This window comes from Anaeromassilibacillus sp. An200 (genome assembly GCF_002160025.1).
GTDB classification, from domain to species: domain Bacteria; phylum Bacillota; class Clostridia; order Oscillospirales; family Acutalibacteraceae; genus Caccousia; species Caccousia stercoris.
The window spans coordinates 56,381-114,051 of the sequence record NZ_NFJU01000009.1; the positions used below are offsets into that span (position 1 = coordinate 56,381).

Annotated in this window: 54 protein-coding genes (2 of these 54 running past the window's edge); 31 read left to right on the forward strand and 23 right to left on the reverse strand. The window is 58.0% G+C overall.

Annotation, left to right across the window (positions count from 1 at the left end):
• The 3 genes in view from B5F35_RS06405 to pap are tightly spaced (at most 31 nt apart) and all read right to left on the reverse strand, a layout consistent with a single transcriptional unit that may run on beyond the window.
• A protein-coding gene (locus B5F35_RS06405; RefSeq protein WP_087239174.1) for a GNAT family N-acetyltransferase crosses the window boundary here: on the reverse strand, positions 1–150 show its beginning. The gene continues 276 nt to the left of window position 1, outside the view; 150 of the gene's 426 nt are visible here — the first part of the coding sequence; its start codon is at positions 148–150; its stop codon lies beyond the left edge, outside the window.
• 12 nt (positions 151–162) lie between these two features.
• The gene (locus tag B5F35_RS06410; RefSeq protein ID WP_087239176.1) at positions 163–1,380 is read right to left on the reverse strand and encodes a class I SAM-dependent rRNA methyltransferase; all 1,218 of its coding nucleotides are present in this window, start codon (positions 1,378–1,380) and stop codon (positions 163–165) included.
• Between the two features lie 31 nt (positions 1,381–1,411).
• On the reverse strand, positions 1,412–2,899 hold the full coding sequence (gene pap / locus B5F35_RS06415; protein ID WP_087239178.1) for a polyphosphate:AMP phosphotransferase: 1,488 nt from the start codon (positions 2,897–2,899) through the stop codon (positions 1,412–1,414).
• Positions 2,900–3,201: 302 nt separating this feature from the next.
• Between pap and gluQRS the strand changes: the two genes are divergently transcribed.
• Positions 3,202–4,158, forward strand: a complete 957-nt coding sequence (gene gluQRS, locus B5F35_RS06420) for a tRNA glutamyl-Q(34) synthetase GluQRS (protein WP_087239180.1) — start codon at positions 3,202–3,204, stop codon at positions 4,156–4,158.
• On the opposite strand, the gene B5F35_RS18680 is transcribed toward gluQRS, so the two are convergent.
• On the reverse strand, positions 4,155–4,424 hold the full coding sequence (locus B5F35_RS18680; protein ID WP_162611345.1) for a uroporphyrinogen decarboxylase/cobalamine-independent methonine synthase family protein: 270 nt from the start codon (positions 4,422–4,424) through the stop codon (positions 4,155–4,157). The genes gluQRS and B5F35_RS18680 overlap by 4 nt on opposite strands.
• On the opposite strand from B5F35_RS18680, the gene B5F35_RS19585 reads away from it, so the two are divergent.
• Complete coding sequence (locus B5F35_RS19585; protein WP_162611352.1) at positions 4,347–4,547, forward strand: helix-turn-helix transcriptional regulator; 201 nt, start codon at positions 4,347–4,349, stop codon at positions 4,545–4,547. The genes B5F35_RS18680 and B5F35_RS19585 overlap by 78 nt on opposite strands.
• A gap of 14 nt (positions 4,548–4,561) precedes the next feature.
• On the opposite strand, the gene sdaAA is transcribed toward B5F35_RS19585, so the two are convergent.
• The 15 genes from sdaAA to B5F35_RS06500 all read right to left on the reverse strand — a co-directional run bounded on the left by sdaAA (position 4,562) and on the right by B5F35_RS06500 (position 17,799).
• Positions 4,562–5,434 (reverse strand): L-serine ammonia-lyase, iron-sulfur-dependent, subunit alpha, encoded by an 873-nt coding sequence (gene sdaAA / locus B5F35_RS06430; RefSeq protein WP_087239184.1) that lies wholly within the window; start codon positions 5,432–5,434, stop codon positions 4,562–4,564.
• Positions 5,435–5,447: 13 nt separating this feature from the next.
• On the reverse strand, positions 5,448–6,110 hold the full coding sequence (gene sdaAB, locus B5F35_RS06435; RefSeq protein ID WP_087239186.1) for an L-serine ammonia-lyase, iron-sulfur-dependent subunit beta: 663 nt from the start codon (positions 6,108–6,110) through the stop codon (positions 5,448–5,450).
• Positions 6,107–6,376 carry a hypothetical protein gene (locus B5F35_RS06440; RefSeq protein WP_087239190.1) on the reverse strand — a complete coding sequence of 90 codons (270 nt, stop codon included), beginning with the start codon at positions 6,374–6,376 and terminating at the stop codon, positions 6,107–6,109. Before B5F35_RS06440 ends, sdaAB begins: the two co-directional genes overlap by 4 nt.
• Before the next feature lie 32 nt (positions 6,377–6,408).
• Positions 6,409–6,888 (reverse strand): NADH-quinone oxidoreductase subunit NuoE family protein, encoded by a 480-nt coding sequence (locus B5F35_RS06445; protein ID WP_162611353.1) that lies wholly within the window; start codon positions 6,886–6,888, stop codon positions 6,409–6,411.
• 161 nt (positions 6,889–7,049) lie between these two features.
• Positions 7,050–7,679, reverse strand: coding sequence for a V-type ATP synthase subunit D (locus B5F35_RS06450; RefSeq protein ID WP_087239194.1), 630 nt, complete (start codon positions 7,677–7,679; stop codon positions 7,050–7,052).
• Between the two features lie 3 nt (positions 7,680–7,682).
• On the reverse strand, positions 7,683–9,071 hold the full coding sequence (locus B5F35_RS06455; RefSeq protein WP_087239196.1) for a V-type ATP synthase subunit B: 1,389 nt from the start codon (positions 9,069–9,071) through the stop codon (positions 7,683–7,685).
• 22 nt (positions 9,072–9,093) lie between these two features.
• Positions 9,094–10,854 carry a V-type ATP synthase subunit A gene (locus B5F35_RS06460; protein ID WP_087239198.1) on the reverse strand — a complete coding sequence of 587 codons (1,761 nt, stop codon included), beginning with the start codon at positions 10,852–10,854 and terminating at the stop codon, positions 9,094–9,096.
• Positions 10,855–10,945: 91 nt separating this feature from the next.
• Entirely contained in the window at positions 10,946–11,563 is a 618-nt protein-coding gene (locus B5F35_RS06465; protein ID WP_087239200.1) for a V-type ATP synthase subunit E, read from the reverse strand.
• A 39-nt stretch (positions 11,564–11,602) separates the two neighbouring features.
• On the reverse strand, positions 11,603–11,911 hold the full coding sequence (locus tag B5F35_RS06470; protein ID WP_087239202.1) for a V-type ATP synthase subunit F: 309 nt from the start codon (positions 11,909–11,911) through the stop codon (positions 11,603–11,605).
• Positions 11,912–11,977: 66 nt separating this feature from the next.
• Positions 11,978–12,430, reverse strand: coding sequence for an ATP synthase subunit C (locus B5F35_RS06475; protein ID WP_087239204.1), 453 nt, complete (start codon positions 12,428–12,430; stop codon positions 11,978–11,980).
• A 101-nt stretch (positions 12,431–12,531) separates the two neighbouring features.
• The gene (locus tag B5F35_RS06480; RefSeq protein WP_087239206.1) at positions 12,532–14,478 is read right to left on the reverse strand and encodes a V-type ATP synthase subunit I; all 1,947 of its coding nucleotides are present in this window, start codon (positions 14,476–14,478) and stop codon (positions 12,532–12,534) included.
• 14 nt (positions 14,479–14,492) lie between these two features.
• Positions 14,493–15,545 (reverse strand): V0D/AC39 family V-type ATPase subunit, encoded by a 1,053-nt coding sequence (locus tag B5F35_RS06485; protein WP_087239208.1) that lies wholly within the window; start codon positions 15,543–15,545, stop codon positions 14,493–14,495.
• A gap of 35 nt (positions 15,546–15,580) precedes the next feature.
• The gene (locus tag B5F35_RS06490) at positions 15,581–15,892 is read right to left on the reverse strand and encodes a hypothetical protein (protein WP_087239211.1); all 312 of its coding nucleotides are present in this window, start codon (positions 15,890–15,892) and stop codon (positions 15,581–15,583) included.
• Positions 15,893–16,117: 225 nt separating this feature from the next.
• Positions 16,118–17,476, reverse strand: a complete 1,359-nt coding sequence (locus B5F35_RS06495; RefSeq protein ID WP_087239213.1) for a PFL family protein — start codon at positions 17,474–17,476, stop codon at positions 16,118–16,120.
• A 53-nt stretch (positions 17,477–17,529) separates the two neighbouring features.
• A complete protein-coding gene (locus tag B5F35_RS06500) occupies positions 17,530–17,799 on the reverse strand; it encodes an ACT domain-containing protein (RefSeq protein ID WP_087239216.1) in 270 nt (89 codons plus the stop codon).
• A 222-nt stretch (positions 17,800–18,021) separates the two neighbouring features.
• Between B5F35_RS06500 and B5F35_RS06510 the strand changes: the two genes are divergently transcribed.
• From B5F35_RS06510 to B5F35_RS06640, 27 genes are all read left to right on the forward strand, one after another.
• A complete protein-coding gene (locus tag B5F35_RS06510; RefSeq protein ID WP_087239220.1) occupies positions 18,022–18,834 on the forward strand; it encodes a histidinol-phosphatase HisJ family protein in 813 nt (270 codons plus the stop codon).
• Positions 18,835–18,988: 154 nt separating this feature from the next.
• On the forward strand, positions 18,989–19,474 hold the full coding sequence (locus B5F35_RS06515; protein ID WP_087239222.1) for an Lrp/AsnC family transcriptional regulator: 486 nt from the start codon (positions 18,989–18,991) through the stop codon (positions 19,472–19,474).
• Entirely contained in the window at positions 19,467–20,642 is a 1,176-nt protein-coding gene (locus B5F35_RS06520; protein WP_275532253.1) for an aminotransferase class I/II-fold pyridoxal phosphate-dependent enzyme, read from the forward strand. Before B5F35_RS06515 ends, B5F35_RS06520 begins: the two co-directional genes overlap by 8 nt.
• On the forward strand, positions 20,639–21,775 hold the full coding sequence (locus B5F35_RS06525; protein WP_087239226.1) for a DUF362 domain-containing protein: 1,137 nt from the start codon (positions 20,639–20,641) through the stop codon (positions 21,773–21,775). The genes B5F35_RS06520 and B5F35_RS06525 overlap by 4 nt, the downstream gene beginning before the upstream one ends.
• Positions 21,776–21,805: 30 nt before the next feature.
• On the forward strand, positions 21,806–22,648 hold the full coding sequence (ispE, locus tag B5F35_RS06530; protein WP_087239228.1) for a 4-(cytidine 5'-diphospho)-2-C-methyl-D-erythritol kinase: 843 nt from the start codon (positions 21,806–21,808) through the stop codon (positions 22,646–22,648).
• A 72-nt stretch (positions 22,649–22,720) separates the two neighbouring features.
• Positions 22,721–23,317, forward strand: coding sequence for a stage II sporulation protein R (gene spoIIR, locus B5F35_RS06535; protein ID WP_162611354.1), 597 nt, complete (start codon positions 22,721–22,723; stop codon positions 23,315–23,317).
• Between the two features lie 15 nt (positions 23,318–23,332).
• A complete protein-coding gene (locus tag B5F35_RS06540) occupies positions 23,333–26,704 on the forward strand; it encodes a PD-(D/E)XK nuclease family protein (protein WP_087239232.1) in 3,372 nt (1,123 codons plus the stop codon).
• Positions 26,673–30,218, forward strand: a complete 3,546-nt coding sequence (addA, locus tag B5F35_RS06545) for a helicase-exonuclease AddAB subunit AddA (RefSeq protein ID WP_087239234.1) — start codon at positions 26,673–26,675, stop codon at positions 30,216–30,218. The genes B5F35_RS06540 and addA overlap by 32 nt, the downstream gene beginning before the upstream one ends.
• Before the next feature lie 197 nt (positions 30,219–30,415).
• On the forward strand, positions 30,416–30,958 hold the full coding sequence (infC, locus tag B5F35_RS06550; RefSeq protein WP_087239292.1) for a translation initiation factor IF-3: 543 nt from the start codon (positions 30,416–30,418) through the stop codon (positions 30,956–30,958).
• A gap of 29 nt (positions 30,959–30,987) precedes the next feature.
• On the forward strand, positions 30,988–31,194 hold the full coding sequence (gene rpmI / locus B5F35_RS06555; protein ID WP_087239236.1) for a 50S ribosomal protein L35: 207 nt from the start codon (positions 30,988–30,990) through the stop codon (positions 31,192–31,194).
• 49 nt (positions 31,195–31,243) lie between these two features.
• Entirely contained in the window at positions 31,244–31,597 is a 354-nt protein-coding gene (gene rplT / locus B5F35_RS06560) for a 50S ribosomal protein L20 (RefSeq protein WP_087239238.1), read from the forward strand.
• Positions 31,598–31,656: 59 nt separating this feature from the next.
• Entirely contained in the window at positions 31,657–32,466 is an 810-nt protein-coding gene (locus B5F35_RS06565; RefSeq protein ID WP_087239240.1) for a TrmH family RNA methyltransferase, read from the forward strand.
• Positions 32,456–33,589: a DNA-processing protein DprA gene (gene dprA / locus B5F35_RS06570; RefSeq protein WP_087239241.1), complete on the forward strand. Its 1,134-nt coding sequence runs from the start codon at positions 32,456–32,458 to the stop codon at positions 33,587–33,589. Before B5F35_RS06565 ends, dprA begins: the two co-directional genes overlap by 11 nt.
• 146 nt (positions 33,590–33,735) lie before the next feature.
• The gene (topA, locus tag B5F35_RS06575) at positions 33,736–35,838 is read left to right on the forward strand and encodes a type I DNA topoisomerase (protein ID WP_087239243.1); all 2,103 of its coding nucleotides are present in this window, start codon (positions 33,736–33,738) and stop codon (positions 35,836–35,838) included.
• Positions 35,835–37,154 carry a methylenetetrahydrofolate--tRNA-(uracil(54)-C(5))-methyltransferase (FADH(2)-oxidizing) TrmFO gene (gene trmFO, locus B5F35_RS06580; protein ID WP_087239245.1) on the forward strand — a complete coding sequence of 440 codons (1,320 nt, stop codon included), beginning with the start codon at positions 35,835–35,837 and terminating at the stop codon, positions 37,152–37,154. Before topA ends, trmFO begins: the two co-directional genes overlap by 4 nt.
• A 24-nt stretch (positions 37,155–37,178) precedes the next feature.
• Positions 37,179–38,186, forward strand: a complete 1,008-nt coding sequence (gene plsX / locus B5F35_RS06585; protein ID WP_087239247.1) for a phosphate acyltransferase PlsX — start codon at positions 37,179–37,181, stop codon at positions 38,184–38,186.
• Entirely contained in the window at positions 38,183–38,893 is a 711-nt protein-coding gene (gene rnc, locus B5F35_RS06590) for a ribonuclease III (RefSeq protein ID WP_087239249.1), read from the forward strand. The genes plsX and rnc overlap by 4 nt, the downstream gene beginning before the upstream one ends.
• Complete coding sequence (locus B5F35_RS06595; RefSeq protein ID WP_087239251.1) at positions 38,893–39,945, forward strand: elongator complex protein 3; 1,053 nt, start codon at positions 38,893–38,895, stop codon at positions 39,943–39,945. Before rnc ends, B5F35_RS06595 begins: the two co-directional genes overlap by 1 nt.
• An 18-nt stretch (positions 39,946–39,963) precedes the next feature.
• Positions 39,964–43,542, forward strand: coding sequence for a chromosome segregation protein SMC (gene smc, locus B5F35_RS06600; protein ID WP_087239252.1), 3,579 nt, complete (start codon positions 39,964–39,966; stop codon positions 43,540–43,542).
• Between the two features lie 132 nt (positions 43,543–43,674).
• Positions 43,675–44,583: a signal recognition particle-docking protein FtsY gene (ftsY, locus tag B5F35_RS06605; protein WP_087239254.1), complete on the forward strand. Its 909-nt coding sequence runs from the start codon at positions 43,675–43,677 to the stop codon at positions 44,581–44,583.
• A 191-nt stretch (positions 44,584–44,774) separates the two neighbouring features.
• On the forward strand, positions 44,775–45,344 hold the full coding sequence (rdgB, locus tag B5F35_RS06610) for an RdgB/HAM1 family non-canonical purine NTP pyrophosphatase (protein WP_087239294.1): 570 nt from the start codon (positions 44,775–44,777) through the stop codon (positions 45,342–45,344).
• Between the two features lie 30 nt (positions 45,345–45,374).
• Complete coding sequence (locus B5F35_RS06615; RefSeq protein WP_087239256.1) at positions 45,375–45,686, forward strand: YhbY family RNA-binding protein; 312 nt, start codon at positions 45,375–45,377, stop codon at positions 45,684–45,686.
• Between the two features lie 14 nt (positions 45,687–45,700).
• Positions 45,701–46,303: a nicotinate-nucleotide adenylyltransferase gene (gene nadD / locus B5F35_RS06620; protein WP_242969423.1), complete on the forward strand. Its 603-nt coding sequence runs from the start codon at positions 45,701–45,703 to the stop codon at positions 46,301–46,303.
• Between the two features lie 30 nt (positions 46,304–46,333).
• Positions 46,334–46,924, forward strand: a complete 591-nt coding sequence (yqeK, locus tag B5F35_RS06625; protein ID WP_087239260.1) for a bis(5'-nucleosyl)-tetraphosphatase (symmetrical) YqeK — start codon at positions 46,334–46,336, stop codon at positions 46,922–46,924.
• A 20-nt stretch (positions 46,925–46,944) separates the two neighbouring features.
• A complete protein-coding gene (gene rsfS / locus B5F35_RS06630; protein WP_087239262.1) occupies positions 46,945–47,304 on the forward strand; it encodes a ribosome silencing factor in 360 nt (119 codons plus the stop codon).
• Positions 47,305–47,415: 111 nt separating this feature from the next.
• Positions 47,416–49,830, forward strand: coding sequence for a leucine--tRNA ligase (leuS, locus tag B5F35_RS06635; protein WP_087239264.1), 2,415 nt, complete (start codon positions 47,416–47,418; stop codon positions 49,828–49,830).
• Positions 49,831–49,969: 139 nt separating this feature from the next.
• Positions 49,970–50,893, forward strand: coding sequence for an AEC family transporter (locus B5F35_RS06640; protein WP_087239266.1), 924 nt, complete (start codon positions 49,970–49,972; stop codon positions 50,891–50,893).
• Here the strand turns inward: B5F35_RS06640 and B5F35_RS06645 are convergent, their stop codons facing one another.
• Entirely contained in the window at positions 50,894–51,190 is a 297-nt protein-coding gene (locus B5F35_RS06645; protein WP_242969420.1) for a DUF1294 domain-containing protein, read from the reverse strand.
• Between the two features lie 144 nt (positions 51,191–51,334).
• On the opposite strand from B5F35_RS06645, the gene B5F35_RS06650 reads away from it, so the two are divergent.
• Positions 51,335–52,729 carry a glycoside hydrolase family 10-like protein gene (locus B5F35_RS06650; RefSeq protein WP_087239268.1) on the forward strand — a complete coding sequence of 465 codons (1,395 nt, stop codon included), beginning with the start codon at positions 51,335–51,337 and terminating at the stop codon, positions 52,727–52,729.
• A 16-nt stretch (positions 52,730–52,745) separates the two neighbouring features.
• Positions 52,746–53,513: a class I SAM-dependent methyltransferase gene (locus B5F35_RS06655; protein ID WP_087239271.1), complete on the forward strand. Its 768-nt coding sequence runs from the start codon at positions 52,746–52,748 to the stop codon at positions 53,511–53,513.
• 101 nt (positions 53,514–53,614) lie between these two features.
• Here the strand turns inward: B5F35_RS06655 and B5F35_RS06660 are convergent, their stop codons facing one another.
• The 3 genes from B5F35_RS06660 to mtaB form a co-directional block, all read right to left on the reverse strand.
• Entirely contained in the window at positions 53,615–55,381 is a 1,767-nt protein-coding gene (locus tag B5F35_RS06660; RefSeq protein ID WP_087239273.1) for a methyl-accepting chemotaxis protein, read from the reverse strand.
• A gap of 426 nt (positions 55,382–55,807) precedes the next feature.
• Entirely contained in the window at positions 55,808–57,127 is a 1,320-nt protein-coding gene (locus B5F35_RS06665) for an MFS transporter (RefSeq protein WP_087239275.1), read from the reverse strand.
• Positions 57,128–57,240: 113 nt separating this feature from the next.
• A protein-coding gene (mtaB, locus tag B5F35_RS06670) for a tRNA (N(6)-L-threonylcarbamoyladenosine(37)-C(2))-methylthiotransferase MtaB (RefSeq protein WP_087239277.1) crosses the window boundary here: on the reverse strand, positions 57,241–57,671 show its final stretch. The gene runs 865 nt beyond the window's last position; 431 of the gene's 1,296 nt are visible here — the last part of the coding sequence; its start codon lies off the right edge, out of view — the gene reads right to left on this strand; it ends in the stop codon at positions 57,241–57,243.

The window sequence follows — 57,671 nt, forward strand, 5'->3', positions numbered from 1 at the left end:
AAGGCCGTTCTCCCAGAGGACAGCGTGCCAGGCGGCAGGATCCACCGCGTCAAACTCCAAAGCTTCCGCGAACCCCTGTTCCTGCACAAAGACAGCCAGACGAACCTGTCTGCCACCGTTGGGAAGCCCCCGTGTCAGCGTGATTTCCATTTGGAACCCTCCTTAAACCACCTGGAACAGATAGAATTTCAAATAATTGGTCTCCGGTACATTCCAGAGAATGGGATGATCGGGCGATTGCTGCCGTGCCTCTATCTGGCGAAGGGAACGGCCCGCGTCGGACGCGGCATGCCGGAGCATTTTACAGAACAGCTCCTCCGTCATGAAGTGGGAGCAGGAGCAGGTGGCCAGATAACCGCCGCGCGGGAGAATCTGCATCGCACGCCGGTTGATTTCGTGGTAGCCGCACTCCGCGCTGTGTACGGTCCCATGGGACTTGGTAAAAGCGGGCGGATCCAGAATGATGTAATCGTACTCCCGGTTTTTTGCGTCCCCCATGGCGGTCAGAAGCTCAAACACATTGGCTTCCCGAAAGGACATGTTTCCCGTCAGATCGTTGCGTTCCGCGTTTTTTCTTGCCATGGCAAGAGCGTCGGCGGAAACGTCCACGGCGCAGACATGTTCGGCCCCCGCCTTTGCCGCGTTAAGGGCAAAGGCGCCGGTGTGGGTGAAGCAGTCAAGCACCCGCCGTCCGGGGGCGAGGCGTGCCGCCGCCTGACGGTTGTACTTCTGATCCAGGAAAAATCCTGTTTTCTGCCCGTTTACATAGTCCACCTCATACCGGATCCCATTTTCACAGATTTCGGTCACACCGGACAGATCCTTGGAAAGCCCTTCCATCTCAAAAAAGCCCTTGCCCTGTTCCATGCCTTCCAGTTCACGGATGCGCACATCGTTGCGCTCATAAAGGGCGTCAATGGTTTCCCCCTCCTCGCGCAGAATTTTGATCAGCAGGCGGAAAATCATTTCCTTGCGCTGCTCCATGCCAAGCGAAAGAGTTTGTGCGACGAGGATGCTGCCAAAGCGATCGACGGTCAGGCCGGGGAAGAAGTCTGCTTCCCCGAAAATCAGACGGCAGCAGGAAAAATCCGGCCCCATGACGGTGCGGCGGTAGTCGACGGCGTGGCGCAGACGGCGCTCAAAAAATGATTCGCTGAAATCGTCGTTGGTGTTGCGGGAGATCAGGCGCAGGCGGATTTTTGAGCGGCTGTTAAACAGGGCGGTGCCGAGCCAGCGGCCCTTCCGATTGAGGACGGTGGCCAAACAGCCGTCCTCTCCTTCACCTGAGAGGATTTCCGTATCATACACCCAGGGGTGGCCGAGACGGACGCTCCGTTCCGCCTTGTCCGATACGGTAAACCGGGGAAAACCTTGATCCATTCTGTATTCGATCCTTTCTGTCAGTTGCCTTTTATTTTTCTTCTTCCTGAATTCTGGTTTCGATTGCCTGGATAACCGTGTTCAGAGCTTTCAGGCGCGCGTAGCGCTTGTCCTTCGACTCCACAATATACCAGGGGGCAAACTCTGTGCTGGTTTTGCGCAGCATTTCGTTGACCGCTTTTTCATACTGCGGCCATTTTTCACGGTTGCGCCAATCCTCGTCCGTGATTTTCCAGCGCTTTTCCGGGGTGTTTTGACGTTCCTGGAAGCGCTCGAGCTGAGTGTCCGGATCGATGTGGATCCAGAACTTGATCACAATGGCGCCCCAGCGAACCAGCTCCCGTTCAAACTCGTTCATCTCGTAGTAAGCACGCTTCCAGTCCGCTTCGGAGCAAAGGCCCTCCAGACGCTCCACCATCACACGGCCATACCAGCTGCGGTCAAAAATGGCCACATGACCCGTCTTGGGCAGGCGGGTCCAAAAGCGCCAGAGATAGTGTCGGGAAAGCTCAAACGATTCCGGCGCGGCGATAGGATGCACCTCGGCGCCGCGTGGGTCGAGAGCGGAGGCCAGACGTTTGATGTTGCCGCCCTTTCCGGCTGCGTCCCAGCCCTCGTAAACGATAATAAGCGGAATTTTTTTGCGGTACAGCACATTGTGGAGCTCGCGCAATCGTTTCTGTGCGGATTTGAGCTGTGTGCGGTATTCTTCGTCTGAGCGTACCGTTTTATCCAGGCTGACTTTGGACAGCAGGGGCATCTGCACCAGCGGGAACTGCTCTGTTTTCGGCAGAGGGGAGGAGCCGGGACGGCGTTCCAGGGCATGCTCTATGGATTCCGTCACAATGCGGAATGCGGCAAGCTCCGCCTCCTTGCGGTTGGTAGCGTCGAGAATATGCCAGGGGGCCCAGGGGGCAGAGGTAGCCTCCAGATATTTGTCAAAACGCTTGAGATGCTTCTCGTAGTGCTTGTTCTGCTGCCAATCGTTCTTGGTTACGCGCCACTCGGTATTTTTGTCCTCATCCAGCGCTTCCAGACGCTTTTTCTGTTCCTCTTTGGAAATGTGCAGGAACAGCTTAATCACGAGATAGCCGTTTTCCACAAGCTGCCGCTCGAAAATACGGATACCATCCAGGCGTTCCGCCAGCTCCTTCTTTTTCAGTTCCTTGCTTTCTGCACTCCGCACGGTTTCTTCCATCCATCCGGAATCAAACAGGACAATTTTTCCGGCCTGTGGGATTTTGGTAAAGTAGTGCCAGAGGAAGGGCTTGCGGAGCTCCTCATCGGATGGAACGCTGCGGGTGCAGACGGTGTAAAAGCGGGGATCGAGATAGCGGATCAACCGGCCAATCAGGCTTCCCTTTCCGGAAGCGCCCCATCCTTCAATCAAAAGAATAACGGGAAGCTTTTTTTCCTTGAGCAGGAGCTGCTGTGCGGAGAGTTTTTCCCGAAAAGATTCGATGGCGGATTCTGCCGAGGGACGTTCAATTTCACGGCCCAGCGGGAATTCCTTCAACATGGTATCACACCTTTCTTTCAGTCCAACTGGTTTTCGTGTCGGATTTTATGAGGCATATCAATCATATTATATCATTTTTCAAAAAGGAATCTATCAAATTTGAAAAATTTTACAATCCTGTGAAGTTTTCGCCATTCTTTTTCGATAAGCCTGGGCGTAATCTCTTTCTTTTTTGTTCAAAGAAAGGGAAGTTATGCTATAATGATCAAACAGAAAATCACAGCGTGGCCGCTTGACGTCCAGACGCATACGCAACCCGGCGGCCGGAGGAAGCAGGGGCGTATTGGGAGAGGGGAAAGGCAATGGAAGATACAAAGCAGACAGTGGGGAGGTTTGCCCCCAGCCCCAGCGGAAGGATGCATCTGGGCAACGTGTTTTGTGCGCTGATGGCCTGGCTGGCGGCTCGATCGGAAGGAGGGCGTATGATTCTCCGGCAGGAGGATCTGGATCCGCAGCGCTGTCTCCGCGAAAATGCGGATATGCTGGAGCAGGATCTCATCTGGCTCGGTCTGGATTGGGACGAAGGCGGCAGCCGGGGAGGGCCGCATGGCCCCTATTATCAAAGCGAGCGTACCGCGATTTATGAGAAGGCGTTCCAAAAACTGCAAAAGCAGAGGTTGGTTTACCCCTGCTTTTGCAGCCGTGCGGAGCTTCATGCTGCCGAAGCTCCGCACCTTTCCGATGGACGTGTGATCTATGCGGGCCGCTGCCGGTCCTTGACGGAGCAGGAACGGCAGACGCTTGCAAAGAGCCGCAGGCCTGCCGCCCGCCTGATGGTTCCGGAGGAAACCATTTCTTTTCGTGACCGCTGCTGCGGCGTTTACCGGGAAAATCTGGCCCGCGAGTGCGGAGATTTCCTCGTGCGCCGCTCCGACGGCGTGTTCGCTTACCAGCTTGCGGTGGTGGTGGACGACGCTCAGATGGGCGTCACACAGGTGGTGCGGGGACGGGATCTGCTCGATTCCACGCCGCGCCAGCTTTATCTGTACAGACTGCTTCAGCTGCACGCGCCGGAGTTTGGGCATATCCCGCTTTTGCTGGCCCCGGATGGCAGGCGGCTTTCCAAGCGCGACGGCGCCCTGGATCTCGGCGCTCTCCGTAAGCGTTTTTCCTCGGGGGAAATCCTTGGGTTCCTTGCCTGTATCGCGGGGCTCACGGATCGTGCGGAACCGGTTTCCGCCCGGGAGCTGATCCCGCTGTTTGCATGGAATAAGCTGCCCCGTGAGGATATCCGTCTCCCGGCCTGGCTGTGGGATTAAGGCCGGTAATCCCGGCAGGCCTCTGCATAGGCGAGGATGTTTTCCCATGGTACTTCGGGTTCCAGCAGGTGCGTGGGGGCGGGCAGAAGCCCTCCGAAGGTTTTGGCGATTTCCATATGCTCGAATACCTTGGCCCGCACCTCGTCCGGTGTTCCGAAGGGCATGGTGGTCTGTGTGCCAATGGTTCCATGGAAGCTGACAGAGCCGCCAAACTCCTGCAGTACCGGCTGAATTATTCCAAACAGCTGCTTCTCGATTCCGGCCAAAGCATCCAGGAGATCGCGGCTGCCTGCCGGTTTGCGGATGCGTTTGCCTTTTCCAAGGCGTTCCGGCGGTATTATGGGCTGTCTCCTTCTCAGTTTCGGAAGAATTTTTCCCATTTTGTCTGAACAGAAGGAACTGTTTATCCCTCCGCCGCCAGACGCTCCGCAATGGCTTTGCCGGTAGGGGTGCCGGCAAGACCGCCTTCGCCCGTCTCGCGCAGGGAATCGTCCATTTCCGTGCCGACGCGGGCCATCGCGTCAATCACCTCATCCGCCGGGATGCGGCACTCTACACCGGAAAGCGCCATATCCGCGCAGCTCAGCGCGTTGACAGCTCCCACCACGTTCCGGTGGACACAGGGGACCTCCACCAGCCCGGCCACAGGATCGCACACCAGCCCCATCAGGTTGGACAGCGCCATGGCGCAGGCGTGGGCGCACATGGCGGGAGTACCGCCGCGGATCTGTACGAGCGCTGCGGCTGCCATAGCCGAAGCGGAGCCGATCTCCGCCTGACAGCCTCCCTCCGCGCCGGAAATGGAGGCGCGTGTCGCAATGACTTCCCCGAACCCCGCCGCCACATAGAGAGCGTGCAGGATTTCCTCCTCGCTTTCCCCGCTCCGCAGCAAGGGAAGCAGGACGGCGGGAAGGACGCCGCAGGAACCGGCGGTCGGAGCTGCTACAATACGCTTCATGCAGGCGTTGCACTCGCTGATCCGCAGCGCCTGTGCGATTACCTCCTGGAAAAAGCGGCCGCCGTAAAGCCTGCCGCTTTCCATGGCAGATTGCACCTTGGCACTGTCTCCGCCGGACACGCCGCTGCGGGAGCGTTCCTCCGGCCGGTATGCATCGCCGGATTCCTTCATAGCTTCCCACAGACGCGTCATTTGTTTCAGGGAGTCCTCCCGTGTGGACTGGCCCTCTGCCAGATCCTCCTGCAAAATAACCTCCCAGAGCGGAAGGCCGCTTTCCTCTGTCTGGCTCAGCAGAGCGGCAATGGAATCGATCGCCATAATGCGTCTCCTTTCATACGTCGAGATTCAGCCGGGTTACGCGGGCCACACCATCCGCCTGTTCCAGCTCATGTGCCAGCTCCTCCGGAATGTATTGGTCGCACTCAATCACCATCACAGCGTAGCCTCCGGGGAAATTGCGGCAGAGCTGCATGGTGGCAATGTTCAGCCCAAAGCGCGCCAGCAAGGCTGTCACAACGGCGGCGCAGCCGGGCTTGTCCTCGTTGTGGACAATGAGTGTGTTGCTGCCGCCGGAGAAGCCCGTCTCGATTCCGTCCACGCGGCAGATCTGGATCCGTCCGCCGCCCAGGGAAGAGGCGACTACATCCAATCGTTCTCCCTTCGCGTTTTCTACGGAAAGGGCCGCTGTGTTGGGGTGGACATTTTTCAGCGTTCCTGTGGTGAAGGAGAAGGAAAGTCCTGCCTGCTCCGCGAGGGTAAAGCTGTCCGGGATCCGCGGATCGTCCGGATGCATTCCCAAAAGCCCCGCCACAATGGCACGGTCGGTGCCATGGCCCCGCCCTGTCTGTGCGAACGAGCCATGCAGCAGAATAGACGCGCGGGCAGGTTCTCCGCCCAGCATAGCGCGCGTCACCAGGCCGATTTTTACCGCGCCTGCGGTGTGGGAGCTGGAAGGCCCTGTCATGATGGGGCCAATCACATCAAACAGTCTCATACGGTGCCTCCTTTGTGCAATGCCTGAAATTGTGTTTCGAGCCAGGAAAGGGCTTTTTGGTAGCCCTCTTCGTCCAGCGGAAAGCTTTCCTCGGCGGCCAGTTCGCTTTTTTCCAGGCAAAGACGCCCCATCCAGACGGAGACGGTAATCGTCTCCTTGTTTTTGGCATTTAACCGGTAATTGAAACCGTCCATGCTGCCGCAGTAGATGTTGTAGTTCAAGGTGAAATAATCCGCCTTTGGGATTTCAAAGCGGTTTTCTTCCATGAGGATTCTCCTTTTGGCCGTTCCGTTGGATTTTATGCGCGCTGCTCCGTACCGCGAAGCTCTTTCAGCAGCGCTGGGATTTGTTCCGGGGAAACGTGTGGGATGAGAGTGCCATCGATCCGCAGGTTCGGTGCGGTGCCGCAGCTTTTGAGACAAATCTGCGTCTTGAGCAGAATGCTTCCATCCTGTGAAATGCCTTCATTTTCCACTCCGAGTTCGCGCCGCAGCGCTTCCAGCACAGCTCCGCCCTGCTTGCCAAGACAGCAGCGGCCGGTGCAGGCTGTGATAACGTGCCGGTATGCGGCTTCCCGCAGGCTTGGATAGCGCCGGACCAGCCCGGCGATCAGGCTTTGCGGCACACCGCAGGCGGCAGCGGCTTCGTGCTGGACGTCAGGGGGAACACAGCCGCAGACCTCCTGAATTTCACGCAGAAGTTCCACAAGGACGGTCTGATCCGTTTTATCGCGCCGTCCGGCATAATATTCCAGAATTTCCTGAATGGATTCCTGCATGCTATCCCTCCCTTTCTTTATGGAAAAAGTGTTCCCGGATCTCCTTTTCATGATACCGGGATCGTGGGGAAAAGGCAAGGAAAATCTCCGGAAGAGCAGAGAAAAAAGCAGAGAAACGCCGCGGCGTTTCTCTGCTTTTTGTGTGCCGCATCGGCGCGGCTTTATGCGTTCTTCTGGCTTTTGGCCGTTTTCTGGCTTTTGATGACCTTCAGGCGGGAGAACTCCTCGCGATCCTTTTCCTCCAAAGCGTCGGTGATAAATTTCACCGTCTCCTCAAAGCGCGGGATCATAATGTTTTTCAGTGCATTTGCCCGCTTCTGCGTCTTTTTGATCGCGTCCGCCAGGCGGTACACGCTGTTTTCCACCTCGGCCAGCTCAGCCGTCAGCCGCTTGACCTCGTTGAAGCGTTCGTAGGCGCGGTCCATCATCGAGTTGGTGCTGGACAGGCCGTAGGGGATGGGATCGTTGTGTTCCGTGAGGGAAACCATGGGGATCTCCACGCCCATGACGCTGCGGAAGGCGACGTTCAGACCATTTTCCACCGGTACCGTGCGCGAGACTTCGTAGCAGATGCCCGAGGCAATGTTGGCCATCTGAAGAGCCTTGTAAGCCTGCGCGTAGGTTGTGTCAATCTTATCCTGTATACTGGCGGCGCGGTCGATCAGGGCCATCATCTCGCGGATCAGGATATTGCGCTTCCGATCCAGAAGCTCAAAGCCTGTGCGCGACAGTTCAAGCGATTTCTTCGTCGCCAGAAGGTTGCCTTTTGTGGGGACCGTCTGGACCGCCATGGCTTACGCCTCCTTCTGTTCCGGATGGTAATACTGGTCGAGCAGTTTGTCGTCCACACGATCCAGCTCCTCGCGCGGCAGCGTGGAGAGCAGCTGCCAGCCGAGATCCAGGCTTTCCCCGATGGAACGGTTTTCGTTGGCTCCCTGGCTGACAAAATGCTGCTCAAAGAGCTTGCCGAACTCAATGTATTTCTTATCCGTGGGAGAAAGCTCCTCCTCGCCGATAACGGAAGCCAGCGAACGGGCGTCCATCACCTTCGCGTAGGAAGCAAAGAGCTGGTTGGAGAGGGCGGAGTGGTCGGCGCGGGTATAACCCTCGCCGATGCCGTCCTTCATCAGACGGGACAGGGACGGCAGGATCGAGACGGGCGGATAGGTACCGGAATTATCCAGCGTACGGTCGAGCACGATCTGTCCCTCGGTGATGTAGCCTGTCAGATCGGGTACCGGGTGCGTTACGTCGTCGTTCGGCATCGTCAGGATCGGGATCTGCGTCACAGAGCCGCTCTTGCCGCGCACCATACCGGCGCGCTCATACAGGGAAGCCAGATCGGAATACAGGTAGCCCGGGAACCCCTTTCTGCCGGGGATCTCGCCCTTACTGGAGCTGAACTCACGCAGAGCCTCGGCGTAGGAGGTCATATCCGTCATGATGACGAGCACATGCATGCCCTGCTCGAAGGCAAGGTACTCGGCGGCGGTCAGCGCGCAGCGGGGCGTCAGGATACGCTCGATGATCGGGTCGTTCGAGAGGTTGAGGAACATGACAACCTTTTGCAGAACGCCGGATTCGTCAAACGAACGGCGGAAATATTCGGCCACATCGTTCTTCGCGCCCATGGCGGCGAACACGATGCAGAATTTTTCCTCACCCTCGTCGCTGATGCGTGCCTGCCGCGCGATCTGCACAGCCAGCTCATTGTGCTTCATGCCGGAGCCGGAGAAGATGGGCAGCTTCTGGCCGCGAATCAGCGTCATCAGCGTGTCGATGGTCGAAATACCGGTATTGATATAGTTTTTCGGATAGACACGGGAAACCGGGTTGATCGGGGTCCCGTTGATGTTGGCGCGCGCCACGGGGTAAATGTCGCCCAGACCGTCGATCGGCCGTCCCGCGCCGTCAAATACACGCCCGAGAAGCTCGGGGGAGAGGGCCAGCTCCATGGGGTGGCCCTTCAGGCGGGTGCGCGTGTTGTCCAGGGAGATGCCGCGCGTGCCCTCAAACACCTGGATGACCACACGGCTGCCTTCCATCTGAACCACACGGCCCTGGCGCAGCGTGCCATCCTCCAGGCGGATGTCCACGACCTCCTCAAAGGATGCGCCCTCCACATCGTCCAGAACGATCAGCGAGCCGTTGATTTCGCGCACGCCCAAATAATCGATCAGCATTGTTAATCGCCTCCTTGCCGCGTTACGACGTTACCAGTTCGGCCAGCAGCTTGTCAATCTCGGCGACATATTCGTCGAAGAGATCCAGCCGGTCGTTGGGGATGTCGTACTTCATCTTGACCAGCTTGTCAAACAGACCCGTCTCAAGAATATTCGAGATCGGAACGCTGGCAGAGACAAGCTGCCGGGCCTTGCGGTACAGATGAAGGATGACGCGCATCATCTGCTTCTGCTTTTCCATCGGCACAAAGGTATCGTCCTTGTGGAAAGCGTTCTGCTGGAGGAAGCCGACGCGGATGACGCGGGCCGTCTCGATGACAAGCTTCTGATCGTCCGGCAGGACGTCCGAGCCAATCAGCTTGACAATCTCCATCAGCTGGTTTTCTTCCTGAAGCAGACGGTTGATACGGCGGCGGTACTTCACGAAATCCTCTCCGAGGTTCTCGGTGTACCACGGATCCAGGTCAAGGAAATATTCGCTGTAGCTCTGGGTCCAGTTGATGGCGGGATAATGGCGGGCGTATGCCAGCGCCTTGTCCAGCGCCCAGAAGCAGCGGGTGAAGCGCTTGGTGTTCTGCGTGACAGGCTCGGAGAAGTCGGAGCCCTGCGGGGACACGGCGCCGATGATGGTAACGGAGCCGTCGGAGCCGTTGAGGTTGACGCTCATGCCGGCGCGCTCGTAGAACTCGGAAAGGCGGCTCGGCAGGTAGGCCGGGAAGCCTTCCTCGGCGGGCATCTCCTCCAGACGGCCGGAGATCTCACGCAGAGCTTCCGCCCAGCGGGAAGTGGAGTCCGCCATGATGGCAACATGGTAGCCCATATCGCGGTAGTATTCTGCCAGTGTAATGCCGGTGTAGATGGACGCCTCACGGGCGGCCACAGGCATGTTGCTTGTGTTGGCAATCAAAACGGTACGGTCCGTCATCGGACGGCCGGACTTCGGGTCGATCAGTTCGGAAAACTCGTCGAGCACCTGGCTCATCTCGTTGCCGCGTTCGCCGCAGCCGACGTAGATAATAATGTCAGCGTCGCACCATTTGGCGAGCTGGTGCTGGGTCATGGTTTTGCCCGTTCCGAAACCGCCGGGGATGGCGGCGGTGCCGCCCTTGGCGATGGGGAAGAGGGTGTCGATAACACGCTGGCCGGTGATGAGCGGCAGCGTCGTCTGCAAGCGCTGTTCCACCGGGCGGGGGGTGCGGATCGGCCAGTGCTGGCACAGCGTCAGTTCATGGAGCGCGCCCTTTTTGTCGCGCAGGACCGCCACCGTGTCGTTGACCTTGTATTTGCCGTTCGGCTGAACGGATTCAATCACACCGCTCAGAAGCGGGGGAATCATGCAGCGGTGCTCAATGATGGGAGTCTCCGGGCAAACGGCGTAAATGTCGCCGCCTTTGACCTCGTCGCCCTTTTTGATGCGAAGCGTCACGTCCCATTCGCGTTCTTCATTGAGAGCGGAGACGCTGCTGCCGCGCGAGATAAACGCGCCGCTTTGCTCCTCGATCGCCTTGAGCGGGCGCTCGATACCGTCAAAAATATTGTCCAGGATGCCGGGGCCCAGCGTGACGTTCATGGGGCTTCCGGTTCCGACCACGGGCTCGCCGGGGCGCAGGCCCGTCGTTTCCTCATACACCTGGATGGTGGTCAGCTCGCTTGTGATGCCGATGACCTCGCCCACCAGGCGCTCATTTCCCACGTAGACCATTTCCATCATAGAAAAGCTGTGGGACTCCTTTACGGTAACGACAGGGCCGTTAATCCCGTAAATTACGTTCATATCGTTCATTCGGATATCATCGCCTTCCTGAAAGGACTTCCCGGGAAGCGTCCCGGGCGCGGCGGGGAAGCCTCAATCCCCTCCGGACTTGCCGGCGGGCTCAGCCCACCGAGAGATGGGAGATCTCTTCAAACCATTCCCGCTGGTTTTCCAGCAGAGCGTCAAGCGTGGAGTCAAGCTCCAGATGCAGCGCGGCACTCTCTGCGCGCAGTCCGCCGAGGGTAATGGAATCGTCCTCGGTGAAGCTGCACGGTGCGCCGAATGCCTTCTGGATCGCCGGCTGGAACGCTTTGTCCGCGGCGCGCAGATAGAACACAATGTCCTCCGGCAGCTTGGCTCCGGCTGCGCGGCTGTCAAACGCTTTGCGAGCCTCGTCCGCGAAATGCTCCAACAGCTTGGGATAATGTTCGCTCTTTGTTTCCTCTCTGAGAATGGCGGAGGCTTTGTTGAAAACCTCCTGTGTGATGCGGTTGCGCTTTTCAAGGAGCGCGCGCCGTCCGGCCATCTCCCTCTGAGCCATTTCCCTGGAAATCCGGCCGCGCATGTCGGCCATTTCCTTTTGGATCAGGTGGTAGGACTCGACGAGAACCTCGTCCTCCGCCTCCTGCAGTTCTTTCTTTTTGAAATCCGCCACTTCCTCCTCGATCTTCTGGCGCTGTTCGAGCGCGTAATGATTGATCGCCTGATGGAACTTGGCGAGTTTTTCTTCATTGGCCATGTGGGAAACCCTCCCGTCTCCGCCGTGCGCGGCGGCTACTTAAATTTTTACTCCGATTGCCTCTCGCACATAGCGGGTAATGGAGTCCTTGGTGCGCCCGTTGCCGTGGCGATCCGGGATCTCCACGATGAGGGGGCGCTTCTGGTTCAGCTTCAAGTCGTAAACCAGATCGGGGCAAAGCTGGAGGAGGGTTTCCGTGATCAGGACCACAGCCACATCCTCCATCGCCATGGCGCTGCGAAGCGCGTGTTCAACTTCTTCGCGTTCATGCACCACAACCCCTTCGATCCCGGCAAGGCGCATGCCGACCTGGGCGTCCACGTTATCGCTGATGAGGTAAAATCGCATCGGCGCACCTGCTTTCCTGTAAATAATTAAGATTCTTAAAGGTTGGATTCAAGCTGAGACTCAGGCTCAGCACTTCATCCAAATCAGGATAGCGATCAAGAGGCCGTACAGGGCGATACCTTCGCCAAGAGCCACGAAAATCATCGCTTTACCAAAGGCCTTGGGATCCTCACTCGTCGCGCCGATAGCGGCGGGAGCAGCGGAAGCAACAGCGATACCGCCGCCAACGCCGGCAATACCAACGGCCAGAGCCGCCGCAACAAGACCCAGACCGTTCACAGTGCCGGTGTCGGCCGCAGTCTCCTGTGTCTCAGCGGTGGTGGCGGTGGGCTCGACATCACCTGCCGCGAAGGAATTCGCGGCAGGCAGGGCGAAGGAGAGTGCGCACACGGCGAGGAAGCTCAGAAGCTGGAGCGCAAAAGCGCGGCTCTTCTTGGTGCCGCGGCGGACGGAACGAACCGCCAGAACGGCGGAAGCAATCAGAAATACGGTCGGAATGGCAAGAAACAGAGCAGTCATGTTGTGATACCTCCAAACAATGCAGTATTAGTGGATAGCGGCAAACGCCGCCGGTATATGGGGAGCTTTTTGAGGAAAGGGCCCTTTTCCCAAAAAGCAGCTCAACGCTTTTGTCCAACGACAATCGGACGGAACGGACGGCCGCCGCCTTCGAAGAAGCGGCTGAACATCTCGTAGAATTCGAGACGCATCACCTGGATGCCGACCAGAAGGCCCTCCATGCCCATCACCACGATGTTGCCGAGGACAACGATCAGCAGGTAGCCGATTCCTCCCGACATGTCCGCCAGGGTGAACACCATCGTCATCATTCCGGCGTGAACCAGAACAAACGCGCCGACGCGCAGGAAGGAGATGGTGTTGCTGGCGTAGCCAAGCAGGACTTCAAAGAGCTCAAAGAAATTCTCGGTGATATATCCGCCCCAGCTTTCCGGCTTCCAGTTGGGCCGGTGCTCCACCAGGCCGCCAAGTACTCCGGCGAACATGATGACGAGCAGCGGAAGGATAATCAGCAGGGCCACATAGAGCGGCGTGACAATCTGCCAGCCGAAGGCAAGCTGTCCGCCGAAACCGGCGACGATGCTGCCGTAAAAGACAAAGCCCGCGATGCCGTTCGGGCCGAACAGCGCGCTTTCATACCGCCTGCGCCGCAGGGAGCAGATGATATTGATGGCAATCGCTGTCAGAACCAATACAATGCCGATGCATACGGCGGCAAGAATAATCATGATGGTTGTGTCCGATTCCATAACTTCCACCGGCTTTTCCGAAAGGCCGAACAAAGCCTTGTACATGGGATCGAGCACATGCTCGTAACCAAAAACAGAGCCATATACCAGCCCGAAGAAGGCGGAGGAGAAGCCGCAGGGGATAAGGGCTTTGCCCAGCGCCATGCGCTTGAAGCGCCACATCAGCGCGCCCACAAGCGACACGCACAGGCCCTGGCCGACGTCTCCGAACATGATGCCGAACAGCAGCACATAGGTGATGGCGACAAACGGCGTGGGATCCAGTTCATCGTATTGCGGCAGGCCGAACATATCCACAAAGAACTCGAAGGGCCGAATCAGCTTCTTATTTTTGAGCTGCACGGGCGGAGAATGTTCCAGTTCGTTTTCCGCCTTGTCCAGCGTGTAGTCAACGCTGGTCAGTTTGTCCAGCTCCCGGCAGAAGCTTTCCTCCTTTTCGGCGGGAATCCAGCCGGTGAGGATAAAGTTATCATGATACCGCGCCGCATAGTGGCGGATGGAGAAATAAACGGATTGCTGGTTGAGGTAGGAGTATACCTTCTGGGCCTCCTTGCGCTCTTTTTTCCAGAGTGCGCCAATTTTTGCGTCTACCGCCTTGATTCGTTCGATCTCCTTCGCGCGTTCCTCGCGCAGGGCCTCCACAACGTGTTCCGGCGTGCTGTGCAGCTCGGCCAGACGCACGCGCTCAAAGTAGAGACTGGAGAAAATGCGGTCCACCTCGCTGACCATCTCAATCGGGGAGAAATAAACGCCCCAGTATTGAATGTCGTCCGAGGTGCAGGGGAAGAAGATCACATAAGGGTTCTGATGGTAATGGTTCAGCTTTTCATAGCTGTCCTTCGGCAGGCGGCCGAACCGTACCTTAATATAGCGGCATTCCCGGATGGAGTCCAGATCAAGATCCAGCCCTGTAAAATGGCTGGCCTCCTCCATCTCCCGTGTGCAGGACTGGATTCGGGCCTGCGCGTCGTTTCGCTCCTCTTGTAAATGCTGGAATTGTTCAGCCAGGGAAGAAACATATTCCTCAAGCTCATCCCGGTCATAGCTGACGTTGTCCAGCGCTTCGTTCGGCAGCAGCTCCAGCCGTATGCGGGAGCCGTTGAACGCGTCACAGAGACGCTGTAAGGGTTCCGCATACGGGTTTTCCTCCGTAATGGGGGAGAATTTCGCGGTGTCTGAGTAAAAGGAAAGTGAGTTGTCGGGATGGAAGCATGCGGATCGTCCGCACACAGCGGTCACGCTGTCAAGCTCCGTCATCCGCCCGATCATACTCACAACCTTAATTTTGAGGACGGCCAAACAAACACCTCCCTTCAAAAATCAACCACAGTGAGCATGCTTTTGATTTCATCCGGCGCGAGCTGGTAACGGATTCCCTCAACGATGGTGATGATGTCTCCGACCTCGATCTCCATCAGGAAAATGTAGCTCATAAGCACAACGCTCGGATGCGTGGAAAAACGGATATCCCGGCGGCAGATCCGGTACTTCGTCCGGTTCATCAGCTGTTCGACGTAGGCGTAGGAGCCCTGTGACTTGATGAACTGCATTCCGACGGGGGTTTTGCGTATAATGGAGGCAAGCTCCTCCTGGCTCTGCGCCTCCAGCAGGGCGTTCAGATGACGCTCGTGGAGCTGCCCGAAGGGCAGAAGCGCGCTGCGCACCACATCGATTCCCTCATTATGAATAAAGCGCAGGCGGGCGATGCGCAGATAATTCTGCAAATCAATGTAGGATTCAAACATCTGGCGAAGCTGGACTGCCGTCTCGCCGCGCGTATATTTGCGGATTACCTCGAACACCTGGCCGTACAGATACGTATACAGCGCGTTCTCAATTCCCGTATAGTTGAGCGGAACGCCCGGTGCGGGACGGAAGCTTTCCAGGGCCTTGCAGTACGGTGTGTGGGAAACCGCAAGGAGAAGGTCATCGTAACTGCGGATATGCGACAGAGCCGTGAGATCCAGATGGGTATGCGCCGTGAGATAAGCGGGCATCGCGAACAGGTATTCCTCCGGTACATCGCCCTCCAGAAGAACGAGACTGTGAAGGATTTGTTCGATCTCGCCGCGCGAAATCAGGTAATTGGCGAAATGCTCGCCGATCGTGACCTCATAGCGGCACAGAGCGGAGTTGTCCTCAAACAGCTTCTGGCGCAGCCGGATTTCCAGCTGTCCGCGGTGAATGTCGCTTTCGTTGATTCCGGCGAGAATGGAGCCGTAGGAGGTCTGGTTTTTCAGATAAGAAGCAACCTCGCTCACCGTCCGGCATTCCAGCAGCTCGCGGTAATTCGCGCGCGTCAGGCGGCGTCCGTACATAGCGCGCGCCTTGGCCAGAATCACATTGGAAGAATAAGTTGGAACCATAGCTGATACCGCCTTTCCGGGTGAATATCGGGCGCTTACGCCTGAAGAACCCGTTTTGCCAATTCCTGAGCCCAGCGGTCGGCGTTTTCAGCGTACTGTGCGTCAAGCTGCGCGGAAATTTCATTCTGTTTGGCCTGCACCAGCTTCCAGGCATTTTCAGCGGCTTCCCGCTCCTTCGGCTCGTTGAGCGCAATTCTCTCCCGCGCCCGCTTGAGGTAATCCTCCCGGATCTCCTCGCGCTTCGCCGCAACCTCTTTTTCCGAGTTGATTTTTTCCTGCTGGGCCGCTTCTGTGATTTCTCTGGCCCGGCGATCCATATCAACGATTTCTTTAACCATATTCTGCATGCTGCACGCACCTCCTCACAGGATTTTCTGGAAGCAGCAATCATTTTTTTCGTGGCTATTATAGACCTCAATTTTTTGTTTGGCAATATCGAATAAAATGAAATATATTGAAAACTCGCTGTGCAAAAATGGAGATATCACACAAAATTTTAAAATTATTTTTCTTTAAAAGAATGAAAGGCAAAAAAACGATCAATTTTTTCCCCTTTTTGCGCGCACGCAGACTCAGTTCTTGAGACTTTGCATTGGGGCAGGGATCCGGCCGCCGCGGCGGATAAATTTGAGCGGGGACCAGCGGTTGACCTCCATGACGGGCCCGCCGCCGAGCAGACCGCCGAAGCTGAGCTCCTCGCCCGCCTTTTTACCGATGGCGGGAATCACGCGCACTGCCGTCGTCTTGGAGTTGACCATGCCGATGGCCGCCTCGTCCGCGATGATGGCGGAAATGATTTCCGCTGGTGTATCGCCGGGGATGTTGATCATATCAAGGCCGACGGAGCACACCGCCGTCATGGCCTCCAGCTTGGTGATGGAGAGCGCTCCGCAGCTTGCGGCGCGGATCATGCCCGCATCCTCGGTGACCGGGATAAACGCGCCGGACAGGCCGCCAACATGGGAGGAGGCCATGACGCCGCCCTTCTTCACCGCGTCGTTGAGCAGGGCAAGGCAGGCGGTGGTGCCGTGCGCGCCGCAGCGTTCCAGCCCCATTTCCTCCAGAATGTGCGCCACACTGTCGCCTACGGCAGGGGTCGGTGCGAGGGAGAGGTCAACGATGCCGAACGGCACATACAGGCGGCGGGAGGCTTCCTGTGCGACGAGCTGCCCCATGCGGGTGATTTTGAAGGCCGTCTTCTTCACGATGTCCGCAACCTCGGTGATATCGCAGTCGCCCGCCTTCGCAAGGGCCGCGCGCACCACGCCGGGGCCGGAAACGCCCACGTTAATCACGCAATCCGGCTCGCCGGGGCCGTGAAACGCGCCCGCCATAAAGGGGTTGTCCTCCGGAGCGTTGCAGAATACGACCAGCTTAGCCGCGCCGATGCAGTCGCGGTCCGCCGTGGCCTGCGCCGTTTCCAGCACAATCTGGCCCATGCGGTCCACTGCGTCCATGTTGATGCCGGACTTCGTGGTGCCGATGTTTACAGAGGAGCAGACCAGCTCTGTTTCGGAAAGAGCCTGCGGGATGCTGCGCATCAGAGCGTAATCGCCGGGGCCGAATCCCTTGTGGACCAGTGCGCTGTAGCCGCCGATGAAGTTGACACCCACGGTGTGTGCGGCACGGTCAAGCGCCTTGGCATAGCGGATCGGATCCGCGCCCGGGCAGGCGCCCGCAATCATGGCAATCGGGGTGACAGAGATCCGCTTGTTGATGATCGGGATCCCGTATTCCTTGCTGATGTCCTCGCCCGTCTGCACCAGCCGGCCGGCATAGCGGCAGATCTTGTCATAGATCTTGTCGCATGCCTTGTCACAGTCACTGTCAATGCAGTCGAGCAGGGAAATGCCCATTGTGATGGTGCGCACATCCAAATTTTCGTTGTCGATCATGTTGATCGTTTCCAGGATATCATGGGAGTTGATCAAGCTAAAACACTCCTTCAGAGTAAAATGAAATGTCCGGGCTGCTGGGATGGCGCTCAGACATGGTGCATACTATTGAAAATATCCTCGTGCATCACATGGACAGTCAGGCCCATGTCATTGCCGAGGGAGGTCAGGCAATCGGAAAGCTCACTGAAGGGGACGCTGCATTTGGAAATGTCCACCATCATGATCATGGCGAAAAGTTCTTGCAGAATCGACTGGGTGACTTCCACCACATTGACGTTGTGTTCCGCGCAGATGGTGGAGACGCGGGCAAGGATTCCTACCATGTCCTTACCGATTACAGTGATCACAGCATGCATAAAAATACCTCCAAACTTGATTGCTTCGGGAAGCTGTTTTCCAAGCAGAACCAGAAAAATATAGATAAATTCATTATGTTCCTTTTAGCCGAAATTGTCAACCGCAAAGAGGAACGGCGGCTTTTGGAGGAATTCCGGCGAAAAGGCGCAAAAAGAACTGGAAAAAAAACCGGATTCCTGTTATCCTGATAATAAAATAAAGACAGAAAGCCTGGTGCAGCGATGCTGAAAATGAATTTGCCGGACAGCCACACACATACGCTTTTTTCTCCTGACTCCGAGGAACCGGTGGAAAAATTGTGTGCAGCAGCGGCAGAGAAGGGAATTTCCCATCTGACCATCACGGATCATTGTGAATGCAACGACTTTGAAAAGGATTCCTATGGAGAGCGGATCCGCGGCTCGTTTGCAGCGGTGAAAGCCCAGCAGGGAAGCTTTGGGAAACTGCAAATCCTGTGTGGGGTGGAGCTTGCGCAGCCCATGCAGAATCCGCAAGCGGCCAGAAAGCTTCTCTCCTCCCATGCGTTTGACTTTGTTTTGGGATCCATCCATGCGATAAGGGGGAAGCAGGATTTTTATTTCCTCGATTATACCTCCATGGATGATCCCTGCGCCCTCTTGGATCGCTATTTTGAGGAGGAGCTGGAGCTGGTGAGAGACTGGGGTGATTTTGACTCTCTGGCGCATCTGACCTATCCTCTGCGCTACCTGATGGGAGAATACGGAGTTCCTGTGGATCTGCGCCGCTTTTCCGGAATCATAGATGAGATTTTCCGCACTTTGATTCGCTCCGGCCGTGCACTGGAGGTCAACACGTCCGGACTGCGCCAAAAAATCGGAAAGCTGCTGCCCGACCGGGAGTTTTTGCAGCGGTATCGGGAGCTGGGCGGCAAACTTGTCACCATTGGTTCCGATGCCCACAAAGCCGCAGATGCTGGGAGCGGGTTGGAGGAAGGCGCGGCAGTCCTGAGATCCTGCGGCTTTGCCGAAATTGCCGTCTATGAAAAACGCAATCCTCGGCTCTTGCCGCTGTGAAGGATTTTCGGCAAAGGTTGCAAAAAGTCTCATGGGTGAGTATACTTAAAATGATTCTCTTTATTCGGAAGGTGCTTTCCGTTCCAAACCTTATTAGGGACGGAAAGGCGAGACAATATAAAACGATTGAGATAGAAAAAGGAGCGTGCGAACGATGGATAAATTGCTGGGACTGCTTCAGGAAAATGCCCGCCTGAGCTGCGAGCAGATGGCTGTGATGCTGGGAAAGACGGCGGATGAGGTCCGGGCGCAGATTGCGCAGTATGAAAAGGACGGTGTGATCCGCGGCTACCATGCGCTGATCAACTGGGAAAAGGCTGACGCCAACCGTGCCTCGGCTCTGATTGAGCTGCGCGTGACGCCGAAGCCGGACAAGGGCTTTGACGAGATTGCCGACAAGATCATGCAGTTTGAAGAGGTGGAGAGCGTTTATCTCATGTCCGGCGGCTTTGATTTGGCGGTGCGCGTCAATGCCAGATCCATGCAGGATATCGCGCTCTTTGTGGCCAAGCGGCTGGCTCCGCTCGATTCCGTACTGTCCACGGCCACGCATTTCATTCTGACCCGTTATAAGGATGGCGGGGTGGTGCTCGATCCGGAGGACGAGCGCGACGAGAGGAGGACCGTGCTCTGTGATTGATTATCAGCAGAAAATGAATCCGGCGGTCCTCGAGATCCCGCCTTCGGGGATCCGCAAGTTTTTTGATATCGCGAACGAGATGGAGGACGTGATTTCCCTCTCCATCGGCGAGCCGGATTTTGTTACCCCTTGGCATGTCCGGCAGGAGGGTATCCGATCGCTGGAGGACGGCAAAACCTGGTACAGCCCGAACCGTGGCTTTTCCGAGCTGCGGCAGGAGATCTCCCGCTGGCTTGATCGCCATTATCAGGTGGAGTACGATCCGGACAAGGAGCTTCTGGTTACGGTTGGCGGCAGCGAAGCCATTGATCTGTGCTTCCGTACGCTTCTGGCTCCGGGCGACGAGGTTCTTGTCCCGCAGCCCAGCTTTGTCTGCTATGGACCGCTGGCCAGCATGGCGGGCGGTGTCCCCGTAATTATTGAGACGAAGGCGGAGAACAGCTTCCGTCTGACGCCGGCAGAGATTGAGGAGAAGCTGACGCCCCGCACCAAGCTGCTGGTGCTTCCGTTCCCGAACAATCCGACCGGAGCCGTCATGCGCCGCAGCGATCTGGAAGCGGTGGCGGAGGTGGTCAGGCGGCACGATCTGCTGGTCCTCTCGGATGAAATCTACAGTGAACTGACCTATGGAGGAACGCCCCATGTCTGCTTCTCCACCATTGAGGGGATGCGGGAGCGCACCATCGTGGTGAACGGTTTCTCCAAAGCGTTCGCCATGACAGGCTGGCGTCTTGGCTATGCGGCTGGTCCGAAAGAGCTGGTGGCACAGATGACAAAGCTGCATCAGTATGGAATCATGTGCGCGCCCACCACGGCGCAGTATGCCGCCATTGAGGCGCTCAAAAACGGCGATTCCGATATTCAGAACATGTGCTCACAGTATGATATGCGCCGCCGTCTGATCGTGGACGGCTTCAACCGCATGGGCCTGACGTGCTTTGAGCCGGAAGGCGCGTTCTATGTATTCCCCTGCATCCGCAGCACGGGGATGACGAGCGAGGAATTCTGCGAAAAGCTGATCTATGAGCAGCATGTGGCTGTGGTGCCCGGTCCTGCCTTCGGCGCGTGCGGGGAGGGCTTTGTCCGTGTCTCCTATTCCTATTCGATCAAACATATCACCGAGGCACTTCACCGGATCGAGCGCTTCCTTGAGGAGCACCGCGCATGAGGGAGCCGGTGGAGGTCTGCGTTTCGGCATGCGAAGCGTATGAATATGAAAAAGTGCGGGCTGTTCTCGCGGAGCAGTTCCGCCTGCTGAAGGCGGACGAAGTCATCCGTCCGGGCATGCGTGTAGCGGTCAAACCGAATCTCGTGACGCGCTCCACGCCGGACGAGAGCGCCGTGACGCATCCCGTTGTGATCTGCGCCGTGGTTTCCTTATTAAAGGAAATGGGAGCTTCGGTGGTGATTGCGGAAAGCCCCGGCGGGCCGTATACGCCCTCCCTCCTCAAAGGGATTTATGAGCAGTCCGGCTGTGCGCAGGCGGAGCAGTATGGCGCGGAGCTGAATCTGGACTGCACCTGGGGCGAGCTGAAAGCGCCCGAAGCGCGCCTGTGCCGATCCTTCTCCGTCATCACGCCGCTGCTGGAAGCGGATGCGATTGTTGACGTTTGTAAGCTGAAAACACACTGCATGATGGGTATGAGCGCGGCAGTGAAAAACCTGTTTGGCTCTGTCCCCGGCCTGATGAAGCCGGAGCTGCACTGCCGTTTTCCGGAGAAGGAGCCCTTCGGCACCATGATCGCGGATCTCTGCCAGGCGCTGCACCCGGTGCTGAGCGTTGTGGATGCTGTGACCGCGATGGAGGGCAACGGGCCGACGGGCGGGCAGCCCCGCCATGTCGGCGCTCTGCTGGCAAGCCGCAGCCCCTACGCGGTGGATCTGGCCTGTACAACGATCATCGGCATGGATCCGGAGTCGGTGTACCCGCTGCGCTCGGCGATGGATCGCGGTCTGTGTCCGCGCACGGCAGACGATCTGGTGTGGCTGTGTGAACCGGCGTCCCAGTTTGCCGTTGCGGATTTTCTCCAGCCGGAGTCGAAGTCTGCGGACTTCATTACGCGCCTGCCCAAATTTTTGCAGCCGCTTGCCGCCCGGCTGGCCACACCATCCCCGAAGATCCGCACAGCGGAGTGCATTGGCTGCGGCAAATGTGCCGAAAGCTGTCCGCAGCATACGATCACCATCCGGAATCGCAAGGCTGTGATCGACTACACAAACTGCATCCGCTGTTACTGCTGCCATGAGATGTGTCCGAAGCATGTGATTGATATCCGCCGCCTGTCCCTGTTCCGCCATTGACAGGAGGGCGCGCGGCAAAGGAGAACGAGAATGAAGCTGCAAGCCCACGCGAAAATCAACCTGAGTCTGGATATTCTCGGCAGACGGGAGGATGGTTATCACGATCTTTCCATGGTGATGCTGTCCGTCTCCCTCTGTGACGAGCTAACGCTGACGCTCACGCCGCCCGGCGTGTCGTTCTCCTGCTCCGATCCGTCTGTGCCGGACGGGGAATCGAACACGGCTTGCCGCGCCGCGTCGCTGTTTCTGCGCCACGCAGGGCTTGCGGAGCGTACGGGCGTGCAGATCACGCTCGAAAAACGGATTCCCTCGCAGGCCGGTTTGGGCGGCGGAAGCGCCGATGCGGCCGCTGTGCTGCATGGCCTGAACGAGCTGACAGGCGCGGCTCTGCCGATGGAGGAACTGCTTGCCCTCGGCCTGCGCGTCGGTGCGGATGTGCCGTTTTGTCTGGAGGGTGGGATCTGTCTGGCGAAAGGCGTGGGAGAGATTCTGTCACCCGCGCCGCCTATGATCCCATGCTTTCTTGTGATCAGCAAACCGCCTGTGGGCGTTTCCACCGCAGACGCGTTCCGACGCGCGGACGCGCGCACGGACGGTGGACACGATTACACGGGAGCTGTTTTGCGCGCGCTGGAAACGGGGGATCTCGTGTCGCTGGGAACCGCGATCGGCAACGATTTTGAGGATGTAACGCGTCTGCCCGAGGTGGAGCGCATCAAAAGCTTGCTTATCGGGGCTGGTGCCGCGGGAGCCTGCATGACGGGGAGCGGATCGGCGGTATTCGGCCTTTTCGCGGACGAGGGGACGGCGCGATGCTGTGCCGATCGGCTGAAACAGGAGTATCCGCAAACTTTTTTCTGCATTCCTGAATAAAGGGAAAATTTTCCTCCCATACTGAAACCAACGCCGTAAAAGACGAAATGGATGGAATGGGAGGCTTTTTCGATGAAGCTTTGGGAAAAATGTGTGTTGTTCGGCCTGTTTTGCGCCGTGTTGTTTTCGATGCTTGGATTCACCGCTCAGTGTGAGTCGATTCCCGGTGAGGTACTGCGCCTGCACATTCTCGCAAACTCGGATTCCGATGCGGATCAGACGCTGAAACTGCGTGTGCGCGATCGGCTGCTTGAGGAAAACGGAAGCCTGATGGACGGGGTCACGACGCGCGAGGAAGCGATCCAGGCGGTGCAGGACGCACTGCCGCAGCTCTGTGAGGCCGCGCAGGACGAGGTGCTGGCCGCCGGGTATTCCTATCCGGTGCAGGCCGAGCTGGTCGAGATGTATTTTCCCACGCGGCAGTATGACAATGTGACGCTTCCGGCAGGCCGGTATCAGGCACTGCGGGTTACGATCGGAGAGGGAGCGGGTCACAACTGGTGGTGTGTCCTCTTTCCGGCACTCTGCCTGCCTGCCGCGCAGGACAGCGCTTCGCTCGATGATGTGCTGTCCAGCGGGGAACTGGATGTGGTGCAGGGCGATTACGAAGTGAAATTCAAGGCGGTGGAGCTGTATGAGCAGTTTCGCGGCTGGGTGGAAAACTGGTGAGAGACGGGGGAAGCCATGCTGAAATTGGTGCTGGGCCGCTCGGGGAGCGGAAAGACAACGACGCTGCGGGAGCTGGTGCGGCAATCTTTGCGGGAGGATCGGGAACGTCCGGTGTTCCTGATCGTGCCGGAGCAGGCTTCCTTTGAAAATGAACGGGCGATGCTTTCGCTTTTGGGGGCTGAGGACGCGCAGCTGGTGCACGTCCTCAGCTTTTCGCGTCTGGCGGACGAAGCCTTCCGGCTGTACGGCGGAGGAGCGGGGCGGCGGCTGGACGATGGTGGGCGCAGCATGTTTATGAGCCTGGCGCTCTCCGCCGTGCAGGATCGGCTCGATTTTTACCGGCGCAGCGCGGCGGGCGGGGAACTGGTTTCGCTCATGCTGGCGATCTCCTCGGAGCTCAAGCTGTGCGCCGTTTCCCCCGCGACGCTTGCCGAAGCCGCGGGCCGGATGCCCGAGGGGGCGCTGAGCCGCAAGCTGCGGGAGGTGTCGCTGATCCTCTCCGTCTACGACGCGATGGTCGCGCAGAGCTATCTCGATCCGCTCGACGATCTGACGCGCGCCCTGCCGCTTCTGCGGGAGCATGGCTTTTTCCGCGGTGCGCTGGTGGCGGTGGACTCTTTCACGGCCTTCACGGTGCAGCAGTACGCGATTTTGCGGGTGATTCTGGAACAGTCGGAGGAAACGGTGGTGTCCCTGTGTGCCGATTCTCTCGATGACCCGGATGACGGCGTAGGGCTGTTTTCTCTGGTCAAGCGCACGGCGCGGCAGCTTCGGGTGTTCGCGCGTGAGATCGGCGTTTCCGTCGCCGCGCCGGTTGTACTTGAGCCGGGAGCTCGCTTTGCGTGCGAAGGACTGCGCGGATTGGAGGAAAACCTGTACCGCGCGCGCCGGCAGAGCTTTCCCGGCTCGGACTGTGCCACAGTGTTCCGCGCTTCGGGTGTGTATGAGGAAGCCGCTTTCGTGGCGTCCTCCATCCGCCGCCTTGTCATGGAGGAAGGCTATCGCTACGGCGATTTCGCGGTGATTGCCCGCAATGCCGATACCTACGCGGGCGTGCTGGATCGGGAGCTGGACGCGCGGGAGATCCCTTATTTTATGGATCAGCCAGCCTCCATCGAATCCGAACCGCTTATGCGCTTTGTCCTTGCGGCATTGCAAACGGTGCGCACGGGCTTTCGTACGGACGAGCTTCTGCTCTGCCTGAAAACGAGCCTTGCCGGGCTGGACACGGAGGAAATCGCGCGGCTGGAAAACTACGCTTTTCTGTGGAACGTCTCGGGCCGGACATGGCGCGAGGAATGGACGGCGCATCCGCGCGGCTTTGAGGAGGAATGGACCGAGGAGGACACACAGCTGCTGGAAAGCCTGAACGACTGCCGCCGCCGCGCCGTGGAGCCGCTGGAGGAGCTGGCCTCCGTGGTGGAGACGGGAACGGGAGAGGACTGCGCCCGCGCGCTGTACCGCTATCTGGAGCGTACGCAGGCCGCTGAAGCCCTCCGCTCCCTTGCTGTTCAGCTGGAAGGGGCCAAGCGTCCCGATCTTGCGGAGCGCGGGATCCGTCTGTGGGACATGCTCATGCAGATTCTTGACCAGTGCGCGATGGTGCTGGGAGAAACCGTCCTTGGCTGCGCGCGCTTTTCCGAGCTTCTGCGCCGCGTGATTGCCTGCGGTACGCTCGCGACGATCCCGCAGGGGCTGGATCAGGTCACGGTGGGCAGCGCCGACCGTATGCGTCCGAACAAACCGAAAATCACCTTCGTTGTCGGTGCGGCGCAGGGCGAATTTCCGCTCGCGCCCTCGCAGAGCTCCGTGTTCAGCGATACAGAGCGCCGGGAACTGATCGCCCTCGGTCTGCCGCTCAACGAGACGCTGGAAGGCACAGCCGTGCAGGAGCGTTACCTGACGTACACCGCCATGACCAGCTCCTCCGACCGGTTGTTTGTGAGCTGGCCGGAGAGCGGGGGAGACAGCGGTGTGCGGGAACCATCCACGCTTGTGAGCGAGCTTCTCGCCATTCTGCCGGATACGCCCGTGCTTGCGCGTGGGGAGCTGCCGCGCGATTTCTTTGCCAACGCCGCACAGCCCGCTTTCGAGGAAGCCGCGCGATTGTGGCGGGATGGCTCGTCGTGGTCGGAAACGCTGCGCGCCTGCTTTGCGGAGGATCCCGCTTATGCGCCGCGCTTTGCCGCCCTGGATCGCGCGCGGGATCGCAGTCCGGCCCGGCTTGAGGAATCGGAGCTGGCCCTCGCTTTGTTTGGCCGTTCCATGACGCTTTCCGCGACGCAGGTGGAGAAATTTTTCCTTTGCCACTTCCAGTATTTCTGCCGGTTCGGCCTGGGAGCGAAGGAGCGGCGCGCTGCTGCTCTTGACGCGCTGGAATACGGCAGCGTCATGCACTTTTTACTGGAAACAGTGCTTCGGGAGGACGGTGTGCAGAAGCTTCTGGCGATGGAGCCGGAGGAGCTGGAACAGCGTCTTTCTGGCCTGCTGCGCGATTATGCCGCCCGCAAGCTCAGCGGCGAGGCCATGAAAACCGCCCGCTTTACGCATCTGTTTTCCCGTCTGGCGGGGGCTGCGGCGGCGGTGGTGCGGCGTATCGCGGAGGAGCTGGCACAGAGCCGTTTTGTCCCTACGGATTTTGAGCTTCCTGTCGGCAAGGGCGGCGTTCCCGCTCTGCGGGTTCCGCTGCCGGATGGGGGGACCACCCGGGTGGAAGGGCAGATCGATCGCGTGGATCTGTACCGCGAAAACGGAGAGGCCTATGTCCGGGTGGTCGATTACAAGACAGGCAAGAAGGAATTCCGCCTGTCGGATGTTTTGCAGGGGCTGAATTTGCAGATGCTCCTGTATCTGGCCGCCGTGTCCGGCAACGGCGCGGCGCGCTACGGCGCACGGCCGCATCCGGCGGGCGTGCTGTACATGCCCTCGGCGGAGCCGCAGATCACGGGAAGCCGGGGGATGGGCGCGAAACGGGCCAAGGCGGAGCGTGACAAGGCTCTGCGCATGAATGGTCTGGTGCTGGATGACCCTGACGTTCTGCGCGCGATGGAGGAAAAGGGTGAGGGAAAATTCATCCCCGTGACGCTCAAGGACGGCGAACCGGCGCGGCGTGACAATGTGGCTACGCCCGCCGAGCTGGAAAGCGTGCTGTCCCATGTGTGCCGCATGGTGGAGGAAATGGCGCGGGAGCTGCACGAGGGGCACATCGAGGCTGAGCCGGTGTCCGGCGGAACGGATGCCTGTATGTGGTGCCCGTATGGAGCGGTATGCGGCCACGAAAAGGACGATCCCACGCGTCCGCTCGCAAAGCTGACAAAGGCGCAGGCAATGGAACAGATAAGGGAGGAGGAAGCACATGGCAAGGCAATGGACCCCGGCACAGACTGACGCGATCCGCGCGCGCGGCGGCAGCCTGCTTGTCTCGGCGGCGGCAGGCTCAGGAAAAACGGCGGTGCTTGTGGAGCGCGTGCTGGAACGGCTCACGGATCCGGAGCATCCCACCGCGGCAGACCGGCTGCTTGTCGTGACCTTCACCCGCGCCGCCGCCGCCGAGATGAGCGCCCGCATTTCGCGGCAGATTGCGCTGCTGCTGGAGGAAAACCCGCGCGATGTCCATTTGCAGCGCCAGCAGATCCGTATGGCGCGCGCGCACATCAGCACGATTCACAGCTTCTGCGGCGATCTGGTGCGTGAGTTTTTCTATAAGCTGGAGATCTCCCCGGATTTCCGCATTCTCGACGACAGCGAGATGGCCGTTCTGCGCGCCGATGCGGTGGAGGAGGTGCTGGAGGACTATTATGGGCGTGGGGACGAAGGGTTCCTCGCGCTGATTGACGCGTTCGCCGCGGGCCGGGACGACAGCCGGATCGTGCGCACGGTGGACACGCTTTACGATTTTATCCGTTCCCATCCGTTCCCGGAGCGGTGGCTTCAGGAAAAGGCGGCGGCTTATCGGGATGTGACGGATCCGGCACAGACCCAGTGGGGGAAAACGGTGCTCGTGTTCGCGGAGCAGGCGGTGGAATACGCTCTTTCCATCACGGACCACTCGCTGCTTCTTTTGCGGGAGGCCCCGGAACTGGAAGCCGCGTATCAGGAGGCCTACGCTTCGGATCGCGCGGGCCTTCTGGCTCTAAAGGAAACGGCGCGATCCGGTGACTGGGACGAGACGGTGTTCCGCTGTTCGTCATTCTCATTTGCCCGGCTCAAATCGGTGCGTGGCTTTTCCGAAGATCCGGTCAAACTGCGTGTGTCTGCCGCGCGGGATGAAGTCAAGGCTGTGATCAAGCGGCTGGCCGGGCTGTTCTGCGCGTCGCGGGAGGAGTGCGCCCATGATATCGCGCGCCTGGCTCCGCTGGTGGAAAAGCTGTTTGAGGTGACCATGGCGTACGCCCGCGCACTTGACGCCAAGAAGGCGGAGCGCCGCGCGGCTGATTTCGGGGATCTCGAGCACTGGACGCTCCGCCTGCTGTGGAAGGACGGCGAGAATGGGCCGGAGCTGACCCCAGAGGCCGCCGAGATCGCGGCGCGCTTTGACGAGGTGATGGTGGACGAATACCAGGATACCAACGAGGCGCAGGACATGATCTTCCGCGCTGTCTCCCAGCGGGAGGAAAACCTTTTTATGGTGGGTGACGTCAAGCAAAGTATTTATGGATTCCGGCAGGCGATGCCGCAGATCTTCCTGCGCCGCCGTGCGTCCTTCCCGCTCTATGACCGGGAACAGGACCGCTATCCGGCCAGCGTGGTGCTCGACCGGAATTTCCGCAGCGCGAAAGGGATCACGGACGCGGTGAACTTTGTGTTCCGCCAGTTGATGAGCCGGGAGACAGGCGACCTCGATTACGGCGGCTTGGAGGAGCTGGTGCCCGCCGCGTCGTATCCGGACTCGGAGGAACCGGCCGTGGAGCTGGAACTGCTCGATCTTGCAGACGCGGAGGAGGATGAAGCGCTCGCTGTGCAGGAGGGACGCCGGATCGGCGCGCTGCTGCTGGAACACAAGGAGAAAACGCGCGTTTGGGAGGACGGACGGGAGCGCCCGCTGCGCTGGTCGGATGTCTGCGTCCTTCTGCGCAGCGCCAACCGCTTTGCTTACGAGTACGCGCGGGAGCTGCAAAGCCTGGGAATCCCGGCCCGCGCGGACGCGTCCGGCGGCTTTTTTGCCGCGCGGGAGGTGTCGCTTGCCCTTTCGCTCCTGCGCTGTGTGGACAACCCGCTGCTGGACATTCCGCTGGCCGCCGTTCTGCTCAGCCCGATCTACGGCTTTACGCCAGGCGATCTCGCCCGTGTGCGCCTTTCCGACCGGCATTCCTGCTTATATCTGGCGGTGCAGAATGCCGCACAGGAGGACGAACGTCTTGCCGTGTTTCTGCGCGAACTGGCGGAATTCCGTGGACTGGCCGCCGCCCTGCCGTCGAACCGTCTGTTGGCGGAGCTGTACGACAAAACGAAGCTGCCGGAGCTGGTGCAGGCCATGAATGGCGGGGAGCTGCGTCTGGCAAACCTGCGCCTGCTGCTGGAATACGCCGGAAAATATGAGGAATCCGGTCACGGCGGATTATCGGGATTTCTGCGTTTTCTGGATCGTCTGGAACGCAAAAAGGCAGACCTCGCCGCCGCGCAGCAGCCGGGAGAGCAGGGCGACGCCGTGCGGATCATGAGCATCCACCGCAGCAAGGGGCTGGAATTTCCCGTCTGCGTGCTGGCGGGCTGCTCGCGCCGCTTCAACAAGGAGCGGGGCGAGGTGCTGCTGCATCCGGATCTGGGGCTTGGCGTGCGCCTGCCGGATGAGGAGACGGGTGTGCGGTATGACGTTCTGCCGCGCCAGGCGGCGGCGCTCGAGCTGGACCGAGACGAGATGAGCGAGGAGCTGCGTGTGCTGTATGTGGCCATGACGCGCGCGAAGCAAAAGCTGATTTTGCTGGCTGGCGTGAAGGACGCGGGGCGCACGCTGGAGCGGCTGGTTCCCCGCCTGCGGCAGGAGGAAAAGCTGCCGCCTTACACGGTGCGCACCTGCGCGAGCATCGCGGACTGGCTCATTCTGTGCGCTTTGCGCCATCCGAGCGGCGGAGAGCTGCGCGATCAGGGCGGAGCCCTGCCGGGTCTGATGCTGCCCGCCGCCGAGCCGTGGCTGGTGCGGATTACCCGCCCGGAACCTGTGGCGCGCGCGGAAAGCGCGCAAGCGGACGCCGAAGCGCCGGATGAAGCCGTTTTGCGGCAGCTGCGGGAGCGGATCGCGTGGCAGTACCCCGGCCGGGAGCTGACAGGCGTTCCCTCTAAGGTGACGGCGTCTGATCTCGCGGAGCGCGGCCTGCGCCGGGAGCACTGGGCTTCGTCGCGCCCCGCGTTTCTCGGAAAGGGCGGGCTGACCCCCGCTGAGCGCGGAACGGCGCTGCATCAGTTTTTGCAGTTCGCGGACTGGGAGGCCGCCCGTGTCTCGCCGGACGCGGAGCTGCGCCGTCTGCGAGATGGACGGTATCTGACAAAGGAGCAGGCGGATGCGGTGGATTTGTCCCGGGTGAAAAAATTCTTTTCCTCGCGTTTGGCAAAACGGATCTTTGCGTCGCCGCGCGTACTCCGGGAGTACCGGTTTACATCCGAGCTTCCGGCCGGAGTGGTTCGGGAAGGGTTGTCCGGTGAGGATGCGCAAAAGCCTGTGATTTTGCAGGGCGTGGTGGATTGCGCGTTTGTGGAGGATGGAGCACTCGTTGTTCTCGATTTCAAAACGGACCGTGTGCCGGATCTGGGCGCGCTGCTTGCCCGCTACCGCGCGCAGCTGGTTCTGTACCGCGGCGCGCTGGCTCAGTGCACGGGGCTGCCGGTGCGCGAGTGCGTGCTGTATTCCTTCCATCTGGGGGATTTTCTCTCGTTTTCGGGGACGGAGGACGAAAAAACCTCTTGACATTTGTTGGGAGAATGCGTATAATAACACAAGTAAAACAAAGAAGGGTGCGATCTGCCCCCTCACCTGTGAGGTTCCGTCCGGCACGGGTCAATAGCGATTGAGAATTCCGCAGGGGAACCTGCGGCGTGACTTGACGTTGTTGCGGGCGGAGATTTTCCGCCCGCTTTTTGTTTTGCTTGAGAATCAAGGAAAACGTGTTTTGGAGGTGCTTAACCATTAGCAGCAAGGAACTGCAGATCAACGAAGAGATCCGCGACAGGGAAGTTCGTGTTATCGGCCCGGACGGCGCACAGATGGGGGTCATGTCCTCCCAGAAAGCGCTGGAGATGGCCTTTGCACAGAACCTTGATCTGGTGAAGATTGCGCCGCAGGCCACGCCGCCGGTGTGTAAAATCATCGACTACGGCAAGTTCCGTTTTGAACAGGCCAAGCGCGAAAAGGAAGCGAGAAAGAACCAGCGCGTGGTGGATATCAAGGAGGTCCGGCTGTCTCTGAATATCGACACACACGATTTTGAGACGAAGGCCGGTCACGCAATGCGGTTCCTCAAGGAAGGGAATAAGGTCAAGGTGTCCATCCGCTTCCGCGGCCGCGAAATGGGCCATCCGGAGCAGGGCTACGAAGTGATGAAGCGTTTTGCCGCCGCTCTTGAGGAAGTGGCGAACGTCGAAAAGCCCGCGAAGCTCGAAGGGCGCAATATGCTGATGTTCCTGGCAGCCAAACCCGCCAAATCATAATTTCTATAAAATCAAGGAGGGGCAAAATTATGCCTAAGCTTAAGACTCATTCCGGCGCCAAGAAGCGCTTCAAGCTTTCTAAGAATGGAAAGGTCATTCGCGCTCATGCGAACAAATCTCACCTGCTCAACGGTCACGGCAAGACCCGCAAGACCAAGAGAGCCCTGAGAGGCACCACTGTCGCCGACAAGACGAATGTGGCGCAGGTAAAGAGACTGCTGCCCTATCAGCAGTAAGCCGGTTAATCAAAATATAAGAACCACGAATAGTTGGAGGTAATGATAAATGGCTCGTATTAAGGGCGCGATGATGACTCGCAAAAGAAGAAAGAAGACTCTGAAGCTGGCCAAGGGCTACTGGGGCGCAAAGAGCAAGCACTTTAAGATGGCCAAACAGGCCGTGATGAAGTCTGGCAACTACGCGTTCATCGGCCGTAAGGCAAGAAAGCGTGATTTCCGCCGTCTCTGGATCACCCGTATTTCCGCCGCCTGCCGCATGAACGGTGTGAGCTATTCCGTGTTCATGAACGGCCTGAAGAAGGCGAATATTGCTCTCAACCGCAAGATGCTCGCCGAGATCGCCGTGGCTGACGAGGCCGCGTTCACGGCTCTTGTGGAGAAGGCGAAAGCCGCTTTATAAAAAGCTGTCAATGCGCCCGGAACTTCCCGGGCGCATTGTTTTTCAGGGAGGGAAATGCCTTGGCGGAGCGCATCACCAGCAGAAAAAACGAAACAGTCCGGTTTGCGGCAAAGCTGGGGCAGAGCGCGTCCCTGCGCCGGGAGAGCGGCCTTTTCCTCGCGGAAGGGGCGCGCCTGTGCGCGGACGCGGCAATCAGCGGTGTGCGGATCCGTGAAGCGTACTTTACAGACCGTGCGGCGGAAAAATATGCTGCGTATCTTGAGCCTATCCTGCGGGCGGCGGAGCGGTCGTTTGCGATCGTGGAGCCGGTGGCGTCGCTTCTGGCGTGCACGGACGCAAACCAGGGCGTGTTCTGTGTGTGCGAAAAAAGGACGCGGCAGGAGATGCAGGAGCTTCCCCCGGCGCACTGTCTGGCGCTGGAAACGGTGCAGGATCCCGGAAACCTCGGCGCGGCCCTGCGTACCGCCGAAGCGCTGGGGATCGGCAGTGTTCTTCTTGCGGGAGAATGCTGCGACGTATACGCTCCGAAGGTACTGCGCGCCAGCATGGGAGCTGTGTTCCGTCTGCCCGTTTTTTTCTGTGAAAGCCTTCCTGAGACGCTCCCTAAGCTCTCTGCCCGAGGGTTTTCCTCCTGTGCTGCCGTGCCGGACGCGGACGCTGTGCCGGTGACGCGCGCGGATTTTTCCCGTCCCTGTGTGATGGCGGTGGGAAATGAGGGAAATGGACTTTCTTCGGAAACCATCGCAGCATGCGGCACCCGTGTGACAATCCCCATGCTGGGACGCGCGGAAAGTCTTAACGCGGCTTCTTCCGCCGCGATTCTCATGTGGGAAATGATGCGGGAGGGAGGCGCGCGCTGTGGAAGATAGCCGCCTGTACTGGCTTTGGCTTCAGCATGCCCTTGGTCCGGGAAGCACGAAGCCGCGCAAGCTTCTGGCCCATTACGGAAGTGTGCAAAACTGTTATGAAAGCGGGCCGGAAAGCTGGAAACAGGCCGGGATTTTTACGCCGGTCGAGAGAAAGCGTATGGCCGAGGGGACGCTGGAGCAGGCAGACGCTCAGCTTCGATTCGCACAGTCTCTTGGGCAGTCGGTGATTTGCCCTGACCAGCCGGAATTTCCCATACTCCTGCGCGAGATTCCCTCGCCGCCCTGTGTGCTCTACTACAAAGGAACGCTGCCTCCCGCTGATGCACTGTGTATCGCCATGGTGGGGACACGGCGAGCCACGCCGGATGGGTTGGCGGCGGCCGATAGGCTGTCGTATTCCCTGGCAAAGGCGGGCGTTGTGGTGGTAAGCGGCGGCGCTTTGGGGATTGACAGCGCCTGCCATCGGGGCGCTTTGCGCGCAGGAGGAAAAACCCTGTGCATATTGGGCTGCGGAATTGATTACAATTATCTGATGAAAAATGCGCCGCTGCGGGAAACTATTTCTCAGAACGGTGCGCTGATTTCCGAGTATCCGCCGAACACTCCCTCGTCTGTGCACTCCTTTCCGATTCGCAACCGCCTGATTTCGGGTCTGTGTGCGGGAACGGTTGTGGTGGAAGCCGCCAAAAAGAGCGGCGCCCTGATCACTGTGAGCGCGGCGATCGAGCAGGGACGGGACGTCTTTGCCGTGCCGGGAGCGATGGTCAACGAGGCTGCGCGGGGTGCCAATGAATTGATCCGCGAGGGCGCGAAACCGGTGATGTCCGCGCAGGATATTCTGGAGGAGTATCCGGGACGTTATTGGGAGGAAACGGAGAAGGAGAACCGGCAGAGTATGCCGGAGGTTCCCACAGAGCAGGCGGAGCCGGAATTTTCGAAAACGCCGGAAGCGCTTTCTCCCAACGCGGAAAAGCTGTATCAGGCACTCCGGGCCAATCCGCGTCACATCACGGAGCTGGCCTGGGATGCGGGACTTTCCGTCAATCACGCACTGGCCGCCGTGACAGAGCTGGAGCTTTGCGGGCGGGTGCATTCCTTTTCCGGGCGCCGGTATAGCCGGTAGGCACGGTTCTGGCCGTGCCCTGTTAAAATTCGCTGGACGCTTCACGGCGGATTTTAACAGGGCAGGACTATCCAAGCAGACAGGGAAGCCGTCTGCCGGGCACCAAGGTGTCCCATCAATCAGAACAGAAGATGAGGTGTTTTCTTATGCCGAAGCTTGTTATTGTGGAGTCGCCTACCAAGGTGAAAACGATAAAAAAATATCTGGGAACGGATTATGATGTGGTCGCAACCATGGGCCATATCCGCGATTTGCCGGAGTCCAGGCTGAGTGTAGATATCAAGAAGAAATTTGCACCCAAGTATGAAATCATTAAGGGCAAGGAAAAACTGGTGGAGGAGCTCAAGGAAAAAGCGGAAAAGAGCAGCGGCGTGCTGCTGGCCACCGACCCGGACCGCGAGGGAGAGGCGATCTCCTGGCATCTGGCTTATATTCTTGGTCTGGATACCAACGACAAAAACCGCGTCACCTTCAACGAAATCACGAAAACGGGCGTCACCGCCGGAATGGAGCATCCCCGCAGCATCGATCAGAATCTGGTCAACGCTCAGCAGGCCCGCCGCATTCTCGACCGTCTCGTGGGCTATAAGCTCAGCCCCTTCCTCTCGCAGAAAATCCGCCGTGGCTTGTCGGCGGGGCGTGTCCAGTCTGTCGCTGTGCGTCTGATCGTTGACCGAGAGGAAGAGATCCGCGCGTTCCAGCCCGAAGAGTACTGGACGATTGACGCCAAAATGATCCCGCAGGGCTCGCGCAAGGCGTTTCCCGCCGCCTTCTACGGCACGACGCAGGAAAAAATGAAAATTACCAGCGGTGACGAGGCGAACCGCATCCTCGACGATTTGAAGGATGCTGCCTATCAGATCGCCAAGGTGAAAAAGGGTACCCGCCGCAAATCTCCCGCGCCGCCCTTTATTACCTCCACGCTGCAGCAGGAGGCTTCCCGCCGTCTCGGCTTCCAGGCCAAGCGCACCATGAAGGCCGCGCAGGAGCTGTATGAAGGCGTGGAAATTGGAGAGCTCGGCGCGGTGGGCTTGATTACCTACATGAGAACGGACTCCCTGCGCATTTCTGAGGACGCCATCAATGAGGTGACGGCTTATATTGAGGGGCGCTGGGGCAAGAAATATCTCCCCGATGCGCCGCGCCATTTCAAAACGCGCGCCAACGCGCAGGACGGTCATGAGGCGATCCGTCCCACGACGATCGACCTGTCTCCCGACAAAGTCAAGGATAGCCTTTCCAATGACCAGTATAAGCTGTATAAGCTGATCTGGGAGCGCTTTGTCGCGTGCCAGATGGCGAACTGCCTGCAAAGCACCACGCAGGCCGATATCACGGCTCCCGGCGCGTCCGGAACGGAGTACCTCTTCAAGGCGTCCGGCTATACCGTAACGTTCGACGGCTTCACCGTGCTCTACGAGGAGGGCAAGGACGAGGAGACGGCGGACGAGGGCAGCCTGCCGCCGCTTGAGAACGGCATGAAGCTGCGCTGCAAGGAAATTGCCGGCAACCAGCACTTCACCCAGCCGCCCGCCCGTTTCACGGAAGCCACGCTGATCAAGGCGCTCGAGGAAAACGGGATTGGCCGTCCGTCGACATATGCCGCAACGATCTCCACCATCACCGGGCGTAATTATGTCGTCCGTGAGGGAAAGGCTCTCAAGCCGACAGAGCTCGGCGAGGTGACGACGAAGCTGATGCGCGAACGCTTCCCGAAGATTGTCAACGTTAAGTTCACCGCTCAGGTGGAAAGCGATCTGGACAAGGTGCAGAGCGGGGAAACCGATTGGGTGGAGACGCTCGACCGCTTCTACGGCGACTTTGACAAGACGCTCAAGCAGGCTAAGGAAGAGATGAAGGGCGTCAAGATCCAGCTCAAGGAGGACGAGACGGACATCATCTGCGAGAAGTGCGGCCGCCGCATGGTGATCAAGACGGGCCGTTTCGGCCGCTTCATCGCCTGCCCGGGTTACCCCGAGTGTAAGAATGTGAAAAAGCTCGTGCAGGAAAACGGCGCGGACTGCCCGAAGTGCGGCGGGAAGGTCGTAGTCAAGAAATCGAAAAAGGGCCGTGTGTTCTATGGGTGCAGCAATTATCCGAACTGCGACTTCGTTTCCTGGGATGAACCGACCCAGCAGAAGTGTCCGCGCTGCGGCAAGACACTGTTGAAAAAGAAGGGCAAGAAACCGAAATATTACTGCATCACGCCGGACTGCGGCTATGAAAAGACAGAGGATAACGAGGAATGATTCAGGTGATAGGAGCCGGCCTGGCCGGCTGTGAAGCGGCGTGGCAGATCGCGCAGGCCGGGGAAGAGGTGGAGCTGTTCGAGATGAAGCCCGCCCGGTATTCCCCCGCGCACAAAAGCCCGTTGTTTGCCGAGCTGATCTGCTCGAATTCGCTGAAAGCGGCGCGGATCGAGAGCGCCGCCGGACTGCTCAAGGAGGAGATGCGCCGTCTCGGCTCGCTTCTGACGGAGTGCGCGGCTTCGTGTGCCGTCCCAGCGGGCGGGGCGCTTGCCGTGGACCGGGAGGAGTTTTCCACCCTTGTCACGAAGCGCATCCGGGAGCATCCGCGAATCCATGTCCATGAGGGCGAGGAGATCCGGGAGCTGCCCCGTGAGGGGATTGCCATCGTGGCGTCAGGCCCGCTGACCTCCGACGCGCTCGCGGAGCAAATCCAGGCGCTGTGCGGCGGCGGGCTGAGCTTTTTTGACGCTGCCGCGCCCATCGTGACGGCGGACAGCCTAGACATGAGCCGGATTTTCCGTGCGTCCCGGTATGATAAGGGCGGGGACGACGCATATCTCAACTGCCCGATGGACAAGCCGGCCTATGAAGCCTTCCGCGAGGCGCTGGTGGAAGCGGAGCGCGCCCCGGTGCATGATTTCGACGTGCGTGATCCCAAGGTGTACGAGGGCTGTATGCCGATCGAGGTGCTGGCACAGCGCGGAATGGACGCGATGCGCTACGGGCCGATGAAGCCTGTCGGCCTGCGCGATCCCGCCACAGGACGCCGCCCGTGGGCGGTGGTGCAGCTGCGGCGCGAGGACCGGGAGGGGACGCTGTATAATCTTGTCGGCTTTCAGACCAACCTCAAATTCGGGGAGCAGCGAAGGGTGTTTGGGATGATTCCGGGCCTTGCCAACGCGGAGTTCACACGGTACGGCGTGATGCACCGGAACACCTTCCTCAATTCTCCGGCGCTGCTGCACGCTGATTTCAGCATGCGGGAGCGGCCCTCCCTCTTTTTTGCCGGACAGATCACCGGTGTGGAGGGATACATGGAATCCGCAGCCGCCGGGCTGATGGCGGGTCAAAATGCGGTGCGCCGCCTGCGCGGGGAGGAAACCTGGGTGCTCCCGCGCGAGACGATGATCGGCGCGCTGAGCCGGTATATGGCCGAGGGCGGCGAAGGAGAGTTCCAGCCCATGGGGGCGAATTTCGGCATCGTGCCGCCGCTCGGCATGAAAATCAAAGATAAGCGCGACCGCTACGCCGCCTTTGCGGAGCGAGGCCTTCGCGCGCTGACGGAATATTTGCAGGAACACGGCTTCCAGCCGTGAGCAAAGGAAGGCAGGGACACAGGTATGAAAATCATTGTGGATGCGTTTGGCGGGGATAACGCCCCTCTCGAAATCATCAAGGGCTGCGCTGAGGCGGTCAAGGAGCTGGATCTGGATATTATGCTCACAGGCGACGAGAAGGAGATTCGCCGTGTGGCGCAGGCAAATCAGATCCCGCTTGATCGCATCGAGATCGCGGATGCTCCCGATGTCATCACGATGGAGGACGCCGCCGGGGATATTCTGAAATCGAAGAGCAATTCCTCCATGGCGGTCGGCCTGAAAAAGCTTGCGGAGGGCGCGGGGGATGCGTTCCTTTCCGCCGGCAATTCCGGCGCGCTCGTCGTGGGTGCGACGATGATTGTCAAGCGCATCAAGGGTGTCAAGCGTGTGGCGTTTGCCCCCGTCATGCCAAAGAACAAGGGCTTTTTCATGCTGATCGACAGCGGCGCGAATGTGGAATGCAAGCCGGAGATGCTGTGCCAGTTCGGCGTGATGGCTTCGATCTATGTGGAAAAGGTCATGGGCGTGGAGAGTCCGCGCGTCGGCCTGGCCAACGTCGGCGTGGAGGACCACAAGGGCGGCGAATTGCAGCATCAGGCGTTTGCATTGCTCAAGAATGCTCCGATCAACTTCATCGGCAACATTGAGGCCCGCGATATCCCGGATGACGCCGCCGACGTCGTGGTGGCCGATGGCTTTACCGGGAACTGTATCCTCAAGCTGTACGAGGGTGTCGCGATGGTCATGATGCGCAAATTCAAGGGAATTTTCCAGAAGAGCCTGAAAAACAAGATTGCGGCTTCCCTGATCCTCAACGACGTAAAGGGCCTGAAAAAGGAAATGGATTACAATGAGTACGGCGGAGCGCCGATCATGGGCGCGGCCAAACCGGTCTTTAAAGCGCATGGCAGCTCGACAGCCAAAACAATCAAGAGCGCTCTGCGGCTGACGAAGGCGTATGTGGCCGGAAACGTGGTGCAGGAGATTGCCGATTCCATCCAGGCGCTGAAGGGGGCGGAGGAAGGATGAGCCGAGCCAGACAGACGGCTCCCGCTCCGGACTGGAAGGGGCTGGAGAAGAACATTGGATATACCTTTCACGACATTGGTCTGCTGAAAAACGCTCTGACACATTCCTCCTACGCGAACGAGAGCAAGAAATCCTCCGGCAGCAATGAGCGTCTGGAATTTTTGGGAGATTCCGTGCTTGGCTATGTGGTGGCGGATTACCTGTTCCGCAACTGCCCGCATCTGCCGGAGGGTGATTTGACCAAGACGCGCGCCGCACTTGTCTGCGAGAAGGCATGCTGCGGTTTTTCCCGTCAGTTGGAAGTGGGGAAATATCTGCTTCTGAGCCATGGCGAGCAGAATTCGGGCGGCAATGCCCGCCCCTCCATTCTGGCGGATGCCTTTGAAGCCATCATTGCCGCGATTTATCTGGACGGCGGCATGGAGGAGGCCCGCACATTCATTCTGCGCTTTGTCAAACCGATGATTCAGACGGCACGTCCGAAACCATTCAAGGATTATAAGACAATGCTCCAGGAAATCATTCAGAAAAACCCGGAGGAATCGCTGGAATACGTCCTGACTGGGGAGAGCGGGCCGGATCATGACAAGCATTTTTCCGTCGAGGTGCATCTGAACTCCAATGTGATCGGCAAGGGCGGCGGGCGCAGCAAGAAGGAAGCGGAGCAGCAGGCCGCGCGCGAAGCCCTTGAGCTGATGGGCTACTGATGCGCCACGCAAACGCGGCGGTGTTTGTGCCGCACAACGGCTGTCCGCACCGGTGCAGCTTCTGCAACCAGAATACCATCACAGGCAGCGCCGCACAGCTTGGGCCGGACGACGTGAGGGCGGCGGCGGAGCGCGCAGCACAGACGCTTCCGCCCGGTGTACCGACAGAATTTGCCTTCTTCGGGGGCAGCTTTACGGCGATCGGCCGCGAGAGGATGCTTTCTCTTCTCGGCGCGGTGCAGCCATACCTGCGCGCGGGTGTGTTTTCCGGGATTCGCTGTTCGACGCGGCCCGACTGTGTTGACGCGGAGATCCTTTCGCTCTTGAAGGATTGCGGCGTGAAGGCGGTGGAGCTGGGCGCGCAGAGTATGGATGACGCAGTGCTGCGCAAAAATGGGCGCGGCCATACCGCGGCGGATGTGGAGACCGCTTCCCGGCGGATCCGGGAAGCGGGGCTTTCCCTTGGGCTTCAAATGATGACCGGGCTTCCGGGCGACACGCCGGACGGGGCGCGAGAGACGGCGCGCCGCCTGGCTGCCATGTCCCCCGATACGATGCGGATTTACCCGGCGATTGTCCTGCCCGGCACGGCAATGGCGCGCTGGTATGAGGATGGTTCCTATCAGCCGATGGAATTGGACAGCGCGGTGGAGCTCTGTGCCGATCTGCTTGATTTTTTTGAACAGCGAGGGATCCGCGTGATTCGGCTGGGGCTGCACAGCTCGCCGAAGCTGGAACGGGACAGGCTGGCCGGGCCGTGGCATCCGGCCTTTTGTGAGCTGTGCCGCAGCCGGTTGTTTCTGCGCAGGATGGAAAAGGCGCTGGCGGGCGATCCAGCGCGGCAGGCGTATCAGATTCTCGTTTCTCCCCGCGACCTGTCTGCGGCTGTCGGCCAGAAACGGGCCAATGCTGATGCATTGCACCGGATGGGCTATCCGGTTTCGTTTGCGGCGCGGGAGGAGATTCCGCGCGGCTTTTTTGCCGTCTGTTCCCAAGAAGGAAAACCATGCCGGTTGGTTGCGCCGGACGGCGGCGAGAGTGAGATGGTTTAAGAAGGAGGGCATGGCTGCTTGCGTTTAAAATCTCTGGAATTGCAGGGCTTCAAAACCTTTCCCGACCGGACAACCCTGTCCTTTGACAGCGGTGTGACGGCGGTTGTCGGTCCAAACGGCAGTGGAAAAAGCAATATTTCGGATGCGATCCGCTGGGTCCTGGGGGAGCAGTCCGCCAGGACGCTTCGCTGTGCCCGCATGGAGGGACTGATCTTCAACGGGACGCCGCACCGCAAGGCACAGGGTTTTGCGGAAGTGACCCTCACCATCGACAACAGCGACCGGGGGCTCAATTTCGACAGCGATGAGGTAGCGATCACCCGCCGCTACTACCGATCCGGCGAAAGCGAATACCAGCTGAACAAAGCTGCCGTCCGTCTGCGCGATATTATGGAGCTGTTCCTTGATACGGGGCTTGGCCGTGACGGCTACTCCATGATAGGGCAGGGCAAAATCGACAGCGTGGTGGCTGCCCGAAGCGAGGACCGGCGCGAAATTTTTGAAGAAGCTGCCGGAATCGCCCGGTTCCGTTACCGTAAAGAAGAATCGGAGAATCGTCTGGCGCGTGCGGAAGACAATCTTCTGCGTTTGCATGACATCGTTTCCGAATTGGAGGAGCGCGTAGGACCTTTGAAGGAGCAGTCGGAAAAGGCACAGAAATTCCTTGCGCTGTCCGAGGAAAAACGCACGCTGGAAATCGGCCTGTGGCTCGATACGCTGGAGCGATCCGGCCGGATTCTGCGCGAGCACGAGGATAAACTGCTGGTCGCCCGCAGCCAGTATGAGGACGCGGAAAAGGCCATCGAGGCGATTGACGCGGAGATCGATCAGGTGTTCCGCGAGAGCACGGCCTGCACGGCAAAGGCCGACGAGCTGCGCCAGAAGGGTTCGTCTTTGGAAGAAGCGGCGGCGCGCAAGGACGGGGAAATCTCCGTTATGGAAAACGATATCCTGCACGCCAACGAGAATATGGCCCGTTTGGAGCGCGAGATGCAGGAAGCGGCGGAGTCCGGCCGCGGAACCGACGCGGAAATCGCGGAAAAGCGGGCGCAGATCGAGGAAAAGAACCAACAGGCCGAGCAGGTGCAGGAGGAGGAGCGCACATGTGTTGCCGCTCTGGATGAGCTGCGCCGCGGCATGGACGAGGTCAGCGGACGGATTGCCGATCTGTCCCGTGCCATTGCGGACCATACCACGGAATCCACCGAAGCGCGCGTCGCGGCGGGGACGGCGTCCTCCTCCGTGGAGGAACTTCGCCTGCGCCGGGAATCCGCCGAGGCCAGCAGCCGGGAAAAGCAGGAGCGCCGCGCCGCGCTGGAGGCTGAGCAGGAGGATTATGCCCGGATGCTCGCGGAGACGCGCGAGCGGATTGACGCGCTGAAAAACGCGGTGCGGGGCCGTGAGATCCGTCTGGACAGCCGCCGCAAAAAAGCGGAGGAAGCCCGCAAGCAGAGCGAAGCGCTGCACCTCGACACACAGGAGCGCGAACGCCGCGCCCGCCTGCTGGAGGATCTGGAACGGAACATGGAGGGTTTTTCCCAGAGTGTCAAAACGGTGATGCGCGAGACAAAGCGCGGCACACTGGGAGGTATCCATGGCCCGGTGTCACGTTTGCTTGAGGTACCCCCGCGCTACGCCGTGGCGATTGAGACGGCCCTCGGCGCGGCCATGCAGAATATCGTGGTCAGCACGGAGCGCGACGCGAAGCTTGCCATCGGTCTGCTCAAGCAGCGCGACGCGGGCCGCGCCACCTTCCTTCCCATCTCAACGATCCGCGGTTCGCTGCTGCGGGAGCAGGGGCTGGAGGATTGCGCCGGCTTTGTCGGCATCGCCGGGACGCTGTGCGGCTGCAAGCCGGAGTATGAGGGGATCCTGCATTCCCTGCTCGGGCGGATTGCAATCGCGGAGGATCTCGACAGTGCCGTTGCTATTGCCAAGCGCTATTCCTACCGCTTTCGTGTCGTCACGCTCGACGGCCAGGTTGTCAACGCGGGCGGTTCGCTGACCGGCGGTTCGCTGGCGCGCAATTCCGGTCTGATCAGCCGAAAAGCGGAGATTGAACGGTTCCGCGCCGAGGCGGCGGAGTTGGCGGCCCAAATGGAACAGGCGCAGGCACAGTGGAAAGCGCTTCAGGAGGAGGCCTCCCACGAGGAAGCGGAACTGACCGCCAGCCGTGCGGAGCTCGCCACTGCGCAGGAGGACGCCGTCCGCTTTGAGACGGCGGAGAAGAGCGCTGCCGCTTCGCTGGAAGCGCTGGCACGTGATGAAGAAGCCCTTCGCAGGGAGGATGAGGAATCCGCCCGCCGTCTGGAGGAGCTCGAACGTGTCCGTCAGGAGGCGGAAGAGCGGGCCGCGCGGGCCGCGGAACAGATCGCCGCGCTGCAGGAGCAGCTCAACGCCATTCGCGCCAGCCGTGACGAGGCGACCAGCCGCTCCGATGAGCTGACAGCCCGCTTGCAGGAGCACCGTCTCCGCTTGCTTGAAATGCGCAAGGACGTGTCCGCTCTCGAAGCGGTTATTGAGGAGCTGGAGCGCCGCCGCGCCGGTCATGAGGACCGTGTGGAAAGCCTCCGCCAGGAGCGGCAGTCCGTGGAGGATTCCCTGGCTGGGATCCGGGAGCGGATGGATGCGGCCCGAGTGGAAGCGGAGCAGCTCCGCACGGAAGCGAAGCAGGCTGCGGCAGGTGTGGAAAACGTAAACCGGAAGCGCATGGAGCTGGAACAGCAGACCACTGAGCTGCGGATCCGGGAGCGGGAAAAATCGGCCGAGCGGGAGACGATAGGCCATGAAGTGGCCCGTCTTGAGGAGCGCCGGGGGAACCTGCAAAAGGAATACGATGAGATTACCGCCCGTTTGTGGGAGGAATATGAGCTCACACGCCGTGAAGCGGAGGAAGCATACCATAAACCGGAGGATCCCCAGCAGTCACGCCGCCGTCTGAATGAAATCAAGACGGGGATCAAGAATCTCGGAGCCGTCAATGTGGCGGCCATTGAGGAATATAAGGAAGTCAGCGAGCGCTATACGTTTTTGACCTCTCAGATGGCGGACGTGGAGCAGAGCCGCGACAGCCTGCGCCGCCTGATCACAGAACTGACCAAGCAGATGAAGGATCTGTTTTTGGAGCGTTTTGCTGAGATTTCGCGCCATTTTACGGAGGTGTTCCGCGAGCTGTTCGGCGGAGGAACGGCGGAGCTGTCCCTGAGCGATCCTGAAGACGTGCTGGGGTGCGGCATTGACATTGCCGTGCAGCCGCCGGGCAAGATTGTCAACAATCTGGAAAGCTTGTCGGGCGGGGAAAAGGCGCTGGTGGCCATTGCGCTCTATTTTGCCATCATGAAGGTCAATCCGCCTCCGTTCTGTGTGCTGGACGAGATCGAAGCCGCGCTTGACGACGTCAATGTAACGCGCTTTGCCGCCTATCTGCGGCGCATGAACCGGCGCACGCAGTTCATCGCTATCACGCACCGACGCGGCACCATGGAGGAGGCCGATATTTTGTACGGTGTGACCATGCAGGATGAGGGCGTGTCCAAGCTTTTGAAAATGTCCGCCGCGGAGATTGAGCAGCATCTGCTGGCTCAGAAAAATGCGTGATGCACGCGCCGTCTGCGGCGTGTGCAAAGCCGGAAACCAGCCTTGACGGAGCGGCGGTTCGGCTGTACAATAAAAACAAAGCTGTGCCGTCCGTTTTGGTACAGCGCGATTCTTCCGACAGGGGAGGCTTTTATGGGACTTTTTGCAAAGATTAAGGAAGGGCTGAAAAAGACAAGAGAAAACGTCAGCACCTCCATCGAAAAAATGCTGCATTCCTTCCAGAAGATTGACGACGAGCTGTTTGAAGAGCTGGAAGAGCTGCTGGTGCTCGGGGATGTCGGTGTGCCGACGGCGGAGCGCATTTGTGAGGAATGCCGCCGTCAGGTCAAGGAGCGCAAGATCAGCGATCCGGAAGAAATTTATGGCTTGATTCAGGAAATTACCGCCGATATGATGCGCGGCGGCGAAGCGCTGGACGTTTCCACGAAGCCCTCGGTGGTGCTTGTGATCGGCGTCAACGGCGTGGGAAAAACAACGACCATCGGCAAGCTGGCTTATCGCCTGAAGGGTGAGGGCAAGCGTGTGATTCTGGCTGCGGCCGATACCTTCCGTGCGGCGGCGATTGAGCAGCTGGAGGTTTGGGCGGAGCGCAGCGGGTGCGATTTGATCCGGCAGGGAGAAGGCAGCGATCCGGCCAGCGTGGTTTTTGACGCGATCTCGGCGGCAAAGGCGCGCGGTGCGGATGTGGTGATCTGCGATACGGCGGGCCGTCTGCATAACAAGAAAAATCTGATGGCTGAGCTGGAAAAGATCAACCGGATCATTGACCGTGAGCTGCCGGGCGCGGCAAAGGAAGTGCTGCTGGTGCTCGACGCGGCCACGGGCCAAAATGCTGTCAATCAAGCGCGCGAGTTCCAGAATGCAGCCCACATCACGGGCATTGTCCTGACCAAGCTGGACGGCACGCCGAAAGGCGGCGTTGTCATCGCCATTCGGGAGGATTTGAAGATCCCGGTGAAGTTTATCGGCGTGGGCGAGCAGCTCGACGATTTGCAGCCGTTTGACGCGGACGAGTTTGCGAAGGCACTGTTTGAGCACTAAGGGGGGGTTGAAAAATCATAATCACCGTCTTTTTCCCCAACAGCGGCTGCTTTCTGCGTCAAAAATGCTCGGAATCCGAAAAGGATTCCTGTGCTTTTTTCCTGGAAATCCCCTCGCTCTGGGAAAAAATCCGGCATTTTCTCTATTTTCAAACAACCCCTAAAGGAGAGAGCTTTTTGGAAAAATTTATCATGGCGACCCATAACCGCCACAAGGTGACGGAATTGCAGCGCATTCTTGCGCCGCTTGGGATCGAGGTAGCCACCGCCGATCTGCCGGAGGTGGAGGAAACAGGAAAAACCTTTGAGGAGAACGCGGAGCTGAAAGCGCGGTCGGCCTGTCAGGCGACCGGGCTTCCCAGTGTGGCGGACGATTCCGGAATTGCTGTCGATGCTCTGAATGGTGCGCCGGGCGTTTACTCCGCCCGCTATGCCGGGCCGGACGCGACCGACGAGGACCGCAACCGCAAGCTGCTGGACGAGCTGCGCGACGTGCCGGACGAGGAACGGACAGCGCGCTTTGTCAGCGCCGTCTGCTGTGCCTTCCCGGACGGGGAAACCATCACGGTGACAGGCGTGTGCGAGGGCCGCGTGGCTCATGCGCCGCGCGGGACGGATGGATTTGGTTATGATCCCGTTTTCCTGGTGGGAAAAAAGACATATGCGGAGCTGACACCTTCGGAGAAGGATGCCGTCAGCCACCGTGGCAAGGCGCTGCGCCTTTTGGCGGAACGCCTGCGGGAAAGAAATCCAAAGGACTAACAAAGGACTGACACAGAAAGAGGTGATCCCATGCTTACCAGCAAACAACGTGCGTATCTGCGTTCTCTGGCCGTGGATCTCGACACCATCCTGATGGTAGGGAAATCCGGCATGAGTCCGGAGCTGACCAAGCAGGCTGACGATGCTCTGGAAGCCCGCGAACTGATCAAGGGCAAGGTGCTGACAGAAACCAGCCCTCTTTCGCCGCGCGAGGCCGCGGAAGAGCTGGCGCAGGCGACTTCTTCCGAGGTTGTCCAGGTGATAGGGTCGAAATTTGTCTTGTTCCGCCAGAAGGCGAAGGAATCCAAATACCAGCTGCCGAGGGCGCCGCGGGGAGTGTGAGAGCTGTGACAAAGATGAGGCTGGGTGTTTTCGGCGGTACCTTCAATCCGATCCATTTCGGCCATCTGCACATTGCACAGGAGTTTGCCCGAATGCTCGGGCTGTCTCAGGTCCTGTTCGTTCCGACTGCCATGCCGCCTCACAAACAGGCAGAGGATTTGGCTCCGGCGGCAGATCGCTTTGAGCTTTGCCGCATGGCCGTGCGGGATCATCCATTCTGCCGTGTCAACGATACAGAAATCCGGCGCGGTGGGAAAAGTTATACGGTGGATACCCTGCGTATCCTGACAGAGCAGTATCCGGATACCAGACTTTTTCTGCTGATGGGAGAGGATATGTTCCTGACACTGCAAAACTGGCGCGAGCCGGAGAAAATCTGGCAGATGGCGGATATCTGTGCCGCGCCGCGCAGCGCGGAGCCAGGGGACGAGCTGTATCTGCATCAGGAATATCTCGAGACGCTTGGCGCGCGGGTGCACATCTGTCCCATCACCTTTTTGTCGGTTTCCTCCACAATGGTGCGCGAAAAAGCCGCAAGAGGAGAGAGTCTTGCGGGTCTCGTTCCGCCGCCGGTGGAGCGGTATATCAAAGAGCACGGTTTGTACCGGCGTGCCTGAAATTTCAAAAATCCGAAAGGGGGCTTTTCCGTGACAGCACAGGAGGCAAAAAATTTGATCCGTCCGATGCTTGCGGATAAGCGGTACCATCATTCTCTCTGTGTGGCGAAGGAGGCTGTGCGTCTGGCAAAGCGTTTCGGCGAGGATCCGGAGAAGGCAGAGCTGGCCGGGCTTCTTCACGATATCACGAAAGAGCTTCCCACGGAGAAGCAATTGAAAATGATGGAGTCGTTTGGTATAATACTAACGGATGTTGAGCGCCGCAGCCGGAAGGTTTGGCATGCGATGCTCGGCGCCGTTTATCTGGAACGCGAATGCGGCGTAACCGACCCGGAAATCCTTGGTGCGGTGCGTTGGCATACGACGGGAAAGGCCGGGATGACGCTTCTGGAAAAAATCATTTTCACGGCGGATTTTGTCTCGGAGGACAGGGATTATAAAGGAGTGGAGAAGCTGCGCCGTCTCGCGGAGAAAAATCTTGAGGACGCGATGCGGGAAGGAACCTCCTTCACACTCGCGGAGCTGGCGTCTCATTGTGAGCTGATCCATCCGGATACCCTGACCCTTTACAACAGCCTTCTGCTGGAGCGGGAGGCCGCCGGAAAAACCGGTAAAGAATAACAATGCAGGGGAGAGAGGTTATGCAGCCGAAAGAACTGGCGATTGCCGCTGTACAGATTCTGGATAAAAAGAAAGCGGACAATGTCCGTCTGATTGATATTTCGCAGATTTCCACGCTGGGGGATTACTTTGTGCTGGCCACCGGTACAAGCGCCACACATGTCAAATCTCTGGCGGACGAGCTGGAATTTCAGCTCAAGGAAAAGGGCGTTCCTGCCGGACGTGTGGAGGGATACCGTTCCAACTCGTGGATCCTGCTTGATTACGAGTCGGTGATCATCCATGTCTTTACCCCGGAGGCGCGCGCCTTCTATGACTTGGATCGTCTGTGGCAGGATGGCGTGCCTGTTGCCATAGAGGAATTCCTTGACACAGAGTAAATCACAGGCTGTCAATAAAGCGAAAAAGCGCCAACTTGAAGTTTTCACCAGCCTTTTTTCGACAAAAGCGGAATCTTTTTTGTAAATTAACACAGTAGGAGCGACAGCAGCATGAAGTGTGAAAAGTACGACCACAAGCTCTTGGAAAAGAAATGGCAGGATCGGTGGGAGGAAGCAGGGGTCTACCATGCTTCCACGGATTACAGCAAGCCGAAATTCTATGCCCTCGTCGAGTTCCCTTATCCGTCCGGCCAGGGCCTGCATGTGGGGCATCCGCGTCCGTATACGGCGCTCGATATCGTGGCAAGAAAGCGCCGCATGGAGGGGTATAATGTCCTGTATCCCATCGGCTGGGATGCTTTCGGCCTTCCCACGGAAAACTATGCCATCAAAAACCATGTGCATCCCGCGGAGGTAACGAAGAAGAATGTTGCCCGCTTTAAGCAGCAGATCCAGTCCTTGGGCATTTCCTTTGACTGGTCCCGCGAGATCAACACCACGGATCCCGATTATTACAAGTGGACGCAGTGGATTTTCCTTCAGCTCTTCAAACACGGCCTCGCTTATAAAAAGGAGATGGCCGTGAACTGGTGTACCTCCTGCAAGTGTGTGCTGGCAAACGAAGAGGTGGTCGACGGTGTGTGCGAGCGCTGCGGCAGCCCTGTAGTGCACAAGGTGAAGTCCCAGTGGATGCTCAAGATCACCGAGTACGCCGACCGCCTGATCAACGATCTCGATCTGGTTGATTATCCTGAGCGCGTGAAAGCGCAGCAGAAGAACTGGATCGGCCGCTCGACCGGCGCGGAGGTGGATTTCACCGCCACAACGGGAGATAAGCTGACGATCTTCACCACCCGTCCCGACACGCTGTATGGCGTGACCTACATGGTGCTTTCGCCGGAGCATGCTCTGTTGAACCAGTGGAAGGACCAGCTTAAAAACTGGGACGAGATTCAGGCCTATCAGGAGGCCGCTGCCCGCAAGTCCGACTTTGAGCGCACCGAGGTGGCAAAGGATAAAACGGGCGTGCGTCTGGACGGTGTGGCCGCCATCAACCCGGTCAATGGCAAGGAGATTCCGATCTTTATCTCGGACTATGTTCTCACCACCTACGGCACCGGCGCCATCATGGCTGTGCCGGGTCACGATACGCGCGACTGGGAGTTTGCAAAGAAATTCGGCCTGCCGATCATCGAGGTTGTCAAGGGCGGCGACGTGGAGAAGGAAGCCTTCACCGACTGTGATACCGGCGTGATGGTCAATTCCGGCATTCTGGACGGGCTGTCCGTGGAGGACGCCAAGGTGCGCATTCGCGAGTTCCTGGAGGAGAAGGGTATTGGCCGCAGCAAGGTGAACTTCAAGCTGCGTGACTGGGTGTTCTCCCGCCAGCGCTACTGGGGCGAGCCGATTCCGATTGTGCACTGCGAGAAGTGCGGCTTTGTGCCGCTGCCGGAGAGCGAGCTTCCGCTTCGCCTGCCGGATGTGAAATCCTATGAGCCGACCGACAACGGCGAATCCCCGCTGGCCCATATGACAGACTGGGTGAATACGACGTGCCCGCACTGCGGAGGGCCTGCCCGCCGCGAGACGGATACCATGCCCCAGTGGGCCGGTTCCTCGTGGTATTTCCTGCGCTATATGGATCCGCACAACAGCGAAGCTCTTGCCTCCAAGGAAGCGCTGGAATACTGGTCCCCCGTCAACTGGTACAACGGCGGCATGGAGCATACGACACTGCATCTGCTTTACAGCCGTTTCTGGCATAAATTCCTGTATGATATCGGTGTGGTGCCCACGGTGGAACCGTATGCCAAGCGTACCAGCCACGGCATGATCCTCGGCGAGAACGGCGAGAAGATGAGCAAGAGCCGCGGAAACGTCGTCAACCCGGACGATGTGGTGCGTGAATACGGCGCGGATACGATGCGTCTGTATGAAATGTTCATCGGCGACTTTGAGAAGGCCGCCCCGTGGAACCCGGCCAGCATCCGCGGCTGCCGCCGCTTTTTGGAGCGCTTCTGGAATTTCCAGAACATCCTGACGGAGGGCGGTCTGCGTCCGGCGCTCGAAACTCCCTTCCACAAGACCATCAAAAAGGTTGGGGAGGACATTGAAAACCTGAAGTTCAACACAGCGATCGCCGCGCTGATGAGCCTGATGAACGATGTGTACGACACCGGCTCCATCACCAAAGAGGAGCTGCGCCTGTTTACCATTCTTCTGTCGCCCTTTGCGCCTCATGTGGCGGAAGAGCTGTGGGAGAATGTCGGCTTCGGCGGAGGCTTTGCCTGCCTGCAGGCATGGCCGTCCTACGAGGAGGACAAGTGCCGCGAGAATACGGTGGAAATCGCGGTTCAGGTGAACGGCAAAGTGCGTGCGCGCCTGACCATCGCGGCGGATCTGTCGAAGGAGGACGCCATTGCGGCGGCCAAGGCCGAGGAAAAGATCGCTTCGGAGCTTGCGGGCAAAACGATTGTGAAAGAGATCTGTGTTCCCGGCAAGCTGGTCAATATCGTCGCGAAGTAAAAAAGAAAATAAATAATAAACCGTGCCCTTCCGATGTTTTGCGATCGGAAGGCGCACGGTTTTTTTCCAGTAAATCCACAAGGGGAGGCAGGCTGCCGTGAGTAGCACGGAGCACTGTATGGAAGGGAGATAGAATCTTTTGGCGGAGGTTTTGACAAAGGCGGGCGTACTGCTCGCCATGATTGCATTGGGGTATGTATTTAAGCGCGCTCGCCTGTTTGGGCGCAGTGACTGCGAAACGGTTTCCAAACTTGTATTCCGCCTGACGCTGCCGTGCGCGGCGGTGACAGCGTTCAGCGAGAGCTTTCAGCAGGATCTCACACTGTATCTGGTTATGGTGCTGGGTCTGGCGTCGGATGTTCTTCTGTGGGCAGGAGCCTTTCTGGTGACGCGGAGACGGGGGGAGGAGGTGCGCGCCTTTTATACGCAGAACGTGTCCGGTTATAACATAGGGGCGTTTACACTTCCGTTTGTGCAGAGCTTTCTTGGCTCATCCGGTGTGGTGACAGCTTGTATGTTTGATATGGGTAACGCGCTGATGTGTACAGGCGGCAACTATGCCATCACCTCCACACTTATGGGAAAAACGGAGGGAGGACGCTTGAAAACCTTTCTGCGCCGCTTGTTTTCCTCCGTCACCATTGACACCTATCTGGTGCTGCTTGTGCTGGGAAGCATGCACGTTTCTTTGCCGGGGCCGGTGCTTGCGTTTGCGGAACGTGTCGGGGCGGCGAATCCGTTCCTTTCCATGATCATGATAGGGATGATGATGGAATTTTCCTTTGAGGCGGACAGTGTGAAAAAAGCAGCTCTGACATTGGGGATCCGCTATGCGGCGGCCACAGCGTTCTCCCTTTTCTTTTATTATGCGCTTCCCATCCCGCTGGAAATCCGGCAGATCCTCGTTCTGCTCAGCTTTTCGCCCATCCCCTCTATGTCTCCATATTTTACGGAGCAGATCTGCGGTGATGGTTCGCTTTCCGGTTTCACCGCATCTTTTTCGTTTGTAATCAGCGTAGCATGCATTACAGCTCTGATTATTACAATGGGGATTGGCGTCTGATTACCAGCTCAGGATCCCAAGGAAAAAGAGCGCGGCAATTCCCGCCGCTTCCGCGAGAAAAATAAGCGGGATCCCGACCATGAATTTTGGATGCTTCGTTTTGTGATGGATTCGCCGCATTGTAAGATACATCGCAGCACTTCCGCCGAGAGCGGACAGCCATAGCAGTGTCCTTTCCGGAACACGGCGCTGGCGCTTCTGTGCATGCTTCTTGTCTAAAACTGTCACGAAAACGGAGATTGCACTGATCAGACAGAGCCAGATCAGGATGGCAGGCAGAATGGTGCGGATTGTCATACCTTATTCCTCCACGGCATAAAAATAGTACGGTAAAAAGATTGTACCGGATTTGGGCTTGTTTGAAAATGGGGAAAAAGACGATGTTTATGATTTTTCAAACAAGCCCTAGGGACAAGATGTCAAAAGAAAGGCGTGGTGCGAATGGGGTTGCGTTTTCTGAAGCGTCACAGTATTCTGGCAGGGGCCGCTTTGCTTCTCTGTGCGGTGCTGGCAACGGTTCTGTTGGGCGGCGGGGAAGAAGAAACAAGCGTTGTGCTACAAAGCTCCGCTGTGGAGGAATCGTCTGTTTCCATGGTGTCCAGCTCCGTCTCCACGCAGGAAACGCTCTCCTCAGCGATGCAGCAGACCGCTTCCTCCGAGGCTTCCCTTGCGTCACAGGGGGACTCTTCCGCCGTTGCCGCTTCCGTGGCGGTGGAAACCCAGAAAGAGATGCGCGGCGTCTGGGTGCCTTTCATGACGCTGGACAGAAGCAAGGAGCAGGATCAAAGCGAGGCGGCCTTCCGGGAAATGTTTTCTGAGATTGTTTCCGGGGCAAAACAGTATGGAATGAATGCCCTGATCGTTCATGTGCGTCCCTTTGGGGATGCTCTGTACCGTTCCGATTTGGTTCCGTGGAGTCATATTGTCACAGGAACACAGGGTAAGGATCCCGGTTATGATCCGCTGGCAATTATGGTGGAAATGGCACATGAGCAGGGGCTCGAGCTGCATGCCTGGATGAATCCCCTGCGCATCCAGATGAACGATACGCCGTCTGTTCTGGCAGAGAATAACCCTTGGAATCTCTGGAAGGACGACCCGGAAAAAGCTGGGTGGGTGGTGCAGAGCGGACAGGGCAAGTATTACAATCCGGCCTATCCTGAGGTGCGCGCCCATATTGCTGCCTGCGCGGAGGAGATTGCTTCCCGCTATGATGTGGACGGCATCCAGTTTGATGATTATTTTTATCCCACGCAGGACGCTTCCTTCGATGAAGCCGCGTATCAGGCGTATGTGGACGAAGCTTCCCAGAGCGGGACAGCGCTTTCTCTTCAGGAATGGCGGGCCGCCAACATCAACGCGCTGATTTCCGAGGTGTACCGCCGCGTCAAGGCTGTTAACCCGGACGCTCAGTTCGGCATTGCTCCGCAGGGAAATCTCCAGAATGACTGGAACATGGGTGCGGATGTCGCTTCCTGGTGCAAGGCAAAGGGCTTTCTGGATTATATCTGTCCACAGCTCTATGTCAATTTTGAGAACCCTACACTTCCCTTTGGCACAGCGGCGCAGACCTGGAAAAATCTTGTCCGTGATCCGGACATCAAGCTGTATTTTGGCCTTGCGGTTTATAAAGCCGGTTCCGACGCAGACGATGGAACCTGGAAAACGGCAGATGATATCCTTGCACGCCAGGTCAGCTTGGGGCGTACGGTGGAGTGCGATGGCTTCCTGTTTTATTCATGGGATTATCTGGCGGCCGAACAGACAAAAGCCGAAGTAGAAAATGTAATGAAGGTATTGAATCAGGAATCTGTTTCCCATGAGGGGGATTCCTGATATACAAAAAGGAGAAATGATGAAGGATTATACAAAAACTAATGCGGAAACCATTGATCAATGGGTGCAAGATGGCTGGGAGTGGGGGAAGCCAGTCTCCCATGAGGTGTGCAGCCGTGTGCGGCAGGGAGAATGGGATGTTCTTCTCACCCCGATAAAACCTGTCCCACATGACTGGTTCCCACCGCTTGCCGGGTGCTGTCTTTTGGGACTCGCTTCCGGAGGAGGCCAGCAGATGCCGGTCTTTTCCCTTTTGGGAGCATCCTGCACCGTACTTGACTATTCCACCCTCCAGCTGGAGAGTGAGAAAGCGGTGGCGGAGCGGGAAGGCTACGCGATCGAAATCGTACAGGCAGATATGACAAAGCCTTTTCCGTTTGCAGAAGAGAGCTTTGACTGTATCTTTCACCCGGTTTCCAATTGCTATGTGGAGGAGGTCGCACCCATCTGGCGTGAGTGCTTCCGCGTGCTCAAACCCGGCGGCGTTCTTCTGGCCGGAGTGGACAATGGGATAAACTACCTTTTTGAGGAGGATAACGCCGCACTGGCCCGTCCTTTGCCGTTCAATCCTCTGCGGGATGCGGAATTGTACCGCCAAAGCGTGGAGAACGGAGACGGCATCCAGTTTTCCCACACCACGGAGGAGCAGCTTCGCCCGCTGCTGCGTGCGGGATTCCACCTTCTGGATTTATATGAGGATACCAATGGATATGGTGTTCTGGAGACTTACCGTGTACCGACTTTTCTTGCTTTTCTGGCACAAAAACCGCGTGGAAGCGTTTGAGCAGCGTCATACGCAGATATTTTGCTTGTGCCTGGAGAAGTTCGTACGGACAAAAAACGGCGCCGCCTGAAAAAGGCTGCGCCGTTCTCTGTTCTGTTCGTTTAATACTTATCGTAATAAGCGTCGGAGGAAGCTATGGGGGTTTCGAAATCGTAGTCGGAGGAAACTTGCTCTTGATAAACCGTGCTCTTGTTCGCCAGTTTAAATTTGCCGACAAGTGATTTCAGCATGCTTGCCTGTCCGGAGAGCTCCTCACTCGCGGCGGCGCTTTGCTCAGCGGTGGCAGAGTTGGTCTGAACCACACTGGACACCTGATCCAGTCCCTGTGCGATTTGAGCGGCAGCCTCCGCCTGTTCCGAGGAAGCTTCCGCAATCCGCTGGATGGATGCTACCACCTTCTCCGCCTGCTCTGCGAATTCTTCCAGTCCCGCCGCGGTATTCTCGGCCAGCACGCTGCCATTTTCCACGGCCTTGATGGAATTCTGAATCATTTCTTGCGTATTTCTGGATGCTTCCGCGGATTTTCCGGCGAGATTTCGCACTTCATCAGCCACAACGGCAAAGCCCTTTCCGGCGACACCCGCACGGGCCGCTTCCACTGCCGCGTTCAGTGCAAGGATGTTTGTCTGGAATGCAATATCGTCAATGGTTTTGATAATGCCCTGGATTTGCTGAGACGTTTCCTTAATCTCCTGCATAGCGGAGACAAGATTCTGCATTTTCTGCTGGCTTTCCTTGATTTGAACGCCGGTGGAGGTTGTCAGTTCATTCGCGGAGTCCGTATCCTTGGCATTTTGCCGGATCTTTTCATTGATTTCCTGTACAGTAGCGGCAAGCTCCTGAACGGAACTGGCCTGTTCCGTGGAACCCTGGCTCAAGGCCTGCGCGCCGCTTGCCACCTGATCAGCGCCTGTGGCAACCTGGTTTGCAGCGGTGTCAATTTCACGGAACGCTTCACTGAGAGATGCGCTTATTTTTTTCATAGACAATGCAATTTCAGAAAAATCACCGATGTATTCCAGATCCATTTGAATATTGAAATTGCCCTGTGCGATCTGCATCAATTTGTCATGGATATCCTCAATGTACTTTTTCAGCTGCTTGCGCATCTGATTTACAGCATAGGTGAGCATTCCAAGTTCGGAAGTGTCCTCCACCATTTCCGTTGTGGAAGACAGGTTTCCTTTTGAGAAATCCAGCATTTCCCCTTGAATAACCTTGAGTGGGCGGATGATCTTTTGTCTGGTAAACAGGGTGCTGAAAATCTGGAATGCAACAATGATGCATACCAAAATGACAACGATCACCTGCATAACATGTACCGTACTTTGCTCTTGGTTGATTTCAGCTGTAAGGCGCGTCTGAATGGTATTTAAAAATTTTTCCTGGAGAGACTGAATTTCTGCTAGATCGGTGTTGTATTCTTCTCCAAACACATATTGAATCGCGGACTGAATATCTCCATTCATAGCGGCGTTCATAGCGCCTTCTTCCAGAGGAACCAGGTTGTTCGATATTTCAGACATTTGTGCAAACAGAGCTTTTTCCGCTTCTGTAATCCCAACCTTCTCCATTCGGCTGTATACGGTCTCACGGTTCTTGAGATTGTTTACTTCATTCTGATAATTGTTGTAATAGGTTTCGTCTCCTGTGGCGGCACAGGCTCTGGCCTGTTCTGTCAGGTAACCCGATGCGTCAAGGAACTGCTGCGCGGCCGATGTCAATTCCTGTTTGTTTGCATACATTTCCATGGCGCGGTTGTTCGTGTAAACGGAAAACGAAAAGGCTAAGGTCAAAGCGACCACTAATATAACGGTTCCCAGGTTCAATGCTGTCAACAGAGTGGATTGTTTTACTGCTTTTTTCATATGAGTGCTTCCCTTCCTGGCTTTAATTCGCGGTGCCGCATGGTTTAAGCTTTTCGTTACACCTCTTCTCTTTCCTTATGCACAGATAAAAAGTGAAAGGTATTTTCTTCAACACATGTCAAAAAAATATGTCAAAGAAAATACCTTGCTCTTGCCGCTTTCCTGTTTGCAGGCACTTCGTGTCTGTGCGGGCCACAAGCTGTGTCTTTCAGGATCAAATGTTTGCGGATGCGCTGGCCGGTTTCTGACGGATGGTGATAAAGTATAATACCAGTATAATCCATATGGATATAAAAACAACATTTTTTAACAAGTTATTCATTTTTGTTGGTTTTATCTATTTTTATTTTGCGTCTGCATCAAAAAGCCCGGAGAGATCGTTTGAATCTCTCCGAGCTTTCCGCGTTTTATAGAAGAGTTACATCGTTATTTTTCGCCGGCGGCGCGGCGGGCCTGTTCAGCGGCGGCTTCCGCTTGTTTCATCGGTTCCCGTCCGAGGAAAAGAAGCAGGCCTCCCACAGCAAAGAGAACCAGCAGGCTGAGGATGCCGACGGAGGAACGGCCCGTTGCCCCCGTCACGACGGCCACGAGGAAAGGACCGACCACAGTGGCAAATTTGCCGAAGATATCGAAAAATCCGAAGTATTCATTGCTTTTGTCCGGCGGAACCAGACGGCTGAAATACGAGCGGGAAAGGGCCTGAATGCCGCCCTGCACGGTGCCGACCAGGAAGGCCATCATCCAGAACAGGATCTGAGCCGTGCCGATGGCCTGCTCGTCCACTTCAATAATATAGCCCATGTAGAAGCCCACCACGCAGATCAGGAAATACACACCGATCGCGATGCCAATCATGCGGACAGCGCCCAGCTTTTTCGCGAGCCGTCCGAACAGAATGGAGCACGGCATGGCGACGATCTGTGTGACCAGCAGGGCCAGAATCATACCAACCGTGTCCAGGCCAAGTGTGCTGCCGTAGGAGGTGGACATGTGAATGACGGTTCCCACGCCGTCAATGTAGCAGAAATAAGCAATGAGATAAAAGAACAGTCCTTTGTTTTTCACAATGCTTCGCAGAGTGCGGCCCACATTTGTGAAAGCCGCGGAGGCCATGTGCTGCGGTTTGCCGTCCAGATAATACTTCTGGTGAACGTTGCGCATCATAGGGATGCTGAACAGGCCCCACCATACGGAGGTCAGCACCACCACGAGCTTCACGGCTGTGGGGTTGTCCATTCCCATGGCAAGAAGGATGCCGATGGAAATGAGGAAGGGGATGGTGCTTCCGCCGATATAGCCCATTGCGTAGCCCCAGGCGGATACCTTATCCATGCGTTCGCGTGTGGTCACATCGGTGAGGAAGGAATCGTAGAACAGGCAGGAGCCTGCAAAGCCAATATAGGAAAGCACATAACCGACAAGGAGCATTTGCCAGTTGTCAAAAATGGCCATGATCAGTGTGCAGAATACACCGATCAGCATGAAGAAGGTGAAAAATTTCTTTTTCATCCCCTTGTAATCTCCCAAAGAGCCAAGAATAGGAGCCAGAACGGCCACGATGAGCGTTGCCAGTGAAGTGCCGTAGCCCCACCACTGCATGCCGCTGGTGTCACCTCCGCAGACTGCGGTAAAATAAATGGGGAAGATGGCCGCCATAATATTGGTGGCATAGACGGAATTGGCCCAGTCATACAGGATCCAGCTTTTTTCCTGTTTGGTGAATTTCTCCTTTGTCGCGGATGCCATAAAACTCCCTCTTTCTGTATGTGATCGATGCAATACCCTCGTTTCTATTTTGACAGATCGTGGAGAAATGTCAACTCATAATTTCTTTACAATGTAAAATTTGTGCAAAAACTTCAAAGAGAAGCGAGGCTGCCGGTGCAAAATTCCGCGTAAGCTTCCTGAAGAAGAACGGGACGCAGTTCGCCGGAGCGGATTTCGGAGGATACCACATGCACCGGTGTATAGTTGCTGGTGTACCCCTCCCATACGCCAGGGGCACATGTCTGTTCAAACAGAACCAGTTCCGTTCGTCCCAGCTGAGTCTGGAAAAAGGCTTCCTTTGTGCGCTGAGTTGCCGCAATCATGCGGGCGCTTCGCTCCTCCTTTTCCTTTTTGGAGACCTGATCCGGCATTTTGTCTGCCACAGTGCCGGGACGGCGGGAGTAGGCAAAGACATGCGCCTTGGCAAAGCCGATCTCCTCCGCAAAAGCCAGGGACTCCTGGAATTCCTCCTCCGTTTCACCCGCAAAGCCCACCATGATATCCGTGGTGATGGCTGCATTGG

Coding starts and splice junctions, on each gene's coding strand:
- B5F35_RS06410 (WP_087239176.1), bottom strand. CDS start 1,380: ATGGATCAAGGTTTTCCCCGGTTTACCGTATCGGACAAGGCGGAACGG.
- pap (WP_087239178.1), bottom strand. CDS start 2,899: ATGTTGAAGGAATTCCCGCTGGGCCGTGAAATTGAACGTCCCTCGGCA.
- gluQRS (WP_087239180.1), top strand. CDS start 3,202: ATGGAAGATACAAAGCAGACAGTGGGGAGGTTTGCCCCCAGCCCCAGC.
- B5F35_RS19585 (WP_162611352.1), top strand. CDS start 4,347: ATGGAAGCTGACAGAGCCGCCAAACTCCTGCAGTACCGGCTGAATTAT.
- sdaAA (WP_087239184.1), bottom strand. CDS start 5,434: ATGGCGATCGATTCCATTGCCGCTCTGCTGAGCCAGACAGAGGAAAGC.
- sdaAB (WP_087239186.1), bottom strand. CDS start 6,110: ATGAGACTGTTTGATGTGATTGGCCCCATCATGACAGGGCCTTCCAGC.
- B5F35_RS06440 (WP_087239190.1), bottom strand. CDS start 6,376: ATGGAAGAAAACCGCTTTGAAATCCCAAAGGCGGATTATTTCACCTTG.
- B5F35_RS06445 (WP_162611353.1), bottom strand. CDS start 6,888: ATGCAGGAATCCATTCAGGAAATTCTGGAATATTATGCCGGACGGCGC.
- B5F35_RS06450 (WP_087239194.1), bottom strand. CDS start 7,679: ATGGCGGTCCAGACGGTCCCCACAAAAGGCAACCTTCTGGCGACGAAG.
- B5F35_RS06455 (WP_087239196.1), bottom strand. CDS start 9,071: ATGCTGATCGATTATTTGGGCGTGCGCGAAATCAACGGCTCGCTGATC.
- B5F35_RS06460 (WP_087239198.1), bottom strand. CDS start 10,854: ATGAACGATATGAACGTAATTTACGGGATTAACGGCCCTGTCGTTACC.
- B5F35_RS06465 (WP_087239200.1), bottom strand. CDS start 11,563: ATGGCCAATGAAGAAAAACTCGCCAAGTTCCATCAGGCGATCAATCAT.
- B5F35_RS06470 (WP_087239202.1), bottom strand. CDS start 11,911: ATGCGATTTTACCTCATCAGCGATAACGTGGACGCCCAGGTCGGCATG.
- B5F35_RS06475 (WP_087239204.1), bottom strand. CDS start 12,430: ATGACTGCTCTGTTTCTTGCCATTCCGACCGTATTTCTGATTGCTTCC.
- B5F35_RS06485 (WP_087239208.1), bottom strand. CDS start 15,545: ATGGTTCCAACTTATTCTTCCAATGTGATTCTGGCCAAGGCGCGCGCT.
- B5F35_RS06490 (WP_087239211.1), bottom strand. CDS start 15,892: ATGCAGAATATGGTTAAAGAAATCGTTGATATGGATCGCCGGGCCAGA.
- B5F35_RS06500 (WP_087239216.1), bottom strand. CDS start 17,799: ATGCATGCTGTGATCACTGTAATCGGTAAGGACATGGTAGGAATCCTT.
- B5F35_RS06510 (WP_087239220.1), top strand. CDS start 18,022: ATGCTGAAAATGAATTTGCCGGACAGCCACACACATACGCTTTTTTCT.
- B5F35_RS06515 (WP_087239222.1), top strand. CDS start 18,989: ATGGATAAATTGCTGGGACTGCTTCAGGAAAATGCCCGCCTGAGCTGC.
- B5F35_RS06525 (WP_087239226.1), top strand. CDS start 20,639: ATGAGGGAGCCGGTGGAGGTCTGCGTTTCGGCATGCGAAGCGTATGAA.
- ispE (WP_087239228.1), top strand. CDS start 21,806: ATGAAGCTGCAAGCCCACGCGAAAATCAACCTGAGTCTGGATATTCTC.
- spoIIR (WP_162611354.1), top strand. CDS start 22,721: ATGAAGCTTTGGGAAAAATGTGTGTTGTTCGGCCTGTTTTGCGCCGTG.
- B5F35_RS06540 (WP_087239232.1), top strand. CDS start 23,333: ATGCTGAAATTGGTGCTGGGCCGCTCGGGGAGCGGAAAGACAACGACG.
- addA (WP_087239234.1), top strand. CDS start 26,673: ATGGCAAGGCAATGGACCCCGGCACAGACTGACGCGATCCGCGCGCGC.
- rpmI (WP_087239236.1), top strand. CDS start 30,988: ATGCCTAAGCTTAAGACTCATTCCGGCGCCAAGAAGCGCTTCAAGCTT.
- rplT (WP_087239238.1), top strand. CDS start 31,244: ATGGCTCGTATTAAGGGCGCGATGATGACTCGCAAAAGAAGAAAGAAG.
- topA (WP_087239243.1), top strand. CDS start 33,736: ATGCCGAAGCTTGTTATTGTGGAGTCGCCTACCAAGGTGAAAACGATA.
- trmFO (WP_087239245.1), top strand. CDS start 35,835: ATGATTCAGGTGATAGGAGCCGGCCTGGCCGGCTGTGAAGCGGCGTGG.
- plsX (WP_087239247.1), top strand. CDS start 37,179: ATGAAAATCATTGTGGATGCGTTTGGCGGGGATAACGCCCCTCTCGAA.
- rnc (WP_087239249.1), top strand. CDS start 38,183: ATGAGCCGAGCCAGACAGACGGCTCCCGCTCCGGACTGGAAGGGGCTG.
- B5F35_RS06595 (WP_087239251.1), top strand. CDS start 38,893: ATGCGCCACGCAAACGCGGCGGTGTTTGTGCCGCACAACGGCTGTCCG.
- ftsY (WP_087239254.1), top strand. CDS start 43,675: ATGGGACTTTTTGCAAAGATTAAGGAAGGGCTGAAAAAGACAAGAGAA.
- rdgB (WP_087239294.1), top strand. CDS start 44,775: ATGGCGACCCATAACCGCCACAAGGTGACGGAATTGCAGCGCATTCTT.
- B5F35_RS06615 (WP_087239256.1), top strand. CDS start 45,375: ATGCTTACCAGCAAACAACGTGCGTATCTGCGTTCTCTGGCCGTGGAT.
- nadD (WP_242969423.1), top strand. CDS start 45,701: ATGAGGCTGGGTGTTTTCGGCGGTACCTTCAATCCGATCCATTTCGGC.
- rsfS (WP_087239262.1), top strand. CDS start 46,945: ATGCAGCCGAAAGAACTGGCGATTGCCGCTGTACAGATTCTGGATAAA.
- leuS (WP_087239264.1), top strand. CDS start 47,416: ATGAAGTGTGAAAAGTACGACCACAAGCTCTTGGAAAAGAAATGGCAG.
- B5F35_RS06645 (WP_242969420.1), bottom strand. CDS start 51,190: ATGACAATCCGCACCATTCTGCCTGCCATCCTGATCTGGCTCTGTCTG.
- B5F35_RS06650 (WP_087239268.1), top strand. CDS start 51,335: ATGGGGTTGCGTTTTCTGAAGCGTCACAGTATTCTGGCAGGGGCCGCT.
- B5F35_RS06655 (WP_087239271.1), top strand. CDS start 52,746: ATGATGAAGGATTATACAAAAACTAATGCGGAAACCATTGATCAATGG.
- B5F35_RS06660 (WP_087239273.1), bottom strand. CDS start 55,381: ATGAAAAAAGCAGTAAAACAATCCACTCTGTTGACAGCATTGAACCTG.
- B5F35_RS06665 (WP_087239275.1), bottom strand. CDS start 57,127: ATGGCATCCGCGACAAAGGAGAAATTCACCAAACAGGAAAAAAGCTGG.